Raw genomic sequence first — 57671 nt, forward strand, 5'->3', positions numbered from 1 at the left:
AGCAGCCGCTGGTTCGAGGAGCTCGCCGGATACGTCGACCAGCCCGCCCGGCAGTTCGCCTTCAACCTCCTCACCCGCAGCCGCCGCGTCACGCACGACAACCTGCGGCTGCGCGACGAACGGTTCACCCGCGCCGTGGAACGCGACTTCGGCTGCCCCGACGAGACCACCCCGCCCATGTTCACCCCGCTCACCCTGCGCGGCCTGACCCTGCGCAACCGGGTCGTCGTCTCGCCCATGGACATGTACTCGGCCGAAGACGGGGTGCCCGGCGACTTCCACCTCGTCCACCTCGGCGCCCGCGCCCTCGGCGGGGCCGGCCTGGTGATGACCGAGATGGTCTGCGTCAGCGAAGAGGGCCGCATCACCCCCGGCTGCGCCGGCCTCTACACCCGGGAACAGGCCGCCGCCTGGCGGCGCATCGCCGACTTCGTCCACACCTCGGCACCAGGCACCGCACTCGGCGTCCAGCTCGGGCACGCCGGCCGCAAGGGCTCGACCCGGGTCATGTGGGAGGGCATGGACGACCCCCTCCCGGAGGGCAACTGGCCGCTGGTGGCCGCCTCGGCCCTGCCCTACCGGCAAGGCGTCTCCGCCCTCCCGCGCGCCCTGGAGCGGGCTGACCTGACCGCCCTGCGCTCCGACTTCGCGGCCGCCGCCGTCCGCGCCGCCGACTGCGGCTTCGACCTGCTCGAACTGCACTGCGCCCACGGCTACCTGCTCTCCGGCTTCCTCTCGCCGCTGACCAACCGGCGGGACGACGCCTACGGAGGCTCCCTGGAGAACCGCCTGCGCTTCCCGCTGGAGGTCTTCGACGCCGTCCGCGCGGTCTGGCCCGAGGAACGCCCCATGACCGTGCGCCTGTCGGCCACCGACTGGGCGCCCGGCGGCACCTCGCCCGACGAGGCGGTGGAGATCGCCTCCGCGTTCGCCGCCCACGGCGCAGACGCCATCGACGTCTCCACCGGCCAGGTCGTCGCGGACGAGGCCCCCGAGTACGGACGCTCGTACCAGACCCCGTACGCGGACCGGATCCGCAACGCGCTCGGCGTCCCCGTCATCGCCGTCGGAGCCATCTCCTCCTGGGACGACGTCAACTCCCTGCTGCTGGCCGGCCGGGCGGACCTGTGCGCCCTCGGCCGCCCCCACCTCTACGACCCCCACTGGACCCTGCACGCCGCCGCCGACCAGTCCTACGAAGGCCCGGCCGCCCCCTGGCCCGTCCCCTACCGCGCAGGCAGCCGCAAACCGCCCACCGGCCGCGGCTGACGCCGGTCAGATCGCCGCGATCCGGGCCCGGTCCTCCACCGGCACATAACCCAGCCGCAGGTAGACGCCGTTGCTCGTCGGATTGGCGAGGTCGGTGAAGAGGACGACCTCCGAGGCGCCTGCCGCGTACGCCGCGCCGCTCACCGCGTGCGTGACACCGGCGGCGTAGCCGCGTCCCCGAAGGCCGGGAGGGGTGTAGACGGGGCCGACACGGGAGGCGGAGCCGATCGGACGGGAGAACGCGGCCAGCGAGACGGGGACACCGCCGTCCTCCCACAACAGGAAGCCCCCGTACGCGAGCCGGTCGCGCACCTGTGCCTCGGCGGGGCCGGCCGGGATCTCCACCTCGGTGTGGAACGCCTCCAGCCACCCCATCAGCAGCGGCAGGTCGGCCTCCGTGGCGACCCGCGCCCGGCCGGCGGGGGAGGGCTGCGGGGCGAGCAGTCCGGCCAGCCGGTACAGCCGGTGCTCCTCGGCGACGACCGTGGGCCGGCCCCACGCCAGGGCCAGCGCCTCCGCGTCCGGGCGGCGGGCGTTGATCCCCCGGAGCCCGGCCAGCAGCGGCTCCGTGGTGAGCGCGTCGGCCAGCGCACGGACCGCCTCCCCGGGCAGCGCCCCGAGCTGCAGCGGGTGCGGCGGGGTGCACACCAGCGCGCCGGAGACGGCACCGTCGGGTCCGGTCCACCAGCCGAAGACCGGGGTCTCGGGGCCGAAGGCGTGCAGTCCGCGCCGTTCCAGCGCGTCGGCGACGCTCAGGAGCAGAGTGTTGGGAACGGGCCGCGCGGCCACGGCCGGGCCCGCCGCGGCCCGATAGGCCGCCAGGTCGGAAGTGAAGGTCCAGGTCATGGCTCATCCTGCCGCGTCGGCCGGCCCGCCCGCACCGTCATTTCACGCGGGCTCCCACAGCTCCACGAACTCAGCCCCGATGTCCCTCAGGCGGGAGTGGAGTTCGGCGAAGACGGCCGCGGACCGGTCGCCCGGCCAGCCCGCCGGGAGCAGCTCGCGCGGCAGGCCGGGGTCGGCGTACGGCAGGCGGCGCCAGCTGTCCAGCGCGAGGAGGTAGCGGCGGTAGGCCTCCTCCGGTGTCGGCCGGGGGCCCGACTGCAGGGCGCGCAGGCCCGGCTCGTGCAGATCGAGGAATTCCTCGTGCTGTTTGGCCAGCGAGGCAAGGTCCCACCAGCGGGCCACCGCCTCGGCGGTCGGCGCGAAGCCGAGATGGCTGCCGCGGAACAGTTCCACGTACGGCGTCAGGTGCAGCCGCTCCAGTGTGTGCGCGGTCTCCTCCGTCAGCCGGGCCGGGGCGATCCACACCCCCGGCGCCACCGCGCCGAAGCCGAGCCCGGCCAGCCGGGAGCGCAGCAGGTGCCGCTTGGCCCGCTCCTGCTCGGGCACGGAGAACACCGCCACCAGCCACTCGTCCGACGCCTGCGGGCCGCCGTAGATGCGGCGGTCGCCGTCCTCGAGAAGGCTGCGCGCCTCGCCGGAGAGCTCGTACGCCGCCGCGCCGTCCGCGGCGCGCGCGGGCAGCAGGAAGCCGCGCCGCTTCAGCCGGGACACCGACGAGCGGACCGACGGGGCATCGACCCCGGCCGCGCCCAGCAGGCGGACCAGCGCGGACACCGGGACCGGGCCCTCGAAGGCCCGCCCGTAGGCTCCGTAGAACGTGACGATCAGGGATCGCGGAGTGTGCTGCTCGACCACGGCTTCACTCTAGGCCGTCGGACCGGCCGGGCCCCGCTCCTTGATCGCGCAGTCGGAAGCGCTGGAGCTTGCCCGTGGCGGTCCGCGGGAGCGCCGGCAGGAAGACGAAGGAGCGCGGACACTTGTGCGGGGCCAGCTCCGCCCGCATGAAGGTGCGCAGGGCCTCCTCCGTCAGGACCGCCCCCTCGCGGGGGACGGTGTACGCCACCACGATCTGCCCGCGTCGCTCGTCCGGGCGGCCCACCACCGCCGCCTCCACCACGTCCGGGTGGCGCAGCAGGGCCTCCTCCACCTCCGGGCCCGCGATGTTGTAGCCCGCGGAGACGATCATGTCGTCGGCCCGGGCGACGTAGCGGAAGTAGCCGTCCGGGTCGCGCACGTAGGTGTCGCCGGTCAGGTTCCAGCCGTCCCGCACGTACTCCGCCTGCCGCGGGTCGGCCAGGTAGCGGCAGCCCACCGGGCCGCGGACGGCCAGCAGCCCCGGCTCGCCGTCCGCGACCTGCCGGCCCGCCCGGTCCACGACGCGGGCCTCCCAGCCCGGCACCACCCGGCCGGTCGTACCGGGGCGGATGTCCTCGTCGGCGGCGGAGATGAAGATGTGCAGCAGCTCGGTCGCCCCGATGCCGTTGATGACGCGCAGGCCGGTGCGCTCGTACCAGGCCCGCCAGGTGGCGGCGGGCAGGTTCTCCCCGGCCGAGACGCACCGGCGCAGCGCGGACAGGTCGTACATGCCCACGTCGTACGGGCCGAGGGCGTCCAGCATCGTCCGGTAGGCGGTGGGCGCGGTGAACAGCACCGTCACCCGGTGCTCCGCGAGCGCGGGCAGCAGTCGGCGCGGCACCGCGTCCTCCAGCAGCAGCGCGCAGGCGCCGGCCCGCAGCGGGAAGACGACGAGCCCGCCCAGGCCGAAGGTGAAGCCGAGGGGCGGGCTGCCCGCGAACACGTCGTCGGGCCGGGGCCGCAACACGTGGCGGGAGAAGGTGTCGGCGACGGCCAGCAGGTCGCGGTGGAAGTGCATGCAGCCCTTGGGCCGTCCGGTGGTGCCGGAGGTGAAGGCGATCAGGGCGACGTCGTCGGCGGAGGTCGGGGCGGCGGGAAAGGTCTTCCCTCCGTGCGCTTGCGCCAGTCGGAGCAGGTCGTCCCCGGTGCTGCCGCCGTAGGCGGTGATCCGCAGCCCCGGCACCTCGGCCTTCACGAGGTCGTCCAGCACGTCCGCGTGGCACAGGGCGTGCCGCACCCGGGCCATCTCGCACACCGTCGCCAGCTCCTGCGCGCGCTGTTGCGGCAGTACGGTGACGGCCACCGCGCCCGCCTTCATCACCGCGAGCCAGCAGGCGGCGAGCCAGGGGCCGGTGGGCCCGCGCAGGAGCACCCGGTTGCCGGGGACGACGCCGAGGTCCGCGGTGAGCACGTGGGCGAGGCTGTCCACGCGGTCGCGCAGCCCGCCGTACGTCCACACCTCGCCGGCGCCGTCGCGGAAGGCCGGGCGGTCGGCCCCCTCGGGGCCGAACCGGGCGATGGTGGCGTCGAGCAGCTCGGCGCCGCAGTTCAGCCGGTCCGGATAGGCCAGTTCGGGCAGATCGAAGAGGAGCTCCGGCCAGGCGTCCGCGGGTGGCAGATGGTCGCGGGCGAAGGTGTCGATGTGAGCGGAAGGCTTGAGATCCAAGGCGGGTTCGCCCCCCTTGCAGCGGTCCGGATCGGGGTGGGGCCGGCCGTGCGGTCGTTTCTCCCGGCGACCGCCGGGAGGTACACCCTGGAGCGTATCGTGATGCTGACGGCAGTCAACAGGACGCGATAGAGGCGGGGACCTTCGGATGACCGGATTCGCGCTCGGGGTGGACCAGGAGGAGTGGTGCGGGCGGTTGCGCGCACTGTCGGCCGAACGGCTGAGGCCGCTGGCGGAGAAGGGGGAACCGGGCCGGGTCAACCGGCCGCTGCTGGCGGCGCTGGGCGAGCTGGGCCTGCTGGAGCGGGTGTTCGCCTCGGGCGCCCTCGAACTGTGCCTGTTGCGGGAGTCCCTCGCCTACGGGTGCACGGAGGCCGAGACCGCGCTGGCCCTCCAGGGGCTGGGGGCGTACCCGGTCCTGCGGGCGGGCAGTGAGGCGCAGAAGGAGCACTGGCTGCCCCAGGTTCGGGCGGGGCGGGCCGTGGCCGCCTTCGCGCTGAGCGAGCCGGGGGCGGGCTCGGACGCGGCGGCGCTGGCGCTGGCCGCGGTCCGCGACCCGGCCGCCGGCGGCGGGGGCGGCTGGCGGCTCAGCGGGGAGAAGTGCTGGATCTCCAACGCCCCCGAGGCGGACTTCTACACCGTGTTCGCCCGGACGGGTGAAGGTCCGGGCGCGAAGGGGGTGTCGGCCTTCCTGGTCCCGGCGGACCGCGAGGGCCTCGCCGGCGAGCCGCTCGACATGCTGTCGCCGCACCCCATCGGGTCCCTCCGCTTCGACGGGGTCCGGGTCGGACCGCGCGACCTGCTCGGCGAGCCGGGGCGGGGCTTCCGCGTCGCCATGGACACCCTGAACCTCTTCCGGCCCAGCGTCGGCGCGTTCGCGGTGGGCATGGCCCGGGCCGCGCTGGACGCCACGCTCGCGCACACGGCGGGGCGTACCGCGTTCGGCGGAACGCTGAGCGATCTCCAGGCGGTGGCGCACCGGGTGGCCGAGATGGCCACCCGCACCGAGGCGGCCCGGCTGCTCGTGTACGCGGCGGCCGGGGCCTACGACCGGGGTGCGGCGGACGTCCCGCGGCGTGCGGCGATGGCGAAGCTGCTGGCCACGGAGACGGCCCAGTACGTGGTGGACCACGCGGTCCAACTGCACGGAGCGGTCGCCCTGCGGCGGGGCCACCTGCTGGAGCACCTCTACCGGGAGGTGCGGGCGCCGCGGATCTACGAGGGGGCGAGCGAGGTGCAGCGCACGATCATTGCGAAGGAGCTGTACGGGGCGCTGGGCGGGGAGGTGACCGGCCGATGAGCCTGGACCGGATCAACCCGGCGGAGCTGTCGCCCGCGAGGGGCTTCTCGCACGCGGTGGTGGCCACGGGGTCGCGGCTGGTGTTCCTGGCGGGACAGACGGCGCTGGACGGTGCGGGCAAGGTGGTGGGGGAGACCCTGCCGGAGCAGTTCGAGACGGCCCTCGCCAACCTGCTGTCGGCGCTGGCCGCGGCGGGCGGCGCCCCGGCGGACCTGGCCCGGGTGACGGTGTACGCGGTCGACGTGGCCGCATACCGGTTGCATGCGGCCGAACTGGGCCGCATCTGGCGGCGGGCGGCGGGCCGCGACTACCCGGCGATGGCCGTCGTCGGCGCCGTCCGTCTCTGGGACGAGGAGGCGCTGGTGGAACTCGACGGCCTGGCGGTCCTCCCGTAGCGCGCCCCTTCGACCTCCGCCGGCTTGCCCTGCCGCCGGGCCGTCCCGGATCCCGCGCGGGCTTCGGGACGGCCCCGGACCCCGGATTCCGAGGAAGAGGAAGGGACGAGATGCGGGGCGGGCGGGGCCGGTGTGGACTCGGAGGGCCGAGCGGTGTCCGCGGAACGGGCCCGCGCTTCGAGTGGAGGAACGTTTCGATGGCGCCGAGCAAGCCGAGCATCGTCTTCGCCCACGGCCTGTGGGCCGACGGGTCCTGCTACAGCAAGCTGATCCCCGCCCTCCAGAGCGAGGGCCACGAGGTGGTGTCCGCGCAGAACCCCCTCGACTCCCTCGCGGGGGACGTCGAAGCGGTCCACCACGCCCTCGGGCGGGTGGGCGGCCCCGCCCTCCTCGTCGGGCACTCCTGGGGCGGCTACGTCATCACCGCGGCCGGCACCGACGAGCGCGTCGCCGGTCTCGTCTACATCGCCGCCCTCGCCCCGGATGCCGGGGAGACCCCCCAGGACCTGATCGGCAAGTTCGAGGCGCCCCCGCTGTTCTCCCACCTGGACAACGAGGAGGGCCGTATCTGGATCTCCCGGGACGGTATCTCCGACTTCGTCGGCGACCTGCCCGAGGCGGAGCAGCGGGTGGTCTGGGCGACGCAGGGCGCTCCGCGCGCCGAGGTGCTGGGCGCCACCGTCGACGAGCCGGCCTGGAGGACGAAGCCGAGCTGGTTCCTCGTCACCACGCAGGACAGGGCGGTCAACCCCGAGCTCCAGCGGTTCGCCGCGCAGCGCATGGGCGCCACGTGCGCGGAGGTCGCCTCGGCGCACGTCCCCATGCTGTCCCGGCCGGAAGCCGTCCTGGACCTGATCCGCAAGGCCGCCGCGTCGCTCTGAGGGCTGTCCCGTCATCCCCGGCGGATCGGCGCTCGGCGTCGGATGCGGTGCATCGCACGGCGGAGGAGCGTCCACGTACGGCGGAGGAGCGTCCTCGTACCGGGCGTGTCCGGGCGTTCCGGCAACGCAGCGAGGCGCCGTGGCTGCCGTCGTGCGCCCGCCGGGGGATCGCGGGGCAGCCCGTCGGCTCGCCCGGCGGAACCGGAACGCTCCTGCCGCCCTCGCGGTACGGCGAAACGTGTCCTTCGGCGCGCCCGCCGAACGAAGCCCCGGCCTCGACGGGCGCCGCCGTCGGCGGGTCGGCGGAAGGCCTCTGCCCCGCCCGGAGGCGGGCGGGCCGCGGCCGGCCGTGGCCCAGGGCCGGCAGGAGACCGGCGTCCTCGGAGGCGGCCAATGCGGCCGGCAGGCGCAGGCCCTCTTCGGAGGGCGAGCCGGATCCCGGTGCTCGGCCTCCCGCGCAACCTGCCCCGGGCCGGCCCGGAGGGCGCCGGGGCGCCCCACCGGCTCAGGTGCGCCCGTCCTCCAGGAGGCCGGCCATCCAGTCCTCGATGCCCGCGACCGTGCGCGGCAGCGCGCCCGACATCAGGCGGGCACCGTCCGCTGTGATCACGAGGTCGTCCTCGATGCGGACGCCGATGCCGCGCAGTTCGGCCGGGAGGGTCTCGTCGTCGGGCTGGAGGTACAGGCCCGGCTCCACCGTCAGGACCTGGCCCTCCTCCAGGACTCCGTCCAGGTAGGTCTCCGCCCGCGCCTTCGCGCAGTCGTGCACGTCGAGGCCGAGCATGTGGCCGCTGCTGCACAGCGTGTACCGCCGGTGCAGGTCGCCCTCCGCGTTCTTCAGGACGCCCCACTCGGCCAGCCCCTCGGCGATCACCCGCATGCCGGCCCGGTGGAAGTCGCCGAAGCTCGCTCCCGGGCGCAGCGCCGCCATGCCCGCCTCCTGGGCGGCCAGCACCAGTTCGTAGACCTGCCGCTGCACGGGTGAGAAGCGGCCCGACAGCGGGAGGGTGCGGGTGATGTCCGCGGTGTAGAGGGTGTCCGTCTCCACGCCCGCGTCGAGGAGGAGCAGTTCGTTCCCTGCCAGCCGGCCGTCGTTGCGGATCCAGTGCAGGGTGCACGCGTGGGCGCCCGACGCGGCGATCGTCTCGTAGCCGGTGCCGTTGCCCTCGGCCCGGGCGCGCAGCCCGAAGACCCCCTCGATCCAGCGCTCCCCGCGCGGGTGTGCCAGCGCGCGCGGCAGGGCCCGTACGACGTCCTCGAAGCCCGCGGTCGTGTGGTCGACGGCCAGCTGGAGCTGCTCGACCTCCCAGGCGTCCTTGACGAGGCGCAACTCCGCCAGTGCGGAGGCGAGTTCAGCGTCGTCGGCCGCGTGGCGGCCCTCCGGTGCGCCGAGGGAGTCCAGGTGCGCGCAGCGGATGCCGGTGAGGCGCTCCGCCTCCGCCAGGTCCGGGCGGCGGCCCACCCAGAACTCGCCGTACCGGCGGTCCCGGTAGAACTCCCCGTCGCCGTCCGCCCGCGGCGAGCGCGGCCGCAGGTGGAGCACGGCCTCGTGGGCGTGCGGGCCCGACGGCTCCATGACCAGGACGTGGCCGGCCTGGTCCTCGCCGGTGAGGCCGGTCAGCCAGGCGTACGCGCTGTGCGGGCGGAACCGGTGGTCGCAGTCGTTGGAGCGGACCTTCAGCTCGCCGGCCGGGATGATCAGCCGCTCACCCGGGAAGCGGGCCGAGAGCCGTGCCCGGCGGGCCGGGGTGACGTCGTGGGCCGGGACCCGTGCGGAGAGGGGCAGTGGGGAGGCGGCCCAGCCGCCCGCCATGAACCGGGACAACTCCGGTGACACCGGACGGTCGTGGCTGCCCGTGTTGAGGCGGGCGGGGGAGTCGGTCACGGAGGCTCCTTCACGGAAGACGCGAACTGGTGGGCGCACAGGTCTTGTCAGTGCAATTTCACATTACTATGTTACAGCTCACACCGCGGCACGTTAATCCCCGTCAAACGCCGCGTGACGCAGGGCAGTTCACGCACCACCCCCCACCTCACCCTCTCCGAACAGGAGTTCTCGGTGCTCAAGCACAGAGCTGTGCGCTCTTCCCTTCTCGCCTCCGCCATAGCGGTGACCCTCGTCGCCACCGCGGCGCAGGGCACCACGCAGGCCGCCGAGTCCGCGGCCCCCGCCGCGTCCGCCGGCGCCCAGGCCGCCCCGTCCGCCGGCGCGGCCCACGGCCCCACGGGGAATCCGTTCGACGAGGTCGACCGCTTCGCCGACGCGAAGGACAACGCCCCGGCTCCGGCCCCCGCCCCGGGCGGGCTGAACCTCTCCGGCCAGGTCCCCGGCGCGGCCCCCGCCAGCGCGCCCGCCCAGGAACTGGAGAAGCGGGGCCGGGCGGCCAAGTCGGCTCCGACCGCGAAGAGCGTCGCCGCGGGCGTCCCCTGCACCCTCGACGGGATCACCAACCTCACGCCCGAGCAGTTCGCCGACTTCCTCGCCGACCAGGCCGTGCTGGCCGACGGCTGCCTGCGCGGCCTGATCTGGACCTGGGACGCCCGCCTGGCCCCCGTGATGTCGGACGCGCACGTCCAGGCGGTGTCCCGCCGGATATCCGCCCTGGCCGCCGCACACGACGGCCGCAATTCCTCCCACCTGGAGGAGATGTTCACCTACCTGCACGCCGTCGCCTACCACGACTTCTCGCGCGACGAGATCGACGTCACCGACGCCCCGACCACCGCCGCGATACGCAAGGCCATCGACGACTACGGCAACGCCGCCCGGACCTTCGACGTCACCCCCACCAACGCCCGCACCCTGCGCGAGGCCCTCTACGCCGCCGGTCCCGGCCTGCGCCAGCACCAGCTCGGTCTGGTGAAGAAGGTCCTGGCCACGATGGACCCGGCCCACCCGGCCACCCACCTCGACCCCGGCTGGGCCGGCGCCGTGCTCGCCGCGCTCTCCACCAACTACCTCGGCGTCTACCCGGGCAACCAGGACACGGCCTTCCACGCCGCCGTGGCCGCGGACCCCGCCTACCGCGCAGCCTTCAAGGCCTTCTCCGGCTACACGCACCTCAAGGGCACCGGCAACGCCTGGGTGGTGCGCGACGCGCTCAGCGAGTACGCCCGCTTCGGCCAGGTCGAGGGCCTGCGCGACCCTGTCGTCGCCGACCTCGGCGCGATGCTCGGGCCCCTGAAGGCCGGCTTCGGCGACGGCAGCGAGCCGTGGGCCAAGGTCGTGTCCTGGCTCAACTTCTACGAGGCCTGCAAGCCGCACGGGGTGTGCAAGGAGGACATCGAGAAGCAGATCTTCCCTTACACCTACACCTACGACAACGGCGCCATCAAGGTCCGCACCGGCCTGGACCGGGCCACCGTCGACCAGCTCTACTACGCCAGCAAGCAGGTCAAGGCCCAATACCACCGCGTCCTCGGCACCGACCAGCCGCTCGCGGGCGACCCCAACGCCACCCTGAACATCGTGCTCTACGGCTCCCGCGCCGACTACGTGAACTACCACCCGATCCTGACCGGCTACGACACCAACAACGGCGGCATCTACATCGAGAACGGCGCCACCTTCTACACCTACCAGCGCCGCGTCCCGCAGGACTCCTCCCTCACCCTCGAGGAGCTCTTCCGCCACGAGTACACGCACTACCTCAACGGCCGCTTCGCCGTCCCCGGCTTCTTCGGCCAGGGCCCCTGGTACGAGGGCGACCGCACGACAGCCATGGACGAGGGCACAGCCGAGTTCTTCGACGGCGCCACCCGCGACAACGGCATAGCCGTCCGCAAGTCCCTCGTGAAGAGCATCATCGCCGACACGGCCGGCGGCGGCCCGCGCATGAGCGTCGAGCAACTGCTGAACGCCACCTACGACGGCGACGGCTTCCGCTTCTACAGCTACGCCGGCACCTTCTTCGAATTCCTGTGGACCGAGAAGCCCTCGCTGCTGCGCGAGATGTACACCCACCTGCGCGCCGACGACGTGGCGGCCTACGACGCCTGGCGCCACCGGCTGGGAGCGGACACCTACCTCCAGCGCGACTACGACCGGTTCCTGGACGCGCAGATCGCCAAGGTCGACCAGCTCTTCGTGCCGAACACCGCCTTCACCCCCAACGACCAGCTGCGCGACTCCGCGCTCGCCTCGGTGAAGTCCGCCTTCGCCACCGCCACCTACAACACCCCCGACTGCGTGGAGAACGGCGACCCCGGCAAGCGCCGCTTCACCTGTACCGGCCGGATCACGGCGAACCTGAAGAACTGGCGCAGCGACGACCAGAACTTCAAGGACATGTCGGAGACGGTCGACTACTTCATCCTCGACCGGGCGGGCGCCGCCTCGAACAACCTCGCCGACATGAACTGCTCCTTCGGCCCGCCGGAGATCTGGAGCAACAAGGTCGCAGCGACCTCGGGTTACAGCTGCGAGGGGCCCCTGCGCAGCTGACGGACACCCGGACCGGTCCTGCACCTGAGGAGGGTGCGGGACCGGTCTGGGCAGGCGCTAAAGAATGTGACATATTACTGCCGTGCTCAAGAGACACTCCCTGGACGCCGTGATCATCGGCGCCGGCGTCGTCGGAGCGGCCTGCGCCTACTACGCGGCCCGCGCCGGACTCTCCGTGGCCGTGGTCGACCGCGGAGCCGTCGCGGGCGGCACCACCGGCGCCGGCGAAGGCAACCTGCTCGTCTCCGACAAGGAGGCGGGCCCCGAGCTCGACCTCGCCCTGCTCTCCGCGCGACTGTGGACCGAACTCGCCGAGATCCTCCCGCCGGAGGTGGAGTACGAGCCCAAGGGCGGGCTCGTCGTCGCCCCGGACGGAACCGCCGTGAAGGCCCTGCGAGCCTTCGCCGAGCGGCAGCGCGCGGCCGGGGTCGACGCGGTCGAGGTGCCCGCGCACGCCCTGCACGACCTGGAACCCCACCTGGCGCCGGGCCTCGCGGGCGGATTCCACTACCCTCAGGACGCGCAGGTCCAGCCGGCGCAGGCCGCCGCCCGGCTGCTGGCCGCCTCGGGCGCCGAGACCCACCTCGGCGAGGAGGTGACGGAGGTCCTGCTGGACCGGGGCGGCGCCGTACGGGGGGTCCGCACCCCCCGCCGGGAACTCCGGGCCCCCGCCGTGGTGAACGCGGCCGGCACCTGGGGCGGGCACATCGCCTCGCTCGCCGGCACGGACCTGCCCGTCCTGCCGCGCCGCGGCTTCGTCCTGGTGACCGAACCGCTGCCCCGGGTGGTCCGGCACAAGGTCTACGCCGCCGACTACATCGCGGACGTCGCCAGCGGCTCGGCCGCCCTGCAGTCCTCGGCCGTGGTCGAGGGCACCCCCTCGGGGCCGGTCCTGATCGGCGCGACCCGCGAGCGGGTCGGCTTCGACCGGAGCCTGTCGACCGAGGCGCTGCGACGGCTGGCCTCCCAGGCGGCGGCGCTCTTCCCCGTACTGGCCGACGTGCGGGTCCTGCGCACCTACCACGGCTTCCGCCCCTACCTGCCCGACCACCTCCCGGCGATCGGCCCCGACCCCCGCCGCCCGGGGCTGCTGCACGCCTGCGGCCACGAGGGCGCCGGAATCGGCCTGGCCCCGGCCACCGGGCTGATGATCGCCGCCGCCCTGACGGGGGCGGAGCCGGCACTCCCGCCGCAGCCCTTCCGCCCCGATCGCTTCGGCGGGGACGGGGCGGGCCCGGCGGGCCTCGAGGGCGGGTCGGCGTGAGGCCGGGGCCGCCGCCCCGGCGGACCGGCCCGCCCCGTGCGCACCGCAGCCGCGTGTGCACCGCGCGGCCCGTGCGGTGCTCCGTCCCGCCTTCGCACCCCCGTCCGCCGTACGGCGCAATCCGACCGAGGAGGGTCTTCTGATGCGCAGTCCCCGCTCCCTGGTGGGCGGCAGCCCCCGGTCCCGCTTCACGGTCGACTTCGACGGCCGTGAACTGCCCGCGCAGGACGGCCAGAGCGTCGCCGCGGTGCTCTGGGCCGCCGGGATCCTCGCCTGGCGGACCACCCGTGAGGGCGGCGCGCCGCGCGGGGCCTTCTGCGGGATCGGCAGCTGCTACGACTGCCTCGTCACCGTCAACGGCCTGCCGAACCAGCGCGCCTGCCTGGTCCCCGCCCGGCCGGGCGACGCCGTCACCACCCAGGAGGGAACCGGCCATGCCGATCTCGCCGTCTGACCCCGCCGAGCCGCCCCGCTCCGCGGGACAACCCCGATCCACGCAGCCGCCGGCCGCCGCCGGCGCGGATCCGGTCGACCTGGCCGTCGTCGGGGCCGGGCCGGCCGGGCTGGCCGCCGCCGTCACCGCCGCCGGGCTCGGGCTCCGGGTGGCAGTCCTCGACGCGGGCGACCGCCCCGGCGGGCAGTACTACCGCCACCCCGCGCCCGGTCTGGGCGCGGCCCGCCCCGAGGCCCTGCACCACGGCTGGGCCGACTTCGCGACCCGCGAGGCCGCCCTGCGCGCCCACGAGGCGGCGGGCCGGATCACGTACCTGCCGCTCCACCACGTGTGGACGGTCGTCCCGGGCGGGGCGGCCGGGGCGCCCGGCGGACATGCCGCGCCCGGGCGGGCGGGTGGCGCCGCGGCGGCCACGGAGTGGACCCTGCACGCCGTCGCCGGCCACGCCCCCGACGGGCGGGCCGCGGCCGTCACGGCCCGGGCCGTCCTCATCGCCACCGGCGCCTACGAGCGCCAACTGCCCTTCCCCGGCTGGACCCTGCCAGGAGTGGTCGGAGCCGGCGGGGCGCAGGCCATGCTCAAGGGCGGACTGGTGCTGCCCGGCCGGCGCGTGGTCGTCGCCGGGAGCGGCCCACTGCTGCTCGCGGTGGCCGGGTCGCTGGCCGCCGCCGGAGCGGCCGTGCCCGCCGTGGTGGAGGCCGCCGCCTACACCGCGTACGCCGGGCAGGTACCCGCCCTGCTGCGCAACCCCGGCAAGCTGGTCGAAGCCGCGTCCTACGGCGGGGCCCTGGCCCGCCACCACGTCCGGCTGCTCACCCGGCACGCCGTCACGGAGGCCCACGGCACCGGCCGGCTCGAGGCCGTCACCGTGGCCCGCCTCGACCGCGACTGGCGCCCCCTGCCCGGCACCGCCCGCCGGATCCCCTGCGACGCGCTCGCCGTCGGCCACGGGCTGGTACCGCAGCTCGAACTCGCCACCGGACTCGGCTGCGCCACCCGGCCCGGCCCCGACGGCACCGTCGCCCTGGCGGTGGACGCCGTGCAGCGCACCTCCGTCCCCGGCGTCTGGTCCGCGGGGGAGACCGGCGGTATCGGCGGAGCCCAACTGGCCCTGACCGAGGGAGAGCTGGCCGCGTACTCCGTCGCCGCGGCGCTGCACCCGCGGCGGTCGGACCCGGGCGCCGACCGCCGCGTCACCCGCCTCACCCGCCGGCGTGCCCGGCTGCGCGCCTTCGCCGACGCGATGGCCGCCGCCCACCGGCCCGGCGAGGGCTGGACCGGCTGGCTCCGGGACGACGCCGTCGTGTGCCGCTGCGAGGAGGTCCCGGCCGGCCGGATCCGCGAGGCGGCCGGGGACCTCGGGGCGCGGGACGCCCGTACGGTCAAACTCCTCACGCGGGCCGGCATGGGCTGGTGCCAGGGCCGCATGTGCGGACCCGCCGTCGCCGCCCTCGCCGGACAGGAGCCCGCGGCTGACCGGCGCCCCTTCTCCTGCCCGGTCCCGCTGCGCGACCTCGCCGAACTTCCCACCACCGACCGCTGATCAGGGTGTCCCGGCCCTTGTGGCCGCGCCACACCCACTAGTAAAATGTCACACACCACACTAGGGAGCTCTCATGACCAACGCGCACACCCCCGCGCCCCGCACCCGGCCCTGGCACGGAATCATGGTCGCCACCGCGCTCCCCCTGCGCGAGGACCTCACCGTCGACTACGACGCCTATGCCGAGCACGTGGCCTGGCTGGTCGACAGCGGCTGCGACGGCGTGGTCCCCAACGGCTCCCTCGGGGAGTACCAGACCCTCACCGACGAGGAGCGGGCGCGCGTCGTGCGCACCGCCGTCGAGGCCGCCGGCGACGGCGACCGCGTGATGCCCGGCGTCGCCGCCTACGGCAGCGCCGAAGCCCGCCGCTGGGCCGAGCAGGCCGCCGAGGCCGGGGCCGGCTCCGTGCTCCTGCTGCCGCCCAACGCCTTCCGCGCGGACGAGGAGACCGTACGCGCCCACTACGCCGAGGTCGCCCGCGCCGGGCTGCCCGTCGTCGCGTACAACAACCCCATCGACACCAAGGTGGACCTCGTCCCGTCCCTGCTCGCGCGGTTGCACGCCGACGGATCCATCGTCGCCGTGAAGGAGTTCAGCGGGGACGTGCGCCGCGCCTACGAGATCGCCGAGCTCGCCCCTGGCCTCGACCTGCTCATCGGCGCCGACGACGTCCTCCTCGAACTCGCCCTCGCTGGCGCCGTCGGCTGGATCGCCGGCTACCCCAACGCGCTCCCGAACGCCTGCGCGACCCTCTACCGGGCCGCCGTCGCCGGCGACCTGGACACCGCCCTGCCGCTCTACAAGTCCTTGCACTCCCTGCTGCGCTGGGACTCCAAGACCGAGTTCGTCCAGGCCATCAAGCTCTCCATGGACCTGGCCGGCCGCCCCGGCGGCGCCACCCGCCCGCCGCGCTTCCCGCTCACCAGCGACACCGAGGCCGCCGTCCGCGCCGCCACCGAGAAGGCCCTGGCCGAGGGCCTCAACTGACCAGCTGAAGGGGACGCCTGATGCGCACGCGCCACGTCTACCACGCGGTGGACTCGCACACCGAGGGCATGCCGACCCGGGTCGTCACCGGGGGAGTCGGGGTGATCCCCGGCGCCACCATGGCCGAGAAGCGGCTCCACTTCATCGAGCACATGGACCACGTACGGACCCTGCTGATGTACGAGCCGCGCGGGCACTCCGCGATGAGCGGCGCCGTCCTGCAGCCCCCGACCCGCCCCGACGCCGACTACGGCGTCCTCTACATCGAGGTCTCGGGTCTGCTGCCGATGTGCGGGCACGGCACCATCGGTGTGGCCACCGTCCTCGTCGAGACGGGCATGGTGCCCGTCGTCGAGCCGGTCACCACCGTCCGGCTCGACACGCCGGCCGGGCTGGTGAGCGTCGACGTGAGGGTGGAGGACGGGGCGGCCACGGCCGTCACCCTCACCAACGTCCCCTCCTTCAGCGTCGGCCTCGACCTCAAGGCCGACGTGCCCGGCCACGGCACGGTCACCTACGACCTCGCCTACGGAGGCAACTTCTACGCCTTCGTCGAACTCGACTCCCTGGGGCTGCCCTTCGACCGGGCCCGCAAGGACGACCTGCTCGCCGCCGGGCTGGCCGTGATGGACGCGGTCAACGCAGGGCCCGACCGGCCCGTCCACCCCGAGAACCCCTCCATCGCCGGCGTCAAGCACGTCTACCTCGCCGCGCCCGGCTCCGACGCCCGCCGCTCCCGGCACGCCATGGCCATCCACCCCGGCTGGTTCGACCGCTCGCCCTGCGGTACGGGCACCAGCGCGCGGATGGCCCAGTTGCACGCTCGCGGCCTCCTCGAACTCGGCGCGGACTTCGTCAACGAGTCCTTCATCGGGACCGAGTTCACCGGCCGGCTGGTCGAGCGGACCACCGTCGGCGGCCTGCCCGCCGTGGTGCCCACCGTCACCGGCCGGGCCTGGATCACCGGCACCGCCCAGTACTTCCTCGACCCGTCCGACCCCTTCCCCGGAGGCTTCCTCCTGTGATCACCGTCCGAACGGTGGACTACCACACCGCCGGCGAGCCCTTCCGGATCGTCGACACCGCCGGCGCGGGCATGCCGCCCGTCCCGGGGGACACCGTCGCCGAGCGCTGCGCCACCGCCATCGGTCCGGGCGGATCGGGGACCGCGCCGCGCCGGGGCGCGCTGGACGACGTACGGCGGATGCTCGTGCAGGAGCCGCGCGGGCACGCCGGGATGTACGGCGGCTTCGTGGTCCCCGCCGACGACGACGGGGCCCACTTCGGCGTCCTGTTCTGGCACAAGGACGGCTACTCCACGGCGTGCGGCCACGGCACCATGGCGCTCGGGGCCTGGGCCGTGGACAGCGGCCGGGTTCCCGCCCCGGACGACGGGGACGCCCCGGTGCGGATCGACGTACCGTCCGGGCGGGTCACCGCCACCGTCCACCGCGGCGGGGGCCGCACCACCGGGATCACCTTCCGCAACGTGCCGGCCCGGGTGAGCGCCCGCAAGGTGCCCGTCGCCACCTCGCTCGGACTGGCCGAGGCGGACATCGCGCACGCGGGCGCCTGTTACGCCTCCGTCCGCGCCCGCGACCTCGGCCTGGAGGTCTCGCGCGCCGCACTGCCCGCGCTGGTGCGCGCCGGGCAAGAGATCCGGGCCGCCCTCGCCACCCATCCCGCCACCTGGCACCCCGGCGGCCCGCTCCTGTCCGGTGTCTACGGGGTGATCCTCCACGAGGAGCTGCCCGACACCCCGTTCGGACCGCACCAGCGCAACGTGACCGTCTTCGCCGACGGGCAGGTCGACCGCTCGCCCTGCGGCTCGGGCACCTCGACACGGCTCGCGCTGCTCGCCGAGGACGGACGGCTCGGCCCGGGCGAGGACCTGCTGAGCGAGTCCGTCACCGGCACCGTGTTCACCGGCCGGATGCTGGACGGCGGGGTCACCGAGGTGACCGGCAGCGCCTACCGCACCGGTGAACACTCCTTCGCCGTGGACCCGTACGACGCCCTCGGCACCGGGTTCCTGCTGTGACGCCCGCCGCGACGTCGATACCCCAGCTCGGCGCCGCGGCCATGGCCGCGCTGCTCGGCCCGGCCGCGGCCGCCGACGCCCTGGCCGCCGCCCTGCGCGGCGGCCTCGACCCGGAGAGCTGCCCCCCGCGCTCCGCGATCGGGGTGCCCGGCGACGGCGAACTGCTGCTGATGCCGGCCGCGTCCGCCTCGTACGCCGGGGTGAAGATCGCCGGGGTCGCGCCCGGCAACCCGGCGCGCGGGCTGCCCCGGATCACCGGCTCCTACCTGCTGCTGGACGGGCCCACCCTGTGCCCGCTCGCCCTGCTCGACGGCGCGGCCCTGACCGCCCTGCGCACCCCGGCGGTCTCGGCCCTCGCGCTGCGCCACCTGGCGCCGGCCGGGCGGCCGTTGCGGATGGTGCTCTTCGGCTCCGGACCGCAGGCGTACGGGCATCTCGAAGCGGTCGTCGCCGAGGGGGAGCCGGAGCTGGTGGTGGTGGTCGCCCGCAACCGGGAGGGTGCCGAACGCCTCGCCGCGCACGCCCGCAGCCTGGGACCGGCCGCCCGGACCGGCACCCCCGAGGACGTGGCCGACGCCGATCTGGTCGTCTGCTGCACCACGGCCCGCGAACCGCTCTTCGACGGGCGGCTGGTGCGGCCGGACGCGGTGGTCGTGGCCGTCGGATCGCACGAGCCGACCGCCCGGGAGACGGACACCGCCCTCGTGCGACGCGCGGCGGTGTACGTGGAGTCGCGGGCGGCGGCGCTGCGGGAGGCCGGTGATCTGCTCGTCCCGGAGGCGGAGGGGGCCGTCGGGGCGGGGCACATCACGGGCACGCTCGCGGACCTGGTCGCCGGACGGCTGCCGGCGGGAGGCGAGCGGGGTTGTCCACAGCTCTTCAAGAGTGTGGGCATGGCCTGGGAGGATCTTGCCGTGGCGGTCGCGCTGTACGAGGCCGCTCAGGTATGAGCAGCGCAACGTGACATTGTACGCTGTTCGTCTGCTCGTCGGCAGGTGAAAAGGGTCTCGGAGGAAACGCAATGGGTGACCTGAAGCAGCACAGCCTCATCAAGGCCCAGGAACGACTCCGCGACCAGGTCGGGCACGCCCTCCGAGCCGCTCTGATAGCGGGTGAGCTGCGCCCCGGCAGCGTCTACTCCGCCCCCGGCCTCGCGGCCGAACTGGGCGTGTCGGCCACCCCGGTGCGCGAGGCCATGCTCGACCTGGCGCGGGAGGGCCTGGTCGAGCCGGTCCGCAACAAGGGCTTCCGGATCACCGAGGTCAGCGAGCGCGACCTCGACCAGTACACCGAGCTCCGCACCATGATCGAGGTGCCGACCATCGGCCGGATCACGAAGACGGCCACGGCCGAACAGCTGGAGGAACTGCGCCCCATCGCGCAGGAGATCGTCACCAGTGCCCGCGAGCACAACCTCATCGGCTACCTGGAGGCCGACCGCCGCTTCCATCTCACACTGCTCGGCCTCGCGGGAAACGAACGCCTCGTGGAGACCGTCGGCGACCTGCGCAAGCGCTCCCGCCTGTACGGCCTGACCGGCCTGGACGAGGCGGGCAAGCTGGTCTCCTCCGCCGAGGAGCACCTGGAGCTGCTGGACCTGATGATCAGCGGCGACGCGAAGGCGGCGGAGGCCTGCATGCAGCGCCACCTGGGCCACGTCCGCTCCCTGTGGGCCCAGGGCCGCGACGAACCGGTCGGCCGCACCCCGGGCGGCCTGGGCCCGGTCCGCTAGGCCGTTTCCCCGTGCCGTGCCGTGCCGTGCGGGCCGGCACGGCACGGCGGCCCGCGGCGGTGCACCCCGGATCCGCCCGCCGGCTTGACCCGGAGGCGGGTCGAGGGAGGAGGCTGGGATCATGAACATCCGGCCAGCCGACACCGGGCGCGCCCCGAGCGCCGCCCCTGCCACCGACCTCCCGACCCCCGGGGCCCGACCCGAGGGACGCCCCGCGGACTTCCCTCCCGTGCCAGACCCCAGCCCGACCGACCACCGGCCCGACCGGTGGTCCGGCGAACTGCTCGACCTCGACGCCTATTTGGTCCGGATCGGGTACGACGGCCCCCGCGAGCCGACCCTCGCAGTCCTGCGCGGGCTCCAGCGCGCCCACACCACCGGCATCCCCTTCGAGAACGTCCACGCCGTCCTGGGCCGGGACCTGCCGCTCGATCTGCCCTCCGTCGAGGCCCGCCTGGTCCGCGACGGCCGCGGCGGCTACTGCTTCGAGCACGTCCTCCTCTTCGCCGCCGCCGTCGAGCGCCTCGGGTTCCACGTCACCGGCATGATCGGACGGGTCAGCCTCGGCGCGCCCAAGGTCCTTCCCGCCACCCACGGCCTGCTCGCCGTGACCGCCCGCGACGACGACCGCGAGTGGCTGTGCGACGTCGGCTTCGGGGCCGGCCCGCTCGGACCGATCGAACTCGCCGACGGCGCGCACGCCGCGTACGACGGCTGGCGGCACCTGCTGGAACGGCGGCCCGGCGGCCACGGCATCGACCAGTGGTGGCTGTACCAGACCTCACCCGGCCCGGCCGGGCCGGACAAAGACCCCGGGCGGGCCCCGACCCCGTGGATCGACCGGCACACCTTCACCCTCACCCCCCAGTACCCGATCGACTACGTCGTGGGCAGCCACTTCGTGGGCACCCACGCCCGCTCCCCGTTCGTCCGCCGGCTCTTCGCGCAGCGGATGACCCCGGCCGCCCACCACAGCCTGGACGACCTGACGCTCGTCACCACCCTCCCCGACGGGACGAGCACCACCGAGCAGATAGCCCCGGAGGCCCTGGACGGGACCCTGCGCGAGGTGTTCGGCATCGCCCTCACCGAGGAGGAACTCCACGAGATCGCCGCCCGCCGACCGGCCGGAACGGCGTAGAGGCCGCCGGCCGTCCCACCGCCCGGGCCCGCCGCCGCGCCGGGAGGCGCAGCGGTGCGCCGCTCCCGCCAACGGGGCCCGGCGCCAGGGGATTTGGACACGGCTGGATAACGGGGAACCCAACCCCTTGTCAGTGCAATTTCACATTACTATGTTACCGGTCACATCGTAGAGCCGCTGAGCGTGCCCTTCCCTGGAGTGACCATGACCAAGCGCACCCAACTCGCCCTCGCCACCGCCCTGGTGGCCGCACTCGCACTCGGCGCCGCGGGCTGCACCGGCACCAAGAAGGGCCAGGCCGGCGCCGGCGCGGAGAACCCGGCCGCCGCCAACGACGGCAAGATCCTCGGCGGCACCCCGGTCAAGGGCGGCACCCTCACCGTTTTGTCCAACCAGGACTTCGCGCACCTCGACCCCGCCCGCAACTGGGTCATGCCGACCATGGACTTCGGCACCCGCCTGCTCTACCGCACGCTCGTCACCTTCAAGGCCGAGCCCGGCAAGGCCGGAAGCGAGCTGGTCCCCGACCTCGCCACCGACCTCGGCACCCCCTCCAACGGCGGCCGCACCTGGACCTTCACCCTCAAGGAGGGCGTCAAGTACGAGGACGGCACCCCGGTCAGGGCCCAGGACATCAAGTACAACGTCGAGCGCTCCTTCGCCCCCGACCTCACCGGCGGGCCCGACTACGCCGCCCAGTACCTGGCCGGCACCGAGGGCTACAAGGGGCCCCTCCAGGGTCAGCACCTCGACTCCGTCAAGACCCCGGACGACCGCACGATCGTCTTCGAACTGAAGCGCCCTGTCGCCGAGTTCTCCGCCACCGCCACCCTGCCGACCTTCGCCCCCGTGCCCCAGTCCCAGGAGAAGGGCACCCAGTACGACGCCCGCCCGTTCTCCTCCGGCCCCTACAAGATCGAGTCGTACGACCGCGACAAGAAGCTCGTCCTCGTCCGCAACGAGCACTGGGACCCGGGCACCGACACCGTCCGCAAGGCCTACCCGGACAAGTTCGTGGTCGTCATGGGCCTCAAGGGCGGCCAGATCGACGACCGGATCATCGCCGGCGAGGGCGCCGACGCCTCCACGGTGCAGTACGCCGACATGCGCCCCGAGAGCGCCCCCAAGGTGCTGCCCAAGCCCGACGTCAAGTCCCGGCTGCTCGCCGAGTCCCAGGGCTGCACCGAGATGCTCCACCTGAACAACTCGCGCGCCCCCTTCGACGACCCCAAGGTCCGCGAGGCCATGCAGTACGCCGTCGACAAGGAGGCCGTCGTCACCGCGGGCGGCGGACCCGCCCTCAACGAGATCGCCACCGCCTACCTGCCCCCGGCCCTCTCCGGCGGCAAGCAGGCCGACACCCTGAAGATCCCCCCGGCGGGCGACCCGGCCAAGGCCAAGGAACTCCTCAAGGCCGCCGGCAAGGACACCCTGAAGGTCTCCCTCTCCGTCTCCACCGGCGACAAGGGCAAGGCCGAGGCCATCCAGCAGGGCCTGTCCCGCGCGGGCATCGAGGTCGTCATCGACACCGTCGACCCCGGCGCCTACTACGACGTCATCGGCGACCTGTCCACCACCCCCGACATGACCCTCACCGGCTGGTGCCCCGACTACCCCTCCGGCTCCACCTGGATCCCCTTCGTCTTCGACGGACGCACCATCAAGCCGAAGGGGAACCAGGGCAACTACAGCCAGTTCCGCGACGAGGAGGTCATGAAGCGCATCGACGAGATCAACGCCATGGCCGACGCCAAGCAGGCCAACCAGGCCTGGATCGACCTCGACGCGACCCTGATGGCCAAGTCGCCCAACGTTCCGATCCTGCTGGAGCGCAAGCCGCTCCTCGTCGGCACGAACATCGCGGGCGCCTTCGGGCACCCCGTGTGGACCGGCACCATCGACTACGCCACCGTCGGGCTCAAGGACCCCTCGAAGAGCCAGGGCTGAAGGAACCCGGAGCCCCCGACACCATGACCACCACAGCACCGGCCGACGCCGACGCCGACACCGCCGTCCGGCCCGCGGCGGCGCCCGGCAGCAGCCCCTGGCAGCTCGCCCGGCGGGAACTGCGCCGCCGCCCCGCCGTCCGCGTCAGCCTCGCCATCGTCGTCCTCTTCGCCCTGATGGCCGTCACCGCCCCCTGGCTGGGCGCGCTCGGCGGCTGGTCCCCGCACGAGTTCGACAAGAGCGCCGTCGACCCGTACCTCGGCGGCCAGCCGATCGGCGCCCTCGGCGGGATCAGCCCCGAGCACTGGCTCGGCGTGGAACCCGTCACCGGGCGCGACCTGTTCGCCCGCGTCGTCCACGGCGCGCAGGTCTCCCTCCTGATCGCCTTCGCCGCCACCGCCATCGTGGTCCTGGCCGGCACCGCCGCCGGGATCGCCGCCGGCTACTTCGGCGGCCGCACCGACACCGTCCTGTCCCGGCTCATGGACCTGACCATGTCCTTCCCCTCCCTGATCTTCATGATCGCCATGCTGTCCGTGGCCAAGGACGTCAACCGGCTCGTCCTCATGACCGTCGTCATCGGCGTCTTCGGCTGGCCCGGCATCGCCCGCGTGGTCCGCGGCCAGACCCTCTCCCTCAAGCACCGCGAGTACGTCGACGCCGCCCGCGTCGGCGGCGCCGGACCCTGGCGGATCCTCACCCGCGAGATCCTGCCGGGCGTGGCGGGCCCCGTCATCGCCTACACCACCCTGCTCATCCCCGGAATGATCAGCACCGAGGCCGCCCTCAGCTACCTCGGCGTCGGCGTCCGCCCGCCCACCCCCTCCTGGGGCCAGATGATCGCCGAGTCCGTCGCCTACTACGAGACCGACCCCATGTACTTCGTCATCCCCAGCGTGTTCCTGTTCCTCGCCGTGCTCGCCTTCACCCTCCTGGGCGACGCCCTGCGCGACATCCTCGACCCGAGGGGCGGCCGCACGTGATCGTCTACCTGGCCCGCCGGCTCCTCGCCCTCGCCGGCGTGCTCCTCGCCATCGCGGCCGTCACCTTCCTCATCTTCTACGTCCTGCCCGCCGACCCGGCCGCCGCCGCATGCGGCAAGACCTGCAGCGCCGAACGCCTGGCCGACGTCCGCGTCCACCTGGGCCTCGACCAGCCCCTGTGGAAGCAGTTCGCCGACTTCCTGACCGGCATCTTCACCGGCCGCACCCTCGGCACCGGCCAGTACGCCGTCGCCTGCGACTTCCCCTGCCTGGGCTACTCGTACGAGAGCTCCCTGCCCGTGTGGGACCTGCTCATGGACCGCCTCCCGGTCTCCGCCTCCCTCGCCCTCGGCGCCGCCGTGCTGTGGCTGCTCCTCGGCCTCGGCGCCGGGGTCACCGCCGCCCTGCGCAAGGACACCGCCACCGACAAGGCCCTGATGGTCGGCGCCGTCGCCGCCGCCTCGCTGCCCGTGTACTTCACCTCGGTGATGCTCATCTACGGCGTCATCCGCATCGCCGGCCTGCTGCCCTACCCCACTTACCAGGCGTTCACCGACAACCCGCTCGGCTGGGCCTCGAACCTGCTCCTGCCCTGGACCGCGCTCGCGCTGCTCTATGCCGCCATGTACGCCCGCCAGAGCCGCGGTTCGATGATCGAGGCGATGGCCGAGCCCTACATCCGCACCGCCCGCGCCAAAGGCATGCCCGAGCGGACGGTCGTCGTCAAACACGGCCTGCGCTCCGGGATGACGCCGATCCTGACCATCTTCGGCATCGACCTCGGCGGGCTGCTCGCCGGCGCCGTCATCACCGAGTCCATCTTCGGACTCCCGGGCATCGGAAGGCTCTTCTACGGCGCCCTCGTCAACTCCGACCAGCCCGTCGTCCTCGGCGTCACCCTCCTCGCGGCCTTCTTCATCGTCGTCGCCAACCTGGTCGTGGACCTCCTGTACGCCGTCATCGACCCGAGAGTGAGGTACTGATGGCCGATCCGCTCCTCGAAGTACGTGACCTGCGCGTCACCTTCACCACCCCTCGGGGGACCGTCCGCGCCGTCGACTCCATAGGCTTCACCGTCGAGGCCGGCCGCACCCTCGGCATCGTCGGAGAATCCGGCTCCGGCAAGTCCGTCACCTCGCTCGCCGTCATGGGCCTGCACCGCGGCGCCGTCGAGGTCGGGGGCTCCGTCGCGCTCGCCGGACGACCGCTCATCGGCCTGAGCGAGCGCGAGCTCGGCAAGGTCCGCGGCCGCCGGATGGCCATGATCTTCCAGGATCCGCTCTCCAGCCTGCACCCCTACTACACCGTCGGCGAGCAGATAGCCGAGCACTTCCGAGTGCACTTCAAGGCCGGCCGGGCCGCCGCGCGCAGACGCGCCGTCGACATGCTGGGCGAGGTCGGCATCCCGGAACCGGCCCGCCGGGCGGGGGAGTACCCGCACCAGTTCTCCGGAGGCATGCGCCAGCGCGCGATGATCGCCATGGCCCTGGCCTGCGAACCCGACCTGCTGATCGCCGACGAACCGACCACCGCCCTCGACGTCACCGTGCAGGCGCAGATCCTCGAACTGATCGCGAAACTCCAGCAGGAGCGCGGTCTCGGGGTCGTGATGATCACCCACGACCTGGGTGTCGTCGCCCGCGTCGCCCACGACGTCCTGGTCATGTACGGCGGCCGCGCAGCCGAACAGGCGCCGGTCGACGACTTGTTCGCCGACCCCGCCCACCCCTACACCCGCGGGCTGCTCGACTCGCTGCCCCGCCTCGACACCGCCGACGACGAACCGCTCCCCTCCATCCCCGGCTCCCCGCCGTCCCTCCTCGCACCCGCCCCCGGCTGCGCCTTCGCACCGCGCTGTCCCCGCGCGGCCGAGCGCTGCACCGGCGAGCGGCCGGAGCCTGCCGCGTACGGGGACGGCCCCGGGAGGACCGTCGCCTGCCACTTCGCCGGGGCCCGCGCCGTCGAGGAGGCGGCCCGATGAGCGATCCCACGACCCACCGGGACAAGCGCACCACCGCACCGCTGCTCTCCGTGAAGGACCTCGCCATGACCTTCCCCGGCCGGCGCACCGCGACCGGGCGCCGGGGGGCGCCCGTGCGCGCCGTCGACGGGGTCACCTTCGACCTGGCGGCCGGCCGGACCCTCGGCCTCGTCGGGGAGTCGGGCTGCGGGAAGTCCACCACGGGACGGATGCTCGTACGGCTGCTGGAGCCCACCTCGGGCCGGATCGCCTTCGAGAGCGAGGACATCAGCCGTCTGTCACAGGGAGCCCTGCGCCCGCTACGCAAGAACATCCAGATGGTCTTCCAGGACCCGCACTCCTCGCTCAACCCCCGCCAGACCGTGGCCAGGATCATCTCCGAACCGCTGCTGGTACAGGGGCGCAGCGCGGGGGACGCCCGTCGCCGCGCGGCCGACCTGATGGAGCTCGTGGGGCTGATCCCCGAACACATCGACCGCTACCCGCACGAGTTCTCCGGAGGCCAGGCCCAGCGCATCGGCATCGCACGCTCGCTGGCCACCGAACCGCGGCTGATCGTCGCCGACGAACCGGTCTCCGCGCTCGACGTCTCCGTCCAGGCGCAGATCGTCAACCTGATGGAGCGGCTGCGCGCGGAACTGGGCCTCGCGTACGTGTTCATCGCGCACGACCTGTCGGTGGTCAAACGGGTCAGCGACCGGGTCGCCGTCATGTACCTCGGCCGGATCGTCGAGATCGGGGACAAGGCGTCCCTCTACGAGAACCCCCAGCACCCTTACACCAGGGCGCTGTTGTCCGCCGTACCGCTGCCCGACCCGGCGGCGGAGCGGCGGCGGGAGCGGATCGTCCTGCTCGGCGACCCGCCGAGCCCGGCCGCTCCGCCGCCGGGCTGCACCTTCCACCCGCGCTGCCCCAAGGCCCAGGAAATCTGCCGAACGGAACGCCCGCTGCTGCGACTTGCCGCCTCGCGCGAGGTGGCGTGCCACTTCCCGGGTGACTGACGGGGATCACGGGAAGAGGGGGGACCCGGGGCCGACACGATCGCCCCCGGGTCCCTCCGCTACCCGGTATCCCCCCTGGTCCCGCGTAACATCACCCCCCGGAAAAGACCTAGGGGTGGACATGACATCGAGTAGCGGTGGCTTCACGGCGAACGCCGCTTCCATCAACGGAAGTTCTCATCTTCTCGTCGAACTCGCGGGCCTGCTGTACGCGGGACGGCCCGACGGCGAGACGGCGGTCATGGCCCGGGTGCCCCGTTCGCACCAGGACGTGTCCACGGCCCTGGACTCCTTCGCGCGGTTCGCCGACGACCAATACCTGGACACGGTGTCGCTGCTGGCCGCGCTCGCCACCAAACTCAAGGTGGCGGGGGGCGACTACGCGCAGACCGACCTCGCCACTGAGGGCGCCTTCCGTGCCGTGCTCGAAAAGGGTCGGTTCATACCGGCCGAGGACAGGTGACCGGCATGACCTACCGCACCGAGGTCGAGTTCCTCGAACTGTGCAGTCCTCCCCTCATCGAGCGCACCGCCCAGGAGTACCGCAGGCTCCACCTGCTCCTGGACTCGGCGGACTCCGCTTTCCTGAAGGCGACGCGGACCCAGTGGGTGAGCGAGGCCGAGGAGCTCTACGTCAAGCGCCTGGGCGAGGCGGAGAAGCTGGCCACCGCCCTGTCGGGCGCCTTCCGCAGCGTCCACGCGGCGCTCGTCGACTACGCCGAGGCGGTGGGCCGGGCGAAGGGGCGCTTCGAGAGCGGTCTGTCGAGCGAGCGGGCCCTCTCCGCGGTCATGGCGCGGGTGGCGAGCCCGGTGACGGAGACCGCGCAGCGGGCCGAGCCGATGAGGCAGTGGGAGGACCTCCGCAAGCGCACCGGAGTCCTGGACTGGCTGGCGGAGATCACCGTCGACGTCGATGAGATCCGCGAGGACGCGGACCGGCACTACAGCAGTGCGAAGCACGCCTTCGGGGACGCCGAACGCATCGAACACGAGGCGCGCACCCTGTGCGTTGCCGAACTGGGCAAGGCCCGCAAGAACCTGCCCGACTTCCGCGGCGACCTGCCCCACCCGTCGGTGCTCCTCGCCGGCATGCCCGCCCTGAGGCAGGAGGTGGGAGAGGCCGCGCACGATCCCCACGCCGTGCTGCCCGGAGGCGGCCCGCGCGTCGACGGTATCGCCGCGAACGTCGGCGACGAGACCGTGTCCCCCAAGCTGCGGGAGATCCGGTCCCGGCTGGCCGGACTCCCGGACGCCATGGACCAGAACAAGTGGCTGCCGTCGGATTCGGACGAGGACCGGCGCGAGTGGATCCGCGCCAACCGCGCGCACATCAGGGACGCGGCCGCGTACACGGGCCTGCCGGCCGACATGATCGCGGGAATCGCCTGGAAGGAGGTCCAGGGCGACCCGAAGTGGGCCGACAACATCGCGGTGAACTACCGGCGGAGCCAGTACGAGGTCTGGCCGGAGTTCCAGTGGGTGGCGGACAAGGCCGGCCTGTCGGGCGAGGCGGACCAGACCTCCATGGGACCGATCGCCATCCAGCTCCGCCGCTCCGCGGAAGTGCTCGGCTACGACCCGGAGAACCTCACGCGCGACCAGCGGGACGAGATCCAGAAGGCGACGCAGAACCCTTCGACGAACATCTACATCGCTTCCGAGTACCTCGCCCAGCTCAAGGCGGAGAGCTCGTTCGCGGACGTACCCGCCGAGGAGATGACCCCTGCCCACTACCGGGAACTGGCCGCCAGGTACAACGGCGGACCGGGCTGGCGCACGGACGAGGCGCAGGCCTACGGTCGTGGCTTCGGAGCGAACATCGAGAACGCGAGGCGGGCCCTGAATGACTGAGTGGCGGACGGCGGGGGCCATGCGCGCCCACGTGGCCACGGCCGCGTGGGCGGCCGTGCTGGTGGGACTGCACGCCGTGGCCGGGTTCTTCGTGCTGGGCGCGCTGCTCACCGCGTCGGAAGGGCCCTGGGACCGTACGGTGACGGGAACAGCGCGGCTGATGGCGGGGCTCGGGCTGGCGGTGGAGCTGATGGCCCTCGCGGGGACGGCGGCCGGCGTGAACACCGGCCGGCTGCGGCGTTGGTGGTACGCGCCGGCGGCGGTGCTGGTCGCCATCGCCCTGGTGCGCATGGTGTTCGCCCCACAGCCCTGACCGCCCGCCGGCGGACGGGGCGGTCACGGCGGCCGGCGGCCGGGCCCTCTCTTTCGGATCTTGCCGGCCCGCGCCGCCCGGCACCGCACGTCGCGTCACGCAGCGAGGCGCCGTGGCTGTCGCCGTGCGTCCGCCGGGGATTGCGGGACAGCCCTCATGCGGCACAGCCGTCAGGCGAGTTCGCGACGGAAGAAGTCGAGTTCCAGCGCCATGATCTTCTCGCGGGTGCCGCCCGGGGTCATGTGGGTCACGCCCGGGAGGGCCAGCAGTTGGTGGGGGCGGCCCGCTTCGGTCAGGGCCTGGGACAGGCGCAGGGTGTGCGAGGGGTGGACGTTGTCGTCGGCCAGTCCGGTGACCAGCAGCAGCGGCCGGGACAGCTTCGGGGCGTCGGGCAGCAGCGAGTCCCGTTCGTAGACGTCCGGGTGCTCCTGCGGCAGGCCGAGGTAGCGCTCGGTGTATGCGGTGTCGTAATGCCGGAAGTCGGTCGGCGCTGCCCCGGCGGCCGCGGCGTGGAAGACGTCGGGGCGGCGCAGGACGGCCATCGCCGACAGGTAGCCGCCGTAGGACCAGCCGCGGATGCCGACCCGGCCGAGGTCGAGGTCGCCGTGGCGCGAGGCCAGCGCGTGCAGTGCGGCGACCTGGTCGTCCAGGGTGACTTCGGAGAAGCCGCGGTACATGGCGTGGGTGTGGGCGGGCGAGACGTACGCGGTGCCGCGGTTGTCGACGGTCACCACCGCGAAGCCCTGGTCGGCCCACCACTGGCGGTGCTGCCAGCGGCGCGGGTCGGCGGTGATGTCCTGCGCCCCGGGGCCGCCGTAGCTGTCCATCAGGACGGGCAGCTTCCGCCCGGGGACGTGGCCGCGGGGCAGTACGAGCGCGGTGGGAACGCCGTGCTCGGTGACCCGCTCCAGGACCGGGGCCACCCGGTACGGCAGCGGCTGCGACAGGTCGGCGGGGGTCAGGTCCCGTCCGTCGGGGGTGCGCACGACGCGCCGCACCCCGTCGGCGTCGGCGGAGGTCAGCAGCAGGAATCCGGCCGAGGCGGTCACGCTGTGGACGCCGGGCCCGTCGGCGAGCGGGATCGCCTCCCCGGTGGCGGTGTCCAGCAGCAGCACCTGCTGTTCGGCCGGGTCGCGCAGTCCGGCCTCGATCAGCAGCCGGCCTTCGTGGACCCCGGCCACGCCGCGGACCTGGACGCCGTCCCCGGTGAGGAGGACCCCGTCCACGGCGAGGGCCCGGGCGGCTCCGCCGGGGGTGTCGGCCGAGGTCAGCATCCGGCCGTCCGGCAGACGGGCCGGGGTGCCGGGGACCAGGGGGTCCACCCACCGGGGGTGCGTGGTGCGGGACAGCTCCCGGGTGCGGCCGGTGGCCGGGTCGGCGGAGAGCAGCAGCACGGTGCGCTGGAGCCGGTCCTGGACCGTCAGCAGGATCTCCTCGGCCGACTCCCAGCCCGCGTCGGAGACGTAGGGGTGGGTCTCGGCGTCCCATTCGATCCGTGTGCGGGTCCCGTCCGGGCCGAGCACCCACAGCTGCACCTCGGCGTTGGGCCCGCCCGCCTCCGGATAGGCGAAGTCCTCGGCCGGCAGCTCGGGGTGCGCGGGGTCGGCGAACCACCGCCGCTGGAGGGCGGACTCGTCGACGCGGGCGGCGAGCAGCGTGAGCCCGTCGGGGGACCACCAGTGGCCCCGGGAGCGGCCGAGCTCCTCGGCGGCGGCGAACTCGGCCAGACCCCAACGGGCTCCGTCGTCGGGGCTGACCCGGCCGCCCGGGGCGACGTACAGGGCGTCGTCGGCGACGTAGGCGGTGCGCGAGCCGTCGGAGTTGGGCCGCGGGTCCAGCGCGGGGCCTGCGGCGGGGATCTCCCTGAGGGTTCCGGCGCCGTCGGCGGTGACCCCGTAGAGCCGCCCGTAGAGCGCGAAGGCGGCGAGGCGCCCGTCGCCGGAGAGCGCGTAGGAGCCGATCCCGGCGGCGACGAGCCGGGTCCGCTCGCGCAGTCGGCGCTCGGCGGTGGGCAGGGGGCCGGGCTCGGGGCACAGCTCGCGGGGATCGGCAAGCCGGATCTCTGCGCCGGTGGTGGTATCGAGCACCCAGAGGCTGTCGAAGGCGTCGGCGGGGCCGGTCGACCGGAGGAACCACAGCAGTCGGCCTTCGTCCCCGAAGGACAGCGCCCGCGGGGCGCCGTAGGTGAATCGGGCCGTGCTCGCGGAGAGCCTGAGGAAGTCATCCATGATCGTAGTGTGACATGTGAAATGTCACCGGCACTAGGCCGTTCGAGTGGTGACCCCGGGGGTGCGGGCTTAGCGTCGGGAGGGTGGACCCGAACACAACGCCGAGCAGCAGGCGGACCGACGGCAAGGACGGCACGGTCCGGGGGAACGGCAACGGACTCGCCCTGTTCGTCATCGCGTCCTGCCAGCTCATGGTGGTTCTCGACATCACGATCGTGAACATCGCCCTGCCGCACATCCAGACCGCTCTGGACTTCTCGACCGAGAGCCTCTCCTGGGTCGTCAACGCCTACACCCTGGCCTTCGGCGGCCTGCTGCTCCTCGGCGGCCGCATCGGTGACATCCTCGGCCGCAAACGCGTCTTCATCTTCGGCGTCCTGCTCTTCGGCCTCGCCTCGCTCCTCGGCGGACTCGCCCAGAACGAGGGCCAGTTGCTGGCCGCGCGAGCCCTCCAGGGCGTCGGCGGCGCCATCGCCTCGCCGACCGCCCTCGCGCTGATCACCACGACCTTCCGCGAAGGCCCGGCCCGCAACCGGGCGTTCGGCGTGTTCGCCGGGGTCTCGGCGGCCGGCGGTGCGATCGGACTCCTCGCGGGCGGCATCCTCGTCGAGTGGCTCGACTGGCGCTGGGTCCTCTTCGTCAACGTCCCCATCGCGCTGGTGATCGCCGTCCTGGCCTCGAAGGTCCTGCGCGAGTCCGAACGCCACCCGGGACACTTCGACTTCGCGGGCGCACTGCTGTCCACCGTGGGTATGGTCGCGCTCGTCTACGGCTTCATCCGGGCCTCCCAGGAGGGCTGGCGCGACCCGGTGACGCTCGCCTCCTTCGGCGCCGCCGTGGTCCTGCTGACGCTGTTCATCCTCAACGAGCGGCGATCGCCGCAGCCGATCACCCCGCTGCACATGTTCGCCGACCGCAACCGGGCCGGGACCTACGGGATCATGCTCATGCTCGCCTGCGCGATCTTCGGCATGTTCTTCTTCCTCACCCTCTTCGTGCAGATCGTGCTCGGCTTCAGCCCGATCCAGGCCGGCCTCGCCTTCCTGCCCGTCAGCGCGGTGATAGCGGTGGGAGCGGGCCTCACCGCGAAACTCCTGCCCAAGTTCGGGCCCAAACCGTTCATGGTCTGCGGCGCCCTGTCGTCGGCGGCCGGACTGGCCTGGCTGACCCGGATCGACGTCGACTCCACCTATCTCGGCAGCATCCTCGGCCCGATGCTGCTCTTCGCCCTCGGCATGGGCCTGCAGTTCGTCTCGCTGACGCTGATGGCCCTGTCCAACGTCCCCGACCGGGAGTCCGGGGCGGCGTCCGGACTGCTGAACACGATGCAGCAGGTGGGCGGTTCGCTCGGCCTGTCGATCCTGGTGACCGTCTACGGCACCGCGAGCCGCAACGAGGCCCAGGAGCAGGTCCCGAACTTCCTCGCCACGGCCGGCCCCGTGCAGAAGGCCCTCTTCGAACGCACCGGACAGCTCCCCGAGCCGTGGGGCGACCAGGTGCTGGCCTCGGGCATCAGCGCGGCCTTCGTCGTGGCGGCCCTGTTCACCCTGGTCGGAGCGGCGATCGCGCTCTTCGTCATCCAGGTCCGCCCCTCCGACCTCGAACGGCTCCAGGGCAACCACAAACCGGCGGCCGACCGCATCTGAGCCGTCGACCGCCGTGCAGGGGTGCGGGCGGTTCAGGCGACCGTGACCCCGGTGACACGGGACACGAAGCCGTTCAGGTTGGCCTCCATGCGCGCGAGGCGCTCGTCCACGGTCAGCGACTCCTCCTGCCGGCCGGCACGCAGCTTCGGCTGCCGCCTGCCGCGTACGTACAGGGAGCAGGCCAGGTCCGCGCAGATGTACGTACCGACCGTGTTGCCCTCGCGGCCGCGGGCGCCCGACAGCGGCGCGGCGAGCAGGGTGACCCCGGAGGAGGCGTGACCCGTCAGGCAGATCTGGCACAGGCTGGACTTCACCGCGCTGGTGCGGCCCACGGACGGCACGCGCAGGGAGATCCCCAGCGGCCCCTCGGCCCGGGGCACCACGAGATGGGCCCGCAGCGGGGCACCCGGGTCCACCCAGCCCAGGAAGTCCAGGTCCTCCCAGGGCGCGTCGGCGAAGTCGAGCGGCAGCCGCATGCGGGCCGCCTCGCCCTTGGTGCAGTTCACGAAGGACGCACGGATCTGTTTCTCACTGAGTGGTTCCACGGGCATCGACCCTACGGCGTGCCCCCGCCGGCCCGCACCCCGATATCGGGCTCGGGCGCCAATGCAGCCGCCGGTGATGGTGATGGTGACGTCGCCGTGCCGGGTACGGCCGTACTCCGCGTCGGCCCGAGCGCGGTACGCAGCCGGGCCGCGTCGGCCCGGCTGCCCATCCGCAGGGCGAGCCACGAGCCGTCGGCGAAGGCCAGGTCCACCCGGGCCGGCCTGTGCCGCAGCCGGCGTACGCGCCGCAGGGAGCAGGCGGCGGTGTGCGCCACGCGGGCCGGGTCGCCGCGGCCCCACGGCGGCCGGGCGGTGACGGTGGCCGCGGCCCCCGGACCGTCGCCGAGCCGTGCGGTGAACACGCCCTCGGGCCCCCGGGTCTCGGCCTGCCAGCGCGTCCAGTGGAAGCCGTGCAGTGCCAGGGCGAAGCGGCCGGCGCCGCTTGTCCAGCCGCCGCGCAGGGCCGGCCCGTGGAGGAGCCGCCCGGCCAGGCGGGCGGCCCGTTCGAAGGGGTCGAGCAGCGCGGCCACGGCCTCGGCGAGATCGTCGGGCAGCGCGGACAGGAACCGGAAGACGAAGAAGCCGCCGATTCGGCGCCGCAGCGTCAGCGGGGCGGGCGAGCCGGGCAGCGACGCGCGCTTCGGCCTGCGTGCGTACGGCGACAGGCGCCCCGGAATCTCCTCGTCCATCCGGCCATGATGGCCGGGCGGCCGCTACCGGTCCACGCGACGTACCCGGCAGCGCGCCGGACCCTCCGTCCGCAGGGTGATTCCCGCGCCGACCGGGATCTCCGCGTCCACCGCCTCGAACGAGTAGGCCCGCAGGATCATCGCCAGCGCGACCACCGACTCCAGCATCGAGAAGTGCTGCCCGATGCAGGCACGCGGGCCGCCGCCGAAGGGGAACCACGCGTAGCGCGGCCGTCCGGCCTCCGCCTCCGGGGCGAAGCGCTCCGGGTCGAAGCGGTCCGGGTCGGGCCAGTGCTCCGGGTGGCGGTGCGTCACCCAGGGAGCCAGGATCACGTCCGCTCCCGCGGGGATGGCGTGCTCCCCGATCCGGGTGGCTGCGACGGCCTTGCGGCCGATGACCGGGGCCGCCGGGTACAGCCGCATGGCCTCCTTGAGCACCTGCGAGAGGTACGGGAGCCGGTCCAGGTCGGCGGCCTGCGGCGTCCGGTCGCCCAGGACGCGGGTGATCTCCTCGCGGGCCCGGTCCTGCTGCTCGGGGTGGCGGGACAGCAGGTGCAGGGCGAAGCACAGGGAGGTGGCGGTCGTCTCGTGCCCGGCGAGCAGGAAGATCAGCACCTGGTCGCGGAGCTCGTCGGCGTCGAACTCCGCGTCGTCCGCGCTCCGGGCGGCGGCCAGCAGCGTCAGCAGGTCCTCGCCGGCGGCGTGTTCGCCGCCGGTGCCCGCAGCGGCCGCGTCTTCGCCCGGCGTGTCCCCGCCCGGGCCCGCGGCGCCCGCACCGGCCTGCCGCCGCCGGCCGATGATCTGGTCGCAGACCCCGTACAGCTCGTCCAGCGCGGCGGCCGCCCGCCGGTTGCCCGGGGTCGGCCAGTGGCGTGGGATGTTGGCGGGGGAGTAGCCGCGGCGCAGCACGTAGTCCGTGATCACGGGGAAGCAGCGGGCCACGACGTCCGCTGTGGCCTCGACGTCGGTACCGAAGAGGATCCGGGCGACCGCGCGCAGCGCGAGGTGCATCATCTCGTCGGAGACGTCGACGACGCCGTCCAGGGCCTCCTCCCAGGCGGCGACGACCGACGCGGTCTCGGCGGCGACGGCCCCGGCGTACCCGTCCACCCGGCGCCGCGTGAACAGCGGCTGCACGAGCCGGCGCTGGCGCAGGTAGTCCTCGTCCTGGCTGGTCAGCAGACCGTTGCCGAAGGAGTCCCGGACCTCCTGGTAGAAGGCGTTGTCCTTGCGGAAGTTGGCCGCCTGGGAGGCGAGCACCTGCTGGACCCCCTCGGGGGAGAACACGCAGTACAGGTCGGCCCGCATCCCGGGCGGCCCGGCCGAGACCCGTACGACGTCACCGCGCCGCTGCTGCGCCCGCAGGTAGGTGCCGAGTGAGTCCGACTTCAGGTCGTGGAGCGATCCGAGCAGCGGTGTCCCGGGGAGCACGGGAACCTCCGTACCCACGTCGACGCCGCCTGTGTTCCTGCCGAATGCCATGCCGATGCCCGTCCCCTCGTCCCCTGCCGGAGCCCGATTCTGCCGTTCCGCGACGCTCCTTGGCGAGACCTCGTGCCCGCCGGGCCGAATCGGGCGGGCGGGGGCGGGGCGAGACGGGCGGCAGGCAGCGCCCCGCATCCCGCGCCTGCGCGCGGCGGACCCGCCCGAGTCCCTGACGAACATGCGGTCACAGGCGGCCGCGCCCGCCCGGCCCCGCCCGCCGGGCCCAGCCTCGCCCGCCCGGCCGAGCCCTCGCCCGCCCGGCCCCGGGCGGGCGAGAGTCGCGAACGCGGAGTGGCCGTTGTCCGATACGGGCCGGGCCCGTCATACCGGGCAGGGGTCCTCCAGTACGGGGATACACGGCGACAGCGCCGTCTCGAGGCCCTCGTGCACCCGCCCCCGCACCATCCGCAGGACGCGGACCTCGTTCTCGCGACCGGGGTCCTCGTCATCGCGCACGTGCATCACCCCGTACGAACCGGGTGCCAGGCGGCCGACCTCGCCGAAGAACTCCAGCACCTGCGGGTCGCGGTGGTTGCGGAGCCCGCCCAGGTGGAGGAACAGCTCGCCGTTCATCCACCGCAGGTCGAGCAGACCAGGACTGCCGACCTCCGCGATCCGGGCCGCGAGGGTCTCGGCGATCCGGCCGAGAAGGACGTCCCCGTCGCCGCTGTCGTCGGCGTCGGCGCTCTCCTGGACGCTGATCCAGCCGTGGTATTCGAACATGTCGTCAGAGCGCCCGCCGGTAGCGGAACTCTCGGAGGGTGACCTCGTCGTAGACGCCGTCCTGTGTCGCGCCGTCGGCCCGGTAGCCGGCCCGTTCGTAGAAGCGCCGGGCCCGATGGTTGTCCTTGAGGACCCACAAGGCCGACGTCCCGAAGCCCCCGTCCTTCATCGCGGCGTGGGCCTCGCCCAGGAGCCGGCGGCCGATGCCCGTGCCGATCCGGTCCGGCGCCACGTACAGGGCGTAGACCTCGCCCACCGGCCCCGTCACGCCGGACACCTCACTGCGGGAGGGCCCGAAGCAGACCCATCCCACCACCGGACCGCTGTCGGCGACCGCCACGAGGTCCCAGGACACGCGCCCCGGGTCCCGCAGCCGCTGCCGCCGCCGGTCGGCATCGTCCTCGACCGACATAGCGTCCAGATAGCCCTGGGGAACGACGCCGGCGTACGCCGCCTGCCAGCCCCGGACCCTGACCGCGGAAACGGCCCCGATGTCCGCCTCGTTCATCTCACGCACGCGCACCATCGCGCCAAGGTAGGCCATACCCTGCGCACCGGACCACCGATTACCGCTGAGCACCGGCGCCGAGCGCTCGGCGCCCGTGCTCAGAGATGGGCGCGGACCTGCCTCACGGGATGACCTTCCAGACGGCGATCTCGAACCGGGCGAATCCGCACGGCCATGCGTACCCAGTGCGTCGAGGGTCGTGGCCCTCCGCAGCACGGGACCTCGGCGGCGAGCGAGCTGAAACCCTCGTCGCAATGGGCTTCGAGGAGATCTGCCGGCCACCGCGTGTCGATCGACGCCCCGCACAGCGGGCAGCCGATCCTCTCCGGATCGGCCCCGCAGTCCACGGCGGTCACCGCGTCGTGCCACGTCACGTCGATCTCCACGTCCACGCCGTCGATGACGCCGGGAGTCGGCCTTTCGAGCGCATCGCCATGCCATCGATGGTCCACTACGCGGCTACGCGGCTACGCGGCTACGCGGGTTCGACGGGCAGCCACAGCTCGCAGGTTGCGGTGCTGAAGTCGGCCGCCCGCTCCAGGGTGGCGACGATCGAGGGGCCCGGACGCAGGCGCCACGGGTTCGAGGGGAACCAGTCGGTCGCGGTCGCCGCCCAGCCCGTCTGCAGGGCCTGCGGATGCGGTCCGCTGGTACGGAAGACCGCCCACATCCCGCCCGGCACCTCGATGGCGTCGAGGCCGTCCGGGGCCGGCGTGTCCCGGTCGAGGGCGACCCCGTGCAGGTAGGTCAGTTCGCTGCCCTCCCTGCCGTCGGGATCCACGTCGTCGGAGACCTGCAGCAGGCCGCCCGGTTCGGTGTCGCCCAGGGTCTTCAGCCGCAGGTGCTCCTCCTGCGGCAGCGCCGCGATGTGCCGCTGGATGTGCGGGTTGACGCCCTGGTGGATGAGCGGGACCCGGGTGGCGTGTCCGACGAGCCGGAACGCGGGTCGGCTGACGAGGCGGGTGTCCATGGGGATGCTCCCTTCGACGGTCAGGCGGAACCTGAGCTGCGGTTGTGTACGCAAGGGGCCGCCGGTACGCCGCACTTCACCGGGGCCGGCGCCGTGGACCGCGCGGAACGCGCGTCCGAACGCTTCGCTCGATCCGTATCCGTGCATGACCGCGATGCTCAGCAGATCCGCCTCGCCACGGACGACGTCGGCGGCGGCAACGGTCATACGGCGGCGCCGCACGTACTCCGACAGCGGCATGCCGGCCAAGGACGAGAACATCCGGCGCAGGTGGTACTCGGTCGTGCCGAGCGCCGCCGCCAGCCCTTGGACGTCGGGCTCCTCGGCGAGATGCTCCTCGACGAGGTCGACCAGCTGGTTGAGTGCAGAGATCACGAGGCCTCCTTTCGACTCCAACCCTGACAGCGGACCCCCTGCCGCACCCGACCGCTGCGAACCGATCCGATCAGGGACCGATCCACGCACCGCCGGCCCGCTACCGGGCCAGTGCGAACGTGGTGGCCGCGACGGCCCAGCCCACCGCGGCGCCCGCGAGGACCTGTGCGAGGGTGTGGTCGCGCAGCTCCACCCGGGACCAGCCGACGACGGCGACCACGGGGCAGGCCAGAAGCACCCAGGCCCCGAACGTCATGGCGAGCATGGCCACGCTCCCGCAGGACACGCCCGCATGCACGCTGATCTTCCATGCGGGGGTCACGGCGAGGAGGGCCGCCAGGGTGACCAGCATCGCCGCGATCAGCGCGATCATCGTCGGGGGAGCGCCGAAGGCCCACATCAGCAGAGTGCCGGTGGCGACCGAGGCGCCGGCGAAGGCCATCACGAGGATGCGCTGCGGCCGCGCCCCGACGTGCCGGTCGGCCCAATGGCCCCGGCGGATTCCGTACTTGATGAAGGTCAGCGGGATGCCCGCGGCGAACAGGCAGCCGAGCAGCCCCCATCCGACGCCCGGGAGACGGCCGGTGTGCCAGCCGATCAGCACGCTGTCGGCGATGATCCAGGTCTTCGGATCGAGCCCGTCGGTGACCAGCCGCGCGGCCCGAGAGGCGCCGGACGGGGTGATCGTGATCGTCACGCCGTGTCCTCCGGGCGGTCCGCGCCGAGCCGGCCACCCGAACGCCGGGGCGGGCGACCTCGATCTTCCGATCCTAGTGCTCCCACCTCCATGGCCGACGGGAGACCATCCTGCGGCGGCAGGTGCAGCGGCTGAGGACGGGGCCCGGGAAACCGCCACCTGGAGCCCGGTACCCGCTCGGCCGTTCGTGCCGACCCGTTCGCCCGCCCCGGCTACGTCGCGAGGGGCATCAGGCGCTGTCGAGGATGCTGCCGATCGTTTCCGTGATTCGGTGTCTCCACTTGTGCCGGCGGTTGCAGTACTGGCGTGGGAACCAGCGCCGTTCCTGTGGAATCTGCCGGTTGCACCATTTGCACAGGACCGTGCGTCCCCTGCTCGCGAAATCCCCCATGGGGCGAGTCTAGCGGCTGTGACCTGCGCTTTCCCTGTGCGGGGCCGAGCAGTTCGCCGGGCCCCGCACGCGGGCGGCTCAGATGTCGCGGAAGATCTCGATCTGGGCGCCCACCGAGTTGAGGCGTTCGGCCAGTTCCTCGTAGCCGCGGTTGATGACGTAGACGTTGCGCAGCACCGACGTGCCCTCGGCCGCCATCATCGCCAGGAGGACGACCACCGCCGGGCGGAGGGCCGGCGGGCACATCATCTCCGCGGCGCGCCAGCGGGTGGGGCCCTCGACCAGGACGCGGTGGGGGTCCAGCAGCTGGAGGCGGCCGCCCAGGCGGTTCAGGTCCGTCAGGTAGATGGCGCGGTTGTCGTACACCCAGTCGTGGATGAGGGTCTGGCCCTGGGCGACGGCCGCGATGGCCGCGAAGAAGGGGACGTTGTCGATGTTCAGCCCGGGGAAGGGCATCGGGTGGATCTTGTCGATCGGCGCTTCGAGCTTCGAAGGGCGGACCGTGAGGTCCACGAGCCGCGTGCGGCCGTTGTCCGCCGGGTACTCCACCGAGCGGTCGTGGTCGAGGCCCATCTCCTCCAGCACCGCGAGCTCGATCTCCATGAACTCGATCGGCACCCGGCGGATCGTCAGCTCCGACTCCGTGACGACCGCCGCCGCCAACAGGCTCATCGCCTCGACCGGGTCCTCGGAGGGGGAGTAGTCCACGTCCACGTCGATGTTCGGGACGCCGTGGACGGTGAGCGTGGTGGTGCCGACGCCCTCGACCTTGACGCCCAGTGCCTCCAGGAAGAAGCACAGGTCCTGGACCATGTAGTTGGAGGAGGCGTTGCGGATGACGGTGACGCCGTCGTGGCGGGCGGCCGCCAGCAGGGCGTTCTCGGTGACCGTGTCCCCGCGTTCGGTCAGTACGATCGGGCGGTCGGGGGAGACCCCGGCCGCGACCTTCGCGTGGTAGATGCCCTCGGTCGCGGTGATGTCCAGACCGAAGCGGCGCAGCGCGATCATGTGCGGCTCGATGGTGCGGGTGCCGAGGTCGCAGCCGCCCGCGTAGGGCAGGCGGAAAGTCTCCATGCGGTGCAGGAGGGGGCCCAGGAACATGATGATGCTCCGGGTCCGGCGGGCCGCGTCCGCGTCCATGGCCTCCATGTCGAGGCGGGCCGGCGGGACCAGCTCCAGGTCCACGCCGTCGTTGATCCAGCGGCTGCGGACGCCGATGGAGTTCAGGACCTCCAGGAGGCGGTAGACCTCCTCGATGCGGGCCACGCGACGCAGGACCGTGCGCCCCTTGTTGAGCAGCGAGGCGCAGAGCAGGGCGACGCACGCGTTCTTGCTCGTCTTGACGTCGATGGCGCCTGACAGCCGTCGGCCGCCGACCACGCGCAGGTGCATCGGGCCGGCGTAGCCCAGGGAGACGATCTCGCTGTCGAGAGCTTCACCGATTCGGGCGATCATCTCAAGGCTGATGTTCTGGTTGCCGCGCTCGATCCGGTTCACTGCGCTCTGGCTGGTGCCGAGGGCTTCGGCGAGCTGACTCTGTGTCCAGCCCCGGTGCTGCCGGGCGTCACGGATGAGCTTGCCGATGCGTACGAGGTAGTCGTCTGCCATGGGGGCACCGTATCTCACATATGAGATGACTCCTGCGCCGGGTGGGGCAGACGGGTGTGTCGACCGGCGTGTCGGGCATGTGTCGGCCGCGCCCTCTTGCGCGTTACTGACCGTCAGGTCCCATGGCGGAGGCGCCGTACGCATGGTGCTCGACGATCCGGCTCAGCAGGCGGGTGAGCTGTGCACGCTCCGCCGCCGACAGCGGGGCCAGGAGTTCGTCCTGGGCCGTGTCGAGGAGCTGCTCCAGCCGCCGAAGCCGCCGTCGGCCGAGCGGGGTGAGGGTGATGACGTTGCGCCTGCGGTCCCCGGGATCGGGTGCCCGCTCGACCAGTTCGCGCTCGGCGAGTTCGTTGATGACGGCGACCAGGTCGCTGCGGTGGATGCCGGTGCGGTCGCTGAGCGCGGCCTGGCTCGCCGGTCCGGACTCCTCCAGGGCGACCATGGCCGCATAGTGCCATTTGCGGGCATCTGCCCGGCCGAGAGTCTCGGTCACCAGGCGCTGGGCGTGGGTGGAGGCCTGTCCCAGCAGTCGGCTGGGCAGTTCGCGCAGTCGCGCGGGGACGGCCGCGCCCCCGTTCTCTCCCGTGGTCATGGGGTGATGCTATCGATTGCGTTAGTGCCACCAACGATATAGTTTCGTTGGTGTCACGAACGTTAGTCGCGCGAACGATTGCGGAAGAGGCCTCCGATGCCCACGATCGACGTACTGGACTCGACGATGTACTACGAGGACCGCGGCACGGGCGTGCCCTTCGTCTTCCTGCACGGCAACCCCACCTCCTCCCACCTCTGGCGCGGCGTGCTGCCCCGGGTCCGGGGCCCGGTCCGTACCCTGGCCCCCGACCTCATCGGCATGGGCCGCTCCGGAAAGCCGGGCGGGGAGTACCGCTTCGCCGACCACGCGCGCTACCTGGACGCGTGGTTCGACGCCCTCGGCCTCGACGAGGTGGTCCTGGTCGGTCAGGACTGGGGCGGTGCGCTCGCCTTCGACCGGGCCGCCCGCCACCCCGGGCAGGTCCGCGGGATCGCCTTCATGGAGACGATCGTGCGCCCGATGGGGTGGGAGGAGTATCCGCCCGCCGCGCGTGCCCGGTTCGAGGCGATTCGCACCCCGGGAGTGGGGGAGGAGATGGTCCTCGAGCGGAACATCTTCATCGAGGACAGCATCCTGAAGACCGTCCTCGAACCGATGGCCGAGGCGGACCGCGCCGTCTACGGCGCCCCCTACCCGACCCGCGAGAGCAGGCTGCCCATGCTGCAGTGGGCCCGCTCGCTGCCGATCGGCGGGGAACCGGCCGACGTCGTCGCAGTCGTCGCGCGGTACGGCGCCTGGCTGGCCGACAGCCCCGAAGTGCCCAAGCTCCTGCTCACCTTCGACGGCTCGCCCGCCCTGATGGTCGGCGCCGAGGCGGCCGCCTGGTGCGAGCGGAACATCTCGGCGCTGGAGAGCGAGTACTGCGGACCCGCGGCCCACCTCTGCCCGGAGGACCGGCCCGAGGAGATCGCCGAGGCCGTCAACGCCTGGGCGGCCCGCCACGCCCTCACCGGGTGACCCGGCCTGACCGGTGAGGGGCCCCTATGCCGCGCCCCGGCGGCCCAGGACCGGTTCCGCCACCAGCCGGGCCAGGCCGCACAGGGTCTGGCCGTGTCGCGCGAAGAGCTCGTCGCGCGAGTCGAAGTGGCCGAGGTCGGCCAGGACGTACGCCGACAGGTCGCACGCGGCGCCCGCGCCTCGGCCCGCGCCTGCGCCCGAGCCCGGTCCCGGGCAGGCGGCCGGCGCCGCGTCCCAGTCGATCGCCGTCCGCGACAGCGCTTCGAACAGGGTCTCCGACCCGGCGTTCGTGAAGCCCCCGCCCTGCGTTCCGTCCTGCTCCCCGCCGCCGGCGCGCATTCCCTCGAGGAGTTGCGAAACCGTCAGCCAGGGAGCGGGTGCCCCGTCGGCCCCGGCCCGTGCCGCGAGCCGGAACTCCGGCCAGGCCAGCAGCACCTGGTCCGGGACGATCCGCCGCAGTCGGGGAAAACGCGGATACCAGAACGCGCCGTCCACCAGCAGGCCGCGCACCCGCGTGGGCACCCCGTACGCCCGCGCCACCGCCTCCAGCACCGACAACCGCTGACTGCACGAGCCCCGCCCCCGGCGCAGCACCTCCGACACGGGCCGCTCGTCCTGGACGGAGTAGACCGGCCGGACGGCCGCGGCGATCCATGCGTGGGCCCGGTGCAGGGCCTCGATCTGCCGAGCCGGGTCCACGGGGTCCGCGGGTCCCACCGGATCAACGGCCCCCGGCCCCCCTTTGGCCGCGCCCAGCTCGCGTACCAGTGCGGCGACCAGGGGGTCCCGCCAGTCCAGGATCCGGGTCGGGGCGGTGCTCCCCTCCGGCGCCGCTCCGCCGGACGCCGTGCGGGTCCGGCCCCGAGGCCTGAACAGCGAGCTCGTCATGGACGCGTCCTCTCGTCGGGCCCTCCCCCCGAGGGCTGGACGCATCCTGACAGAAAATCTGAACACGTTCAACAGTGGCCCCGGCCCCGCCCCCCCATCCTTCCGCGAGCCGGATCGGGGCATGCGGAAGCGGCCTCCCCGCCCTTTCGTCGGTCCGGGTGCGGGTGCGTGCCTCGTCGTCGCGCCCGGACATGTACTAGAGTTATCTCGACATCGAGATATCTGCCGAAGGCGTACCGCAGCCGCCCCCGCTGGTAAGGGTTACCTAACTTAGCCTTACCTTAGCGGATTGGCCAAGGGGCGTGGCGGCAGGATGCGGTAAACGCGCGAATTCATGCATGAAGGAGACTGTCGTGTCGGCGAACAGCTTCGACGCCCGCAGCACGCTGCAGGTGGGCGACGAGTCGTACGAGATCTTCCGGCTGGACAAGGTCGAGGGCTCCGCCCGCCTGCCCTACAGCCTGAAGGTGCTGCTGGAGAACCTGCTCCGCACCGAGGACGGCGCGAACATCACCGCCGACCACATCCGGGCGCTCGGCGGCTGGGACTCCCAGGCCCAGCCCAGCCAGGAGATCCAGTTCACGCCGGCCCGCGTGATCATGCAGGACTTCACCGGCGTCCCCTGCGTCGTGGACCTCGCCACCATGCGTGAGGCCGTGAAGGCCCTCGGCGGCGACCCGGCGAAGATCAACCCGCTCTCGCCCGCCGAGATGGTCATCGACCACTCGGTCATCGCCGACAAGTTCGGCACGAAGGACGCCTTCGCGCAGAACGTCGAGCTGGAGTACGGCCGCAACAAGGAGCGCTACCAGTTCCTGCGCTGGGGCCAGACCGCCTTCGACGACTTCAAGGTCGTCCCCCCGGGCACCGGCATCGTCCACCAGGTCAACATCGAGCACCTGGCCCGTACGGTCATGGTCCGCAACGGCCAGGCCTACCCCGACACCCTCGTCGGCACCGACTCGCACACCACCATGGTCAACGGCCTCGGCGTGCTGGGCTGGGGCGTCGGCGGCATCGAGGCCGAGGCCGCGATGCTCGGCCAGCCGGTCTCCATGCTGATCCCGCGCGTCGTCGGCTTCAAGCTGACCGGCGAGCTGCCCACCGGCACCACCGCCACCGACCTGGTGCTGACCATCACCGAGATGCTGCGCAAGCACGGCGTCGTCGGCAAGTTCGTCGAGTTCTACGGCGAGGGCGTCGCCGCCACCTCCCTCGCGAACCGCGCCACCATCGGCAACATGTCGCCGGAGTTCGGCTCCACCGCCGCGATCTTCCCGATCGACGGCGAGACCCTGAAGTACCTGCGCCTGACCGGCCGCTCCGAGCAGCAGGTCGCGCTCGTCGAGGCGTACGCCAAGGAGCAGGGCCTGTGGCTGGACCCGGCCGCCGAGCCGGACTTCTCCGAGAAGCTGGAGCTCGACCTCTCCACGGTCGTCCCCTCCATCGCCGGTCCGAAGCGCCCGCAGGACCGCATCGTCCTCGCCAACGCCGCCGAGCAGTTCGCCCAGGACGTGCGCAACTACGTCGATGACGTGGACGAGGCGGGCAAGGAGTCCTTCCCGGCCTCCGACGCCCCGGCGATCCGCCCCGACGGCGCCCCGTCGAAGCCTACTCTGGTCACCCTCGCGGACGGCTCCTCCTTCGAGATCGACCACGGCGCCGTCACCGTCGCCGCGATCACCTCCTGCACCAACACCTCGAACCCCTACGTCATGGTCGCCGCGGCGCTCGTGGCCAAGAAGGCGGTCGAGAAGGGCCTGACCCGCAAGCCGTGGGTCAAGACCACCCTGGCCCCCGGTTCGAAGGTCGTCACCGACTACTTCGACAAGGCCGGCCTGACCCCGTACCTCGACAAGATGGGCTTCAACCTCGTCGGGTACGGCTGCACCACCTGCATCGGCAACTCCGGTCCGCTGGACGAGGAGATCTCGAAGGCGATCAACGAGCACGACCTCGCGGTCACCTCGGTGCTCTCCGGCAACCGCAACTTCGAGGGCCGGATCAACCCCGACGTCAAGATGAACTACCTGGCCTCCCCGCCGCTGGTCGTCGCGTACGCCATCGCGGGCTCCATGAAGGTGGACATCACCACCGAGGCCATCGGCATCGACACCGAGGGCAACCCGGTCTACCTCAAGGACATCTGGCCCTCCGAGGCCGAGGTGAACGACGTCGTGGCGAACGCCATCGGCGAGGACATGTTCAGCAAGTCCTACAGCGACGTCTTCGCGGGCGACGCCCAGTGGCAGGCGCTGTCCATCCCGACCGGCAACACCTTCGAGTGGGACCCGCAGTCCACCTACGTCCGCAAGCCCCCCTACTTCGAGGGCATGACGATGGAGACCACCCCGGTCTCCGACATCGCCGGCGCCCGCGTGCTGGCGAAGCTGGGCGACTCGGTCACCACCGACCACATCTCCCCGGCCGGTGCGATCAAGGCCGACACCCCGGCCGGCAAGTACCTCACCGAGCACGGCGTCGAGCGCCGCGACTTCAACTCGTACGGTTCCCGCCGCGGCAACCACGAGGTCATGATCCGCGGCACCTTCGCCAACATCCGCCTGCGCAACCAGATCGCGCCGGGCACCGAGGGCGGCTACACCCGCGACTTCACCGTCGAGGGCGGCCCGGTCTCCTTCATCTACGACGCCTCGCAGAACTACCAGGCCGCCGGCATCCCGCTGGTCATCCTGGCCGGCAAGGAGTACGGCTCCGGCTCGTCCCGCGACTGGGCGGCCAAGGGCACCGCGCTGCTCGGCGTCAAGGCCGTCATCGCCGAGTCCTACGAGCGCATCCACCGCTCCAACCTGATCGGCATGGGCGTCCTGCCCCTGCAGTTCCCCGAGGGTGCCACCGCCGCCTCGCTGGGCCTCACCGGCGAGGAGACCTTCTCCTTCACCGGTGTGGAGGAGCTGAACAACGGCACCACCCCGCGCACGGTCAAGGTCACCACCGACACCGGTGTGGAGTTCGACGCGGTCGTCCGCATCGACACGCCGGGTGAGGCCGACTACTACCGCAACGGCGGCATCATGCAGTACGTCCTGCGGAACCTCATCCGCGGCTAAGGGCGCGCCAGGCGGAGTGATCCGCCGTCTGTCGGCACCATAGGGCCGTACCCCCGACGAGGGGGTGCGGCCCTTGTCGCTTCGTGCGGCGGCGGTCCCAGGTGACGGACAGGTCTCAACTCGGAAAAGCCGGGGACGATCCTTGTGCACGATCTTGCTCAGCCGAGCGGAAGTGGACTATACCTGTGCCCGTCCGGGCCGCTGCGTGAACGAGCGGCCCCGGGCCGGGGGATGCCGGGGGGACCTGCGGTCATGCCCGCGTGCACGGCAACTGCCGCGATTTCCGGCCTCCTTCACACTCCTGACGAAGGCGAGGACATGAGCATGGGATCCACCGGTGAGGGCCTCGGCCGCCGTGATCTGATCAAGCGTTCCGCAGCGCTCGGACTGATCAGCGTGCCGACGATGAGCTTCCTGTCCGCCTGCGCCTCCGGCGGTGGGGACACGACGAAGGGCCCCGACAAGGCCGCCGTCTCCAAGGAGAACCCCTTCGGCGTCTCGAAGGGCGGCAAGATGGACGTCGTCGTCTTCAAGGGCGGCTTCGGCGACGACTACGCTAAGGCCTGGGAGGCCGCCTTCGACAAGAAGTGGGGCACGACCAGCTCCCACCTGGGCACCCAGGAGATCACCGGCAAGCTCCAGACCCGGTTCAACGGCGGCAACCCGCCGGACGTCGTCGACAACTCCGGCGCCCAGAGGATCAAGCTGGACGTGCTCTTCAAGAGCAACCAGCTCGCCGACCTCACCCCCGTGCTCGACGCCCCCTCCCTCGACGACCCGAGCAAGAAGGTCCGCGACACGCTCATCGCGGGCACCATCGAACAGGGCACGCAGGGAGGCAAGTTCGTGTCGCTGAACTACGTCTACACCGTCTACGGCTTCTGGTATTCCGGGAAGCTCTTCAAGGAGAAGGGCTGGACGCCGCCCAAGACCTGGGACGAGTTCCTCGCGACCTGCGCCAAGGCCAAGGAGGCCGGCCTCGGCGGCCTCGCCCACCAGGGCAAGTACCCGTACTACATCAACGTCGTCATCATGGACCTGATCGCCAAGAAGGGCGGTCTGGAGGCCATGAAGGCCATCGACAACCTGGAGCCGAACGCCTTCGAGGGCAGCGCGGCCGCCCTCGCCGCCGTCGAGGCGGTCTACGAGGTGGTCGAGAAGGACCTGCTCCTGCCGGGCACGAACGGCCTGACCCACACCGAGTCCCAGACCGCCTGGAACCAGTACAAGGCGGCCTTCATCCCGTCCGGCTCCTGGCTGGAGAACGAGCAGCTCAAGCAGACGCCCGACGACTTCGACATGCAGTTCCTGCCGGTCCCGGTGCTCGCGGACAGCAAGCTGCCCTTCGAGGCCATCCGGGCCGGCGCCGGCGAGCCCTTCATCGTCCCGGAGAAGGCCGCCAACAAGCCGGGCGGCCTGGAGTTCATCCGTTCGATGCTGTCCCGCGAATGGTCGACCATCTTCGCCCAGCAGGCCAACTCGCTCACCGTGGTCAAGGACGGCGTGGACCCGGGCGTGCAACTGCGTCCCGGCACCCAGTCGGCGGTGACCGCCCTCAAGGCGGCGGGAACGAACACCTTCAATTACCTTTACCCCGACTGGTACAGCGAGATGGACACGGCGATCCAGGACGCGTCCAACGAGCTGATGGCCAAGCGGATTCAGCCGAAGGAGTGGATCAAGCGGGCCCAGGCGGCGGTCAACAAGGCGGCGCAGGACCCCAACGCCAAGAACAACCGTCGCAGCTGAAGCACGCCCCACCGGTCACCGGCACACCAGGGACGGACACCATGAGCCAAGTAGTCCAGGGCAGGGGACGGGCCGGCTTCATCGCCGGCTTCCTCCTCGCACCCCTCGCGCTGTACCTGACCTTCGTCATCTGGCCGTACGTACAGACGTTCGGCTACTCCTTCACCAACTGGTCGGGTCAGTCGCCCACGTTCGACTTCGTCGGCATGGACAACTACTCCGCCCTGCTGAAGGACGAGGTCTTCCGCGGAGCCCTCTGGAACAACCTGCTGCTCCTGGTGTTCGTCCCGGTGGTCACCATCCTGCTCGCCCTCTTCTTCGCCTTCATGGTGAACGCGGGCGGGCGGGGCGGGGCAGGCGGCGTACAGGGCGTGGCGGGCTCACGCTTCTACAAGATCGTCTACTTCTTCCCGCAGGTGCTCTCCCTCGCCATCCTCGCGGTGCTCTTCGGCGCCGTGTACCGCACCGACGAGGGCGGCCTGCTCAACGGCGTCCTCATCCGGCTCGGCATCGTAGACCGGATGCACCCCGTCGAATGGCTGAACGAGCCGAACCTCGTCCTGTGGTGCCTGCTCCTCGTGGTGGTCTGGCACGGTGTGGGCTTCTACCTCGTCCTGTTCTCCGCGGCCATGCAGTCCGTCCCCAAGGACATCTACGAGGCGGCCCTCCTCGACGGGGCGGGCCGCGCCCAGACCTTCTTCCGGGTCACCCTGCCCCTGCTGTGGGACTCCGTACAGACCTCCGCGGTCTACCTGGGCATCGCCGCGATGGACATGTTCGTCCTGGTGTCGACCATGACCTCCGGCCAGTTCGGCGGGGGCCCCGACCACCACAGCGAGGTCATGGCCACGGTGCTGATGAGGAACTTCCTCTACTTCGGCAAGAGCGGCTACGCCTGCGCCATGGGCGTGGTCATGCTCGTCCTCACCATGATCCTTTCCGTCATCACGCTGCGCGCCACCCGCCGCGAGCGCATCGAGTTCTGAGCCGGAGACCGTCATGACCACAGTGATCAAGGCTCCGGGCGAATCCGCCGCGGAGCGGTCCGGCGGAGCCGGCACCGGCGGGGAACGGGGCGCGGGACGCTCCGAGGGCATGGTCCTCAACGTCTTCTCCCACGGCTTCCTCGTCCTCTGGGCGGTGCTGATCGTGTTGCCGCTGATCTGGCTGGCGCTCGGCTCCTTCAAGACCGACGCCCAGATCGGCGGCTCGGCCCTCAGCTGGCCCACGAACTGGAACCTCGATGCCTTCGGGCGGGCCTGGGACAAGGGCATCGGCGACTACTTCGCCAACACCCTCATCGTGATGGTGTTCTCGGTCCCGCTGACGATGCTGCTCGGCTCGATGGCGGCGTACGTCCTGGCCCGCTACCCCTTCCCGGGCAACCGGTTCATCTACTACTTCTTCGTCAGCGGGGCGATGTTCCCCGTCTTCCTCGCGCTCGTCCCGCTGTTCTTCATGGTCAAGCGGTTCGACATGCTGAACACCTACCAGGGTCTGATCCTGGTGTACGTGGCGTACTCGATGCCGTTCACCGTCTTCTTCATGCACTCGTTCTTCCGCACGCTGCCCACGGCGGTGCACGAGGCCGCGGTGATCGACGGTGCCTCCGACACCCGGATCTTCTTCCAGGTGATGGTCCCGATGGCCAAGCCCGGCCTGATCAGCGTCGGGATCTTCAACGTCCTGGGCCAGTGGAACCAGTACATCCTGCCCTCCGTGCTGATGCAGCCCCAGACCGGTTCGGACCCCGAGCGCTACCTCCTCACCCAGGGCCTGATCCAGCTCCAGCAGCAGCAGGGCTACGAGACCGACCTGCCCGTGCTCTTCGCGGGCGTGACCATCGCGATGATCCCGATGCTGGTGGTCTACCTGTCCTTCCAGCGCCAGATCCAGGCAGGCCTGACCTCGGCGACGCTGAAGTAGCGGCCCCGGGGGCAGGCGCGGTCCTCAAACCTTCCGCAGCTTGTACAGCCGCCCGGTGCCGGGGCCGCCGATCTCCTGCCGGATCCGGGGCTCCCCGGCGGTGCCGTCGACGCCCCAGGCCTGCCAGTGGCACTCGGGGATCTCCACGCGGACCTCCTGCGACCACACGTCCCGCCCCGGCTCGTACGACCAGGTGCCGGAGCCCGAGCACCGCCGTGAGGGGTCGTCCGGGTGATCGCCGGGCCGGTGCACGCCGACGCCGGAGGCGGTGACCCGGCCGTCCGGGGTGAAGACCAGGGTGTTGCCCGTGTGGTCCAACCAGCTGCCGGTCATGGTCTCGGGCCCGATCCGCGGCGGCTCGTACGCGGGCAGCAGGCCGACGGCGAGCCCGAGCGCGCCGAACACGCCCGTCCCCGCCACCACCGCCGTGCCCCACAGCGCCACCCGCCGCAGCAGCCCCTCGCCCCGGGGGAGGGCGGCCACCACGCCCAGGGAGAGGGAGGCCGTGGCGGACGCCCAGAAGACGAGCGTGTCCCCCGTCTCCGCGTCGTTGTACGTCGCGAAGATCAGGACGGGCGCCGCCAGCAGGGCCGCCACCGCCGGCGGCCCCGCCCACCAGGCCGTACGCCCGCCGAGCCCCCGGGAGAGGAGGTCGACCAGCGCGACCGCCGGCAGCACGAAGACCAGCGTCAGCAGGAACGAGACGAAGGCGACGAGCGGCGTGAGGGCGATCAGGCTCCCCCCGATGCCGGCCCAGTCGGAGGGCGTGTCCGGCGGCGGCTGCGTCCGCACGTACACCAGGACCACCACCGCCGTCAGCGCGACCTCCAGGCATCCCACCAGCGTCGAGACCACCAGCACGCGGCCGTACGACCGTTTCTGACGCATGCTCACCCCCCCTTGACGGCCGGGCGGACGGGCGCGTCCGCCCGGCCGGCGATGTCACGGATCCATAGTGCCAGCCGGGCTGAACGTGTTCAATTCATTCGGCCTCCGGCTACAGCCACGTACCGAAGCGGCGGATGTACCAGGTCTTCACGAGCTGGGTCAGCGTGCAGTACGCGAGCAGCACGCCGATCAGCCACGGGAAGTAGCCCGTCGGCAGGGCGACGAAGCCCAGCGAGGAGGCCAGCGGTGAGAAGGGCAGCCAGAGCCCGGTCAGCACCGCGAGGACGGTCATCACCATCACCGGCCAGGAGGCGCGGGACTGGACGAAAGGGATCTTCCGGGTGCGGATCATGTGGACGATCAGGGTCTGCGAGAGCAGGCCCTCGACGAACCAGCCGGACTGGAAGAGGGCCTGGTTCCCCGCGCTGTCGGCCGCGAACACGTGCCACATGATCAGGAACATCGCGATGTCGAAGATCGAGCTGATCGGGCCGATGGTGACCATGAAGCGGCCGATGCCCTTGGCGTCCCAGTTCCGGGGCTTGCGCAGGTACTCCTCGTCCATCCGGTCCCACGGGGTCGCCAGCTGCGCGATGTCGTAGACCAGGTTCTGGACCAGCAGCATGATCGCGAGCATCGGCTGGAAGGGGATGAAGGCGCTCGCGACCAGCACCGAGAAGACGTTGCCGAAGTTCGAGGACGCCGTCATCTTGATGTACTTGATCGTGTTGCCGAAGGTGGTCCGGCCCTGGAGGACGCCCTGCTCCAGGACGGTGAGGTCCTTCTCCAGCAGGATGATGTCCGCCGACTCCTTGGCGATGTCGACGGCGGTGTCCACGGAGATGCCGACGTCGGCGTCGCGCAGCGCGGCCGCGTCGTTGATGCCGTCGCCGAGGAAGCCGACGGTGTGCCCGTCCGCCTGGTGGGCCCGGACGATCCTGGCCTTCTGGACCGGGTTGACCTTGGCGAAGACCGTCGTACGGGCGGCCAGCGCGCGCAGTTCGGTGTCGTCGAGGGAGTCGGTCTCGGGGCCGAGGACCACGGTTCCCACGTCGAGGCCGACGTCCGCGCAGACGCGGGCGGCGACGAGGTCGTTGTCGCCGGTGACGACCTTCACCGCGATGCCCTTGTCGGCGAGGCCCTCCAGGGCCCGGGCGGCGTCGGCCTTCGGCGGGTCGAGGAAGGCGAGGAAGCCGACCAGGGTCAGCCGGTCCTCGTCGGCGACGGAGTAGGTGTCGCGCGGGGTGTCGAGCGTGCGGGTGGCGACCGCGAGGACTCGCAGGCCCCGCCGGTTGTTGTCCTCGGCGATCCGGGTCGCGTGCCACCGGAGCTGCTCGGTCAGCTCGACGGTCCGGCCGCGGTCGGTCATGTGCGTGCAGAGGTCCAGGACCTCTTCGACCGCCCCCTTGGTGATCATGACGTGTTCGACCGGTCCGGAGGTGCCCACGAGGGCGTTGCGGGCCAGGACCACGGACATCCGGCGCCGGGCGAAGTCGAAGGGGATCTCGTCGACCATCGAGAACCGTGCGTCGACGACAACCTCCTCGGCCTCGCCCACGCGGTCGATGACCGCCTGGTCCATCAGGTTGCGCAGGCCGGTCTGGAAGTGCGCGTTGAGGTAGCCGTACTCCAGGACCTCGCCGTCCTCGTCGCCGTGCACGTCCAGGTAGCGGTCCAGGACGATCCGGTCCTCGGTGAGGGTGCCGGTCTTGTCGGTGCACAGCACGTCCATCGCGCCCAGGTTCTGGATCGCGTCCAGCCGCTTGACGACCACCTTGCGGCGGGACATCGCGACCGCGCCGCGCGCCAGGTTGGCGGAGACCACCATCGGGAGCATCTCGGGGGTCAGGCCGACGGCGACGGCGATGCCGAAGAGGAAGGCCTCGTCCCAGTCGCCCTTCGTCAGGCCATTGATCATGAAGACGACCGGGACCATGACCAACATGAAGCGGATCAGCAGGAGGCTGACCCTGCGCACACCGGTGTCGAAGCTGGTCTGCGGGCGCTCGCCGGCCAGGGAGCCGGCCATCGAGCCGAAGTAGCTGTCGGAGCCGGTGGCGACGACGACCCCGGTGGCGGTTCCGGAGGTGACCGAGGTCCCCATCAGGGCCAGGTTGTCGGCCTCGACCGGGTCGGTGGTGGCCTGCTGCCCGGAATCCTGCGTGCGGGTGTCGGCCTTGGCCACCGGCAGGGACTCGCCGGAGAGCGCGGCCTGGCTGATCATCAGGTCCTTGGCGGTGAGCAGCCGCAGGTCGGCCGGGATCAGGTCGCCGGCGGCCAGCTCGACCACGTCGCCGGGGACCACCTGCTCCATGGGCACCTCGAAGGTGGTGGGGGCGCAGCCGCTGCCAGCCCGGCGCCGGACGGCGCAGGTGGTGGTGACCAGCTGACCGAGGGCGTCGGCGGCGCGGCCGGAGCGATACTCCTGCCAGAACCGCAGCAGCCCGCTGATCCCCACCATCACGGACAGGATGACGACACCCGGGTCGGCGGGGTCCTGCCAGTACATGACGGCGGCGAGGAAGGCCAGAACGGCGATGAAGGGGTTCCGGAAGGCTTTCGCCAGCTGGACGTACCAGCGGGGGGCGCGCTCCTGGGCGACGGCGTTGGCACCGTGGCGCTCCAGGCGCAGCGCGGCCTCGGCCTGGGTGAGGCCGCTCGGGGACGCGTCCACGGACTGCAGGGCCCGCACGCCGGGGGCGGCGCTGATGCCTGCGAGGCGCTCGCCGGCGAGCCGGGTGCGGGACGCGAGCTCGGCGGCCCTGCGCTCGCGGCGGGACCGGCCCGGCGGCGCGAGCGTGGCCGGGGTGCGAGGGGTGAGCATGGTCATGGCACATACCTCCTTCCGCGTTTTCCGGGCAGCACGAAGCCGAACGGTCACGCGGAGTGATGGGGAGTCGGCGTGCGGCGGCCACGCGGGCCGACGCCGATGCCGACGGACAGGGAAGGCGCGCACCGGACGGAGCCGACCGGTGCTGCCGGAGGAGTGGACGTGCGAGATGTACGCAGCGGCGCAGGGGACAGCGGTACACCGCTGCCGTGCGCATTCAAAGAGCACTCGGCAGATCAGCCGTTCGGCGGGTCAGCCGGAGACAGCGCTGCGAGGACTTCGATCGGGACTCATCCCGAACACCTCCTCGCGTCGCGCTTGACATGGCGGGCGCCCGGTCCGGCCGGAAAGGCCGCAGATTACCGGCGCCTCAGCGACCGTAACACGATCCGGTGGGCCACTCCCTCCCTCTTTCGGCCGTTAGGCCCGTTTCGTGTCGTGTCAGCCTCTTGACGTGCGGATGCGCAAAGGCTCGACTTAAGGTTCACAAGTTGGAGAGACGCCGGGGTCTCGGAGCGCGAAGCCGCGATGGGTCCCGGCCGGGGGGCGACGGCTGGCCGTCGCTAATGGGCAGGAGTGGATGAGTCGTGCAGACTCCCGGATCGCAGTCGTCGCTGCACCGCGCGAATCTCGAACGGGTCGTACGGGCGGTGCGGCTCGCGGGGTCGCTGACCCAGGCGGAGATCGCCCGCACCACCGGACTGTCGGCGGCCACGGTCTCCAACATCGTCCGGGAGCTGAAGGACGGCGGGACGGTCGAGGTCACCGACACCTCGGCCGGCGGCCGGCGGGCACGGAGCGTGTCGCTCAGCGGTGACGCGGGGATCGTGATCGGCGTCGACTTCGGCCACACCCACCTGCGGGTGGCCGTCGGCAACCTCGCCCACCAGGTCCTCGCCGAGGAGACCGAACCGCTGGACGTCGACGCCTCCTGGGCGGACGGCTTCGACCGTGCGGAAGCGCTGGTCGGACGCCTGATCGAGGGCATAGGAGTCGCCCTGGACAAGGTCATCGGCGTAGGTCTCGGCGTCCCCGGTCCGATCGACGTGGAGTCCGGGACCCTGGGCTCGACCGCGATCCTGCCGGGCTGGGCGGGGATCAATCCGCGCCAGGAGCTCTCGCAGCGCCTCGGCGTGCCCGTCTACGTGGACAACGACGCGAACCTCGGCGCCCTCGGTGAACTCGTTTGGGGGAGCGGGCGCGGGGTGAAGGACCTGGCCTACATCAAGGTGGCCAGCGGCGTCGGCGCCGGCCTGGTGATCAACGGCCAGATCTACCGGGGCCCGGGCGGCACGGCGGGCGAGATCGGGCACATCACCCTGGACGAATCGGGCCCGGTCTGTCGCTGCGGCAACCGCGGCTGCCTGGAGACCTTCGCCGCGGCCCGCTACGTACTGCCGCTGCTCCAGGGCACGCACGGGCCGGAGTTGACGATGGAGCGGGTGGTGGAGCTGGCCCGCGACGGGGATCCCGGCTGCCGCCGGGTGATCACCGACGTCGGCCGCCACATCGGCAGCGGGGTGGCCAGCCTGTGCAATCTCCTGAACCCCAGCCGGGTGGTGCTGGGCGGCTCATTGGCGGAGGCGGGTGAACTCGTCCTGGCCCCCATCCGTGAATCAGTGGGGAGGTACGCGATCCCCAGCGCGGCCCGGCAGTTGTCGGTGCTGACAGGGTCCCTGGGCGGCCGGGCCGAGGTGCTGGGCGCACTGGCTCTCGTGCTGAGTGAGATGGGCGATTCGACACTTTTGTCAGATCATGGAAGTGGAGTGCGAGCTCCAGCCGTCTTGCCTTCAGGTAGATAACGAATGGCACCGTTGTCATCTCGTTAAGTATTCACTCCTTGACGGCAAAACGCGGCCGGGGTTGACTCACATCCACCTCGGCCGCGGCGTAGCGGCCTCGTCAGGGAGGTTCAAGTAATGAACACGCGTATGCGCAGAGCCGCCGTAGCCGTAGCCGCCGGCGCCATGGCCGTTTCCCTCGCCGCTTGTGGCAGCGCCAAGGAGGCCGGCGACAAGACGAAGGAGTCCTCCGGCGCGGCGAAGGGCGACGCGATCAAGGTCGGTCTGCTCCTGCCGGAGAACCAGACCGCGCGTTACGAGAAGTTCGACAAGCCGCTCATCGAGAAGAAGGTCGCCGAGCTCACCGGCGGCAAGGGCGAGGTCGTCTACGCCAACGCCAAGCAGGACGCGACCACGCAGAACTCCCAGGTCGACACGATGATCACCAACAAGGTGGACGTCCTGATCATCGACGCGGTGGACTCCAAGGCCATCGCCGGCTCGGTCAAGAAGGCCAAGGACGCCGGCATCCCGGTCGTCTCCTACGACCGTCTGGCCGAGGGCCCGATCGACGCCTACACCTCCTTCGACAACGAAGAGGTCGGCAAGGTCCAGGGCAAGGCCCTGCTCGAGGCGCTGGGCGACAAGGCCAAGGACGGCCAGATCGTCATGATGAACGGTTCGGTCACCGACCCGAACGCCAAGCTCTTCAAGTCCGGCGCGCACTCCGAGCTCGACGGCAAGGTGAACGTCGGCAAGGAGTACGACACCGTCGAGTGGAAGCCGGAGAACGCCAACACCAACATGGCGGCCGCGCTCTCCGCGCTCGGCAAGGACAAGGTCATCGGCGTCTACTCCGCCAACGACGGCATGGCCGGCGGCATCATCACCGCCCTCAAGGCCGCCGGCGTCTCCCCGCTGCCCCCGGTCACCGGCCAGGACGCCGAACTCGCCGGCGTCCAGCGCATCGTCGCGGGCGAGCAGTTCATGAGCGTCTACAAGCCGTACGCCCCCGAGGCCGAGGCCGCCGCGAAGATGGCCGTCGCCCTCGCCAAGGGCGGCAAGCCCGAAGGCACCACCTCCACGGTCGACAGCCCCACCACCAAGGGCGTCCCCTCCGTGCTGATCCCGGTCATCTCGCTGACCAAGGCCAACATCAAGGACACCGTCGTCAAGGACGGCGTCTACACGGTCGACGAGATCTGCACCGACAAGTACGCGGCCGCCTGCGCCGCCATCGGCCTGAAGTAGCGGCCCCCGCCGCCTCTCCGTGAGGCGGCCCCCCGTGCCTGACCGGCGCCCCTCCCCCTCAATCCCCGCCACCGGGCGGGGCGCCGGGCAGAAACGTTCCTCCCCCATTCGTCCCGCTCCTGCTCTTTTGCACGACATCCCCGCCGGTCAGGCGGCGAAGGAGATGGTTCATGTGTCCGCTGCGCCCGTGCTGGCGTTGCGAGGGGTCTCGAAGCGGTTCGGCGCCGTTCAGGCCCTCACCGACGTAGAACTCGAGATCCACTCCGGTGAAGTGGTCGCCCTCGTGGGCGACAACGGTGCCGGTAAGTCCACGCTGGTCAAGACGATCGCCGGCGTGCACCCCATCGATGAAGGAGTCATCGAGTGGGAGGGGCGCCCGGTCGCCATCGGCAAGCCCCACGACGCCCAGAACCTGGGCATCGCGACGGTCTACCAGGACCTGGCGCTGTGCGACAACATCGATGTCGTCGGCAACCTCTTCCTCGGCCGCGAGCTCAAGAAGTTCGGTGTCCTCGACGAGGTGGAGATGGAGCGGCGCGCCCGCGAGCTCCTGACCACCCTGTCCATCCGGATCCCCAGCGTCCGGATCCCCATCGCCTCGCTGTCGGGCGGTCAGCGCCAGACCGTGGCGATCGCCCGTTCCATGCTGGGCGAGCCCAAGCTCGTCATCCTCGACGAGCCCACCGCGGCCCTCGGTGTCGAGCAGACCGCACAGGTGCTCGACCTGGTGGAGCGGCTGCGCGAGCGAGGCCACGCCGTCATCCTCATCAGCCACAACATGGCCGATGTGAAGGCCGTCGCCGACAAGGTGGCGGTCCTGCGGCTGGGCCGCAACAACGGTGTCTTCAACGTCGCCGACACCTCGCAGGAAGAGATCATCTCCGCCATCACCGGTGCCACGGACAACGCCGTGACCCGCCGGGCGGCCCGCACCTCGGAGGCCGGCAAGTGAGCACCCAGAACCCTGCCACCGAT

The 57671-nt window shown here is 72.1% G+C and carries 49 protein-coding genes (1 of these 49 only partly in view); 31 read left to right on the forward strand and 18 right to left on the reverse strand.

The features are described 5' to 3' along the window. Window positions 1-1269 carry the 3' portion of a bifunctional salicylyl-CoA 5-hydroxylase/oxidoreductase gene (locus tag ACZ6JS_RS31430; RefSeq protein WP_469303009.1) on the forward strand. 987 nt of this gene lie to the left of the window's left edge, so only the last 1269 of its 2256 coding nucleotides appear in the window; the start codon falls outside the window, past its left edge; it ends in the stop codon at window positions 1267-1269. 6 nt (window positions 1270-1275) lie between these two features. Here the strand turns inward: ACZ6JS_RS31430 and ACZ6JS_RS31435 are convergent, their stop codons facing one another. From ACZ6JS_RS31435 to ACZ6JS_RS31445, 3 genes are read right to left on the reverse strand one after another with little or no spacing between them, the layout of a single operon-like run. Then, complete coding sequence (locus ACZ6JS_RS31435; RefSeq protein ID WP_469303010.1) at window positions 1276-2115, reverse strand: GNAT family N-acetyltransferase; 840 nt, start codon at window positions 2113-2115, stop codon at window positions 1276-1278. Between the two features lie 42 nt (window positions 2116-2157). After that, entirely contained in the window at window positions 2158-2970 is an 813-nt protein-coding gene (locus ACZ6JS_RS31440; protein ID WP_469303012.1) for a PaaX family transcriptional regulator, read from the reverse strand. Between the two features lie 4 nt (window positions 2971-2974). Further along, window positions 2975-4636 carry an AMP-binding protein gene (locus ACZ6JS_RS31445; RefSeq protein WP_469303013.1) on the reverse strand — a complete coding sequence of 554 codons (1662 nt, stop codon included), beginning with the start codon at window positions 4634-4636 and terminating at the stop codon, window positions 2975-2977. Between the two features lie 148 nt (window positions 4637-4784). Here ACZ6JS_RS31445 and ACZ6JS_RS31450 point away from each other — a divergent pair, with 148 nt between their 5' ends. The 3 genes from ACZ6JS_RS31450 (at window position 4785) to ACZ6JS_RS31460 (ending at window position 7212) form a co-directional block, all read left to right on the forward strand. Beyond that, on the forward strand, window positions 4785-5936 hold the full coding sequence (locus ACZ6JS_RS31450; protein WP_469303015.1) for an acyl-CoA dehydrogenase family protein: 1152 nt from the start codon (window positions 4785-4787) through the stop codon (window positions 5934-5936). Further along, the gene (locus ACZ6JS_RS31455; RefSeq protein ID WP_469303016.1) at window positions 5933-6331 is read left to right on the forward strand and encodes a RidA family protein; all 399 of its coding nucleotides are present in this window, start codon (window positions 5933-5935) and stop codon (window positions 6329-6331) included. The genes ACZ6JS_RS31450 and ACZ6JS_RS31455 overlap by 4 nt, the downstream gene beginning before the upstream one ends. A gap of 197 nt (window positions 6332-6528) precedes the next feature. Continuing rightward, entirely contained in the window at window positions 6529-7212 is a 684-nt protein-coding gene (locus ACZ6JS_RS31460) for an alpha/beta fold hydrolase (RefSeq protein WP_469303017.1), read from the forward strand. A 505-nt stretch (window positions 7213-7717) separates the two neighbouring features. Here the strand turns inward: ACZ6JS_RS31460 and ACZ6JS_RS31465 are convergent. Then, entirely contained in the window at window positions 7718-9097 is a 1380-nt protein-coding gene (locus ACZ6JS_RS31465; protein WP_469303018.1) for an aminopeptidase P family protein, read from the reverse strand. A 174-nt stretch (window positions 9098-9271) separates the two neighbouring features. Here ACZ6JS_RS31465 and ACZ6JS_RS31470 point away from each other — a divergent pair, with 174 nt between their 5' ends. The 18 genes from ACZ6JS_RS31470 (at window position 9272) to ACZ6JS_RS31555 (ending at window position 28895) form a co-directional block, all read left to right on the forward strand. Continuing rightward, window positions 9272-11656 (forward strand): collagenase, encoded by a 2385-nt coding sequence (locus ACZ6JS_RS31470; RefSeq protein WP_469303177.1) that lies wholly within the window; start codon window positions 9272-9274, stop codon window positions 11654-11656. A gap of 82 nt (window positions 11657-11738) precedes the next feature. Then, window positions 11739-12920 (forward strand): NAD(P)/FAD-dependent oxidoreductase, encoded by a 1182-nt coding sequence (locus ACZ6JS_RS31475; protein WP_469303019.1) that lies wholly within the window; start codon window positions 11739-11741, stop codon window positions 12918-12920. A 142-nt stretch (window positions 12921-13062) separates the two neighbouring features. Beyond that, window positions 13063-13374, forward strand: a complete 312-nt coding sequence (locus ACZ6JS_RS31480; RefSeq protein WP_469303021.1) for a (2Fe-2S)-binding protein — start codon at window positions 13063-13065, stop codon at window positions 13372-13374. Continuing rightward, window positions 13355-14917 carry an FAD-dependent oxidoreductase gene (locus ACZ6JS_RS31485; RefSeq protein ID WP_469303023.1) on the forward strand — a complete coding sequence of 521 codons (1563 nt, stop codon included), beginning with the start codon at window positions 13355-13357 and terminating at the stop codon, window positions 14915-14917. Before ACZ6JS_RS31480 ends, ACZ6JS_RS31485 begins: the two co-directional genes overlap by 20 nt. A 73-nt stretch (window positions 14918-14990) precedes the next feature. Continuing rightward, window positions 14991-15905, forward strand: coding sequence for a dihydrodipicolinate synthase family protein (locus ACZ6JS_RS31490; RefSeq protein WP_469303025.1), 915 nt, complete (start codon window positions 14991-14993; stop codon window positions 15903-15905). Between the two features lie 20 nt (window positions 15906-15925). Beyond that, the gene (locus tag ACZ6JS_RS31495; protein WP_469303026.1) at window positions 15926-16930 is read left to right on the forward strand and encodes a proline racemase family protein; all 1005 of its coding nucleotides are present in this window, start codon (window positions 15926-15928) and stop codon (window positions 16928-16930) included. Next, window positions 16927-17946, forward strand: a complete 1020-nt coding sequence (locus tag ACZ6JS_RS31500; protein WP_469303028.1) for a proline racemase family protein — start codon at window positions 16927-16929, stop codon at window positions 17944-17946. The genes ACZ6JS_RS31495 and ACZ6JS_RS31500 overlap by 4 nt, the downstream gene beginning before the upstream one ends. Window positions 17947-17987: 41 nt before the next feature. Next, window positions 17988-18896, forward strand: coding sequence for an ornithine cyclodeaminase family protein (locus ACZ6JS_RS31505; protein WP_469303178.1), 909 nt, complete (start codon window positions 17988-17990; stop codon window positions 18894-18896). A 71-nt stretch (window positions 18897-18967) separates the two neighbouring features. Next, on the forward strand, window positions 18968-19678 hold the full coding sequence (locus tag ACZ6JS_RS31510) for a GntR family transcriptional regulator (protein ID WP_136229507.1): 711 nt from the start codon (window positions 18968-18970) through the stop codon (window positions 19676-19678). 121 nt (window positions 19679-19799) lie between these two features. After that, a complete protein-coding gene (locus ACZ6JS_RS31515) occupies window positions 19800-20819 on the forward strand; it encodes an arylamine N-acetyltransferase family protein (protein ID WP_469303030.1) in 1020 nt (339 codons plus the stop codon). Window positions 20820-21023: 204 nt separating this feature from the next. Next, on the forward strand, window positions 21024-22766 hold the full coding sequence (locus ACZ6JS_RS31520) for an ABC transporter substrate-binding protein (protein ID WP_469303032.1): 1743 nt from the start codon (window positions 21024-21026) through the stop codon (window positions 22764-22766). 23 nt (window positions 22767-22789) lie between these two features. Then, window positions 22790-23749 (forward strand): ABC transporter permease, encoded by a 960-nt coding sequence (locus ACZ6JS_RS31525; protein WP_469303033.1) that lies wholly within the window; start codon window positions 22790-22792, stop codon window positions 23747-23749. After that, window positions 23746-24732, forward strand: a complete 987-nt coding sequence (locus ACZ6JS_RS31530) for an ABC transporter permease (protein ID WP_469303035.1) — start codon at window positions 23746-23748, stop codon at window positions 24730-24732. The genes ACZ6JS_RS31525 and ACZ6JS_RS31530 overlap by 4 nt, the downstream gene beginning before the upstream one ends. Further along, complete coding sequence (locus ACZ6JS_RS31535; protein ID WP_469303036.1) at window positions 24732-25730, forward strand: ABC transporter ATP-binding protein; 999 nt, start codon at window positions 24732-24734, stop codon at window positions 25728-25730. The genes ACZ6JS_RS31530 and ACZ6JS_RS31535 overlap by 1 nt, the downstream gene beginning before the upstream one ends. Beyond that, window positions 25727-26731, forward strand: a complete 1005-nt coding sequence (locus ACZ6JS_RS31540; RefSeq protein WP_469303037.1) for an ABC transporter ATP-binding protein — start codon at window positions 25727-25729, stop codon at window positions 26729-26731. Before ACZ6JS_RS31535 ends, ACZ6JS_RS31540 begins: the two co-directional genes overlap by 4 nt. A gap of 121 nt (window positions 26732-26852) precedes the next feature. Then, entirely contained in the window at window positions 26853-27194 is a 342-nt protein-coding gene (locus ACZ6JS_RS31545; RefSeq protein ID WP_469303039.1) for a hypothetical protein, read from the forward strand. 5 nt (window positions 27195-27199) lie between these two features. Then, window positions 27200-28582: a hypothetical protein gene (locus ACZ6JS_RS31550; protein WP_469303041.1), complete on the forward strand. Its 1383-nt coding sequence runs from the start codon at window positions 27200-27202 to the stop codon at window positions 28580-28582. Further along, window positions 28575-28895 carry a hypothetical protein gene (locus tag ACZ6JS_RS31555; protein ID WP_469303042.1) on the forward strand — a complete coding sequence of 107 codons (321 nt, stop codon included), beginning with the start codon at window positions 28575-28577 and terminating at the stop codon, window positions 28893-28895. Before ACZ6JS_RS31550 ends, ACZ6JS_RS31555 begins: the two co-directional genes overlap by 8 nt. A gap of 170 nt (window positions 28896-29065) precedes the next feature. Here ACZ6JS_RS31555 and ACZ6JS_RS31560 read toward each other — a convergent pair whose 3' ends face one another. Continuing rightward, a complete protein-coding gene (locus tag ACZ6JS_RS31560; RefSeq protein ID WP_469303043.1) occupies window positions 29066-31123 on the reverse strand; it encodes a S9 family peptidase in 2058 nt (685 codons plus the stop codon). Window positions 31124-31206: 83 nt separating this feature from the next. On the opposite strand from ACZ6JS_RS31560, the gene ACZ6JS_RS31565 reads away from it, so the two are divergent. Further along, on the forward strand, window positions 31207-32769 hold the full coding sequence (locus ACZ6JS_RS31565) for an MFS transporter (RefSeq protein ID WP_469303045.1): 1563 nt from the start codon (window positions 31207-31209) through the stop codon (window positions 32767-32769). A gap of 32 nt (window positions 32770-32801) precedes the next feature. Here ACZ6JS_RS31565 and ACZ6JS_RS31570 read toward each other — a convergent pair whose 3' ends face one another. The 10 genes from ACZ6JS_RS31570 to ACZ6JS_RS31615 form a co-directional block, all read right to left on the reverse strand. After that, window positions 32802-33314 (reverse strand): FBP domain-containing protein, encoded by a 513-nt coding sequence (locus tag ACZ6JS_RS31570; RefSeq protein WP_469303046.1) that lies wholly within the window; start codon window positions 33312-33314, stop codon window positions 32802-32804. An 11-nt stretch (window positions 33315-33325) separates the two neighbouring features. Then, window positions 33326-34003 (reverse strand): hypothetical protein, encoded by a 678-nt coding sequence (locus ACZ6JS_RS31575; protein ID WP_469303047.1) that lies wholly within the window; start codon window positions 34001-34003, stop codon window positions 33326-33328. 24 nt (window positions 34004-34027) lie between these two features. Continuing rightward, entirely contained in the window at window positions 34028-35485 is a 1458-nt protein-coding gene (locus tag ACZ6JS_RS31580) for a cytochrome P450 (protein WP_469303049.1), read from the reverse strand. Window positions 35486-35809: 324 nt separating this feature from the next. Then, the gene (locus ACZ6JS_RS31585) at window positions 35810-36211 is read right to left on the reverse strand and encodes an Imm7 family immunity protein (RefSeq protein WP_469303051.1); all 402 of its coding nucleotides are present in this window, start codon (window positions 36209-36211) and stop codon (window positions 35810-35812) included. Between the two features lie 4 nt (window positions 36212-36215). After that, window positions 36216-36737, reverse strand: coding sequence for a GNAT family N-acetyltransferase (locus ACZ6JS_RS31590; RefSeq protein ID WP_469303052.1), 522 nt, complete (start codon window positions 36735-36737; stop codon window positions 36216-36218). An 80-nt stretch (window positions 36738-36817) separates the two neighbouring features. Further along, entirely contained in the window at window positions 36818-37111 is a 294-nt protein-coding gene (locus ACZ6JS_RS31595) for a hypothetical protein (RefSeq protein WP_469303053.1), read from the reverse strand. An 83-nt stretch (window positions 37112-37194) separates the two neighbouring features. Then, window positions 37195-38064, reverse strand: coding sequence for an AraC family transcriptional regulator (locus ACZ6JS_RS31600; protein ID WP_469303054.1), 870 nt, complete (start codon window positions 38062-38064; stop codon window positions 37195-37197). Between the two features lie 100 nt (window positions 38065-38164). Next, window positions 38165-38761 carry a hypothetical protein gene (locus ACZ6JS_RS31605; RefSeq protein ID WP_469303055.1) on the reverse strand — a complete coding sequence of 199 codons (597 nt, stop codon included), beginning with the start codon at window positions 38759-38761 and terminating at the stop codon, window positions 38165-38167. Between the two features lie 469 nt (window positions 38762-39230). Next, window positions 39231-40760 carry a helix-turn-helix domain-containing protein gene (locus tag ACZ6JS_RS31610; RefSeq protein ID WP_469303056.1) on the reverse strand — a complete coding sequence of 510 codons (1530 nt, stop codon included), beginning with the start codon at window positions 40758-40760 and terminating at the stop codon, window positions 39231-39233. A 103-nt stretch (window positions 40761-40863) separates the two neighbouring features. Next, window positions 40864-41352, reverse strand: coding sequence for a MarR family winged helix-turn-helix transcriptional regulator (locus ACZ6JS_RS31615; RefSeq protein WP_469303058.1), 489 nt, complete (start codon window positions 41350-41352; stop codon window positions 40864-40866). 96 nt (window positions 41353-41448) lie between these two features. Between ACZ6JS_RS31615 and ACZ6JS_RS31620 the strand changes: the two genes are divergently transcribed. Continuing rightward, window positions 41449-42312 carry a haloalkane dehalogenase gene (locus tag ACZ6JS_RS31620; protein WP_469303060.1) on the forward strand — a complete coding sequence of 288 codons (864 nt, stop codon included), beginning with the start codon at window positions 41449-41451 and terminating at the stop codon, window positions 42310-42312. Between the two features lie 24 nt (window positions 42313-42336). Here the strand turns inward: ACZ6JS_RS31620 and ACZ6JS_RS31625 are convergent, their stop codons facing one another. Further along, the gene (locus ACZ6JS_RS31625; protein WP_469303061.1) at window positions 42337-43200 is read right to left on the reverse strand and encodes a transglutaminase domain-containing protein; all 864 of its coding nucleotides are present in this window, start codon (window positions 43198-43200) and stop codon (window positions 42337-42339) included. A gap of 353 nt (window positions 43201-43553) precedes the next feature. On the opposite strand from ACZ6JS_RS31625, the gene acnA reads away from it, so the two are divergent. The 4 genes from acnA (at window position 43554) to ACZ6JS_RS31645 (ending at window position 49946) form a co-directional block, all read left to right on the forward strand. Further along, window positions 43554-46271 (forward strand): aconitate hydratase AcnA, encoded by a 2718-nt coding sequence (gene acnA, locus ACZ6JS_RS31630; RefSeq protein WP_469303063.1) that lies wholly within the window; start codon window positions 43554-43556, stop codon window positions 46269-46271. Between the two features lie 324 nt (window positions 46272-46595). Beyond that, on the forward strand, window positions 46596-48020 hold the full coding sequence (gene ngcE / locus ACZ6JS_RS31635; protein WP_469303180.1) for an N-acetylglucosamine/diacetylchitobiose ABC transporter substrate-binding protein: 1425 nt from the start codon (window positions 46596-46598) through the stop codon (window positions 48018-48020). 41 nt (window positions 48021-48061) lie between these two features. Then, window positions 48062-49006: a carbohydrate ABC transporter permease gene (locus tag ACZ6JS_RS31640; protein ID WP_469303064.1), complete on the forward strand. Its 945-nt coding sequence runs from the start codon at window positions 48062-48064 to the stop codon at window positions 49004-49006. Window positions 49007-49019: 13 nt separating this feature from the next. Then, window positions 49020-49946, forward strand: coding sequence for a carbohydrate ABC transporter permease (locus ACZ6JS_RS31645; RefSeq protein ID WP_469303066.1), 927 nt, complete (start codon window positions 49020-49022; stop codon window positions 49944-49946). 24 nt (window positions 49947-49970) lie between these two features. Here ACZ6JS_RS31645 and ACZ6JS_RS31650 read toward each other — a convergent pair whose 3' ends face one another. Both ACZ6JS_RS31650 and mgtA read right to left on the reverse strand, forming a co-directional pair. Next, a complete protein-coding gene (locus ACZ6JS_RS31650; RefSeq protein WP_469303068.1) occupies window positions 49971-50834 on the reverse strand; it encodes a hypothetical protein in 864 nt (287 codons plus the stop codon). A 109-nt stretch (window positions 50835-50943) separates the two neighbouring features. Continuing rightward, window positions 50944-53664, reverse strand: a complete 2721-nt coding sequence (gene mgtA / locus ACZ6JS_RS31655) for a magnesium-translocating P-type ATPase (RefSeq protein WP_469303070.1) — start codon at window positions 53662-53664, stop codon at window positions 50944-50946. 587 nt (window positions 53665-54251) lie between these two features. Here mgtA and ACZ6JS_RS31660 point away from each other — a divergent pair. The 3 genes from ACZ6JS_RS31660 to ACZ6JS_RS31670 all read left to right on the forward strand — a co-directional run bounded on the left by ACZ6JS_RS31660 (window position 54252) and on the right by ACZ6JS_RS31670 (window position 57648). After that, a complete protein-coding gene (locus tag ACZ6JS_RS31660; RefSeq protein ID WP_469303072.1) occupies window positions 54252-55466 on the forward strand; it encodes an ROK family transcriptional regulator in 1215 nt (404 codons plus the stop codon). Between the two features lie 117 nt (window positions 55467-55583). Further along, entirely contained in the window at window positions 55584-56696 is a 1113-nt protein-coding gene (locus tag ACZ6JS_RS31665; protein ID WP_469303074.1) for a sugar ABC transporter substrate-binding protein, read from the forward strand. 163 nt (window positions 56697-56859) lie between these two features. Then, complete coding sequence (locus ACZ6JS_RS31670; RefSeq protein ID WP_469303076.1) at window positions 56860-57648, forward strand: ATP-binding cassette domain-containing protein; 789 nt, start codon at window positions 56860-56862, stop codon at window positions 57646-57648. The last annotated feature ends 23 nt before the right edge of the window (window positions 57649-57671 follow it).

The organism is Streptomyces sp. NPDC046349, assembly GCF_055587885.1.

What these genes read in the sequence shown, in the direction of transcription:
- ACZ6JS_RS31435 (WP_469303010.1), bottom strand. Translation starts at nt 2,115, where the DNA reads ATGACCTGGACCTTCACTTCCGACCTGGCGGCCTATCGGGCCGCGGCG.
- ACZ6JS_RS31450 (WP_469303015.1), top strand. Translation starts at nt 4,785, where the DNA reads ATGACCGGATTCGCGCTCGGGGTGGACCAGGAGGAGTGGTGCGGGCGG.
- ACZ6JS_RS31455 (WP_469303016.1), top strand. Translation starts at nt 5,933, where the DNA reads ATGAGCCTGGACCGGATCAACCCGGCGGAGCTGTCGCCCGCGAGGGGC.
- ACZ6JS_RS31460 (WP_469303017.1), top strand. Translation starts at nt 6,529, where the DNA reads ATGGCGCCGAGCAAGCCGAGCATCGTCTTCGCCCACGGCCTGTGGGCC.
- ACZ6JS_RS31480 (WP_469303021.1), top strand. Translation starts at nt 13,063, where the DNA reads ATGCGCAGTCCCCGCTCCCTGGTGGGCGGCAGCCCCCGGTCCCGCTTC.
- ACZ6JS_RS31485 (WP_469303023.1), top strand. Translation starts at nt 13,355, where the DNA reads ATGCCGATCTCGCCGTCTGACCCCGCCGAGCCGCCCCGCTCCGCGGGA.
- ACZ6JS_RS31490 (WP_469303025.1), top strand. Translation starts at nt 14,991, where the DNA reads ATGACCAACGCGCACACCCCCGCGCCCCGCACCCGGCCCTGGCACGGA.
- ACZ6JS_RS31495 (WP_469303026.1), top strand. Translation starts at nt 15,926, where the DNA reads ATGCGCACGCGCCACGTCTACCACGCGGTGGACTCGCACACCGAGGGC.
- ACZ6JS_RS31505 (WP_469303178.1), top strand. Translation starts at nt 17,988, where the DNA reads ATGGCCGCGCTGCTCGGCCCGGCCGCGGCCGCCGACGCCCTGGCCGCC.
- ACZ6JS_RS31510 (WP_136229507.1), top strand. Translation starts at nt 18,968, where the DNA reads ATGGGTGACCTGAAGCAGCACAGCCTCATCAAGGCCCAGGAACGACTC.
- ACZ6JS_RS31515 (WP_469303030.1), top strand. Translation starts at nt 19,800, where the DNA reads ATGAACATCCGGCCAGCCGACACCGGGCGCGCCCCGAGCGCCGCCCCT.
- ACZ6JS_RS31520 (WP_469303032.1), top strand. Translation starts at nt 21,024, where the DNA reads ATGACCAAGCGCACCCAACTCGCCCTCGCCACCGCCCTGGTGGCCGCA.
- ACZ6JS_RS31525 (WP_469303033.1), top strand. Translation starts at nt 22,790, where the DNA reads ATGACCACCACAGCACCGGCCGACGCCGACGCCGACACCGCCGTCCGG.
- ACZ6JS_RS31535 (WP_469303036.1), top strand. Translation starts at nt 24,732, where the DNA reads ATGGCCGATCCGCTCCTCGAAGTACGTGACCTGCGCGTCACCTTCACC.
- ACZ6JS_RS31540 (WP_469303037.1), top strand. Translation starts at nt 25,727, where the DNA reads ATGAGCGATCCCACGACCCACCGGGACAAGCGCACCACCGCACCGCTG.
- ACZ6JS_RS31545 (WP_469303039.1), top strand. Translation starts at nt 26,853, where the DNA reads ATGACATCGAGTAGCGGTGGCTTCACGGCGAACGCCGCTTCCATCAAC.
- ACZ6JS_RS31550 (WP_469303041.1), top strand. Translation starts at nt 27,200, where the DNA reads ATGACCTACCGCACCGAGGTCGAGTTCCTCGAACTGTGCAGTCCTCCC.
- ACZ6JS_RS31555 (WP_469303042.1), top strand. Translation starts at nt 28,575, where the DNA reads ATGACTGAGTGGCGGACGGCGGGGGCCATGCGCGCCCACGTGGCCACG.
- ACZ6JS_RS31560 (WP_469303043.1), bottom strand. Translation starts at nt 31,123, where the DNA reads ATGGATGACTTCCTCAGGCTCTCCGCGAGCACGGCCCGATTCACCTAC.
- ACZ6JS_RS31575 (WP_469303047.1), bottom strand. Translation starts at nt 34,003, where the DNA reads ATGGACGAGGAGATTCCGGGGCGCCTGTCGCCGTACGCACGCAGGCCG.
- ACZ6JS_RS31580 (WP_469303049.1), bottom strand. Translation starts at nt 35,485, where the DNA reads ATGGCATTCGGCAGGAACACAGGCGGCGTCGACGTGGGTACGGAGGTT.
- ACZ6JS_RS31585 (WP_469303051.1), bottom strand. Translation starts at nt 36,211, where the DNA reads ATGTTCGAATACCACGGCTGGATCAGCGTCCAGGAGAGCGCCGACGCC.
- ACZ6JS_RS31590 (WP_469303052.1), bottom strand. Translation starts at nt 36,737, where the DNA reads ATGGTGCGCGTGCGTGAGATGAACGAGGCGGACATCGGGGCCGTTTCC.
- ACZ6JS_RS31610 (WP_469303056.1), bottom strand. Translation starts at nt 40,760, where the DNA reads ATGGCAGACGACTACCTCGTACGCATCGGCAAGCTCATCCGTGACGCC.
- ACZ6JS_RS31615 (WP_469303058.1), bottom strand. Translation starts at nt 41,352, where the DNA reads ATGACCACGGGAGAGAACGGGGGCGCGGCCGTCCCCGCGCGACTGCGC.
- ACZ6JS_RS31620 (WP_469303060.1), top strand. Translation starts at nt 41,449, where the DNA reads ATGCCCACGATCGACGTACTGGACTCGACGATGTACTACGAGGACCGC.
- ACZ6JS_RS31625 (WP_469303061.1), bottom strand. Translation starts at nt 43,200, where the DNA reads ATGACGAGCTCGCTGTTCAGGCCTCGGGGCCGGACCCGCACGGCGTCC.
- ngcE (WP_469303180.1), top strand. Translation starts at nt 46,596, where the DNA reads ATGGGATCCACCGGTGAGGGCCTCGGCCGCCGTGATCTGATCAAGCGT.
- ACZ6JS_RS31640 (WP_469303064.1), top strand. Translation starts at nt 48,062, where the DNA reads ATGAGCCAAGTAGTCCAGGGCAGGGGACGGGCCGGCTTCATCGCCGGC.
- ACZ6JS_RS31645 (WP_469303066.1), top strand. Translation starts at nt 49,020, where the DNA reads ATGACCACAGTGATCAAGGCTCCGGGCGAATCCGCCGCGGAGCGGTCC.
- ACZ6JS_RS31650 (WP_469303068.1), bottom strand. Translation starts at nt 50,834, where the DNA reads ATGCGTCAGAAACGGTCGTACGGCCGCGTGCTGGTGGTCTCGACGCTG.
- mgtA (WP_469303070.1), bottom strand. Translation starts at nt 53,664, where the DNA reads ATGACCATGCTCACCCCTCGCACCCCGGCCACGCTCGCGCCGCCGGGC.
- ACZ6JS_RS31665 (WP_469303074.1), top strand. Translation starts at nt 55,584, where the DNA reads ATGAACACGCGTATGCGCAGAGCCGCCGTAGCCGTAGCCGCCGGCGCC.
- ACZ6JS_RS31670 (WP_469303076.1), top strand. Translation starts at nt 56,860, where the DNA reads ATGGTTCATGTGTCCGCTGCGCCCGTGCTGGCGTTGCGAGGGGTCTCG.